General features: G+C 38.7%; 55 protein-coding genes and 3 other annotated features (2 of these 58 running past the window's edge). Of the genes, 8 read left to right on the top strand and 47 right to left on the bottom strand.

The features are described 5' to 3' along the window. From POF52_RS00845 to POF52_RS00835, 3 genes are all read right to left on the bottom strand, one after another. A protein-coding gene (locus tag POF52_RS00845) for an enoyl-CoA hydratase (RefSeq protein ID WP_271989178.1) crosses the window boundary here: on the bottom strand, window positions 1–191 show its 5' end (the start). 583 nt of this gene lie to the left of the window's left edge; the window shows 191 of its 774 coding nt (coding positions 1–191); the start codon lies at window positions 189–191; its stop codon lies beyond the left edge, outside the window. A 79-nt stretch (window positions 192–270) separates the two neighbouring features. Then, a complete protein-coding gene (locus POF52_RS00840; RefSeq protein WP_271989176.1) occupies window positions 271–855 on the bottom strand; it encodes a TetR/AcrR family transcriptional regulator in 585 nt (194 codons plus the stop codon). 112 nt (window positions 856–967) lie between these two features. After that, window positions 968–2,665 (bottom strand): AMP-binding protein, encoded by a 1,698-nt coding sequence (locus POF52_RS00835; protein ID WP_013085168.1) that lies wholly within the window; start codon window positions 2,663–2,665, stop codon window positions 968–970. Window positions 2,666–2,876: 211 nt separating this feature from the next. Between POF52_RS00835 and POF52_RS00830 the strand changes: the two genes are divergently transcribed. Beyond that, window positions 2,877–3,983 carry a 5-methyltetrahydropteroyltriglutamate--homocysteine S-methyltransferase gene (locus tag POF52_RS00830; protein WP_271989174.1) on the top strand — a complete coding sequence of 369 codons (1,107 nt, stop codon included), beginning with the start codon at window positions 2,877–2,879 and terminating at the stop codon, window positions 3,981–3,983. A gap of 151 nt (window positions 3,984–4,134) precedes the next feature. Here POF52_RS00830 and POF52_RS00825 read toward each other — a convergent pair whose 3' ends face one another. The 5 genes from POF52_RS00825 to zapA all read right to left on the bottom strand — a co-directional run bounded on the left by POF52_RS00825 (window position 4,135) and on the right by zapA (window position 9,832). Next, window positions 4,135–4,542, bottom strand: a complete 408-nt coding sequence (locus POF52_RS00825) for a DUF350 domain-containing protein (RefSeq protein ID WP_013059411.1) — start codon at window positions 4,540–4,542, stop codon at window positions 4,135–4,137. A gap of 181 nt (window positions 4,543–4,723) precedes the next feature. After that, window positions 4,724–7,087, bottom strand: coding sequence for an endonuclease MutS2 (locus tag POF52_RS00820; protein ID WP_271989171.1), 2,364 nt, complete (start codon window positions 7,085–7,087; stop codon window positions 4,724–4,726). A 19-nt stretch (window positions 7,088–7,106) separates the two neighbouring features. Further along, window positions 7,107–8,819, bottom strand: coding sequence for a DNA polymerase/3'-5' exonuclease PolX (gene polX / locus POF52_RS00815; RefSeq protein WP_271989169.1), 1,713 nt, complete (start codon window positions 8,817–8,819; stop codon window positions 7,107–7,109). Window positions 8,820–9,017: 198 nt separating this feature from the next. Further along, a complete protein-coding gene (locus POF52_RS00810; protein WP_014458067.1) occupies window positions 9,018–9,575 on the bottom strand; it encodes a CvpA family protein in 558 nt (185 codons plus the stop codon). Further along, complete coding sequence (gene zapA / locus POF52_RS00805; RefSeq protein ID WP_013059415.1) at window positions 9,572–9,832, bottom strand: cell division protein ZapA; 261 nt, start codon at window positions 9,830–9,832, stop codon at window positions 9,572–9,574. The genes POF52_RS00810 and zapA overlap by 4 nt, the downstream gene beginning before the upstream one ends. A gap of 140 nt (window positions 9,833–9,972) precedes the next feature. Between zapA and rnhC the strand changes: the two genes are divergently transcribed. Continuing rightward, window positions 9,973–10,890 carry a ribonuclease HIII gene (gene rnhC / locus POF52_RS00800; protein WP_416433805.1) on the top strand — a complete coding sequence of 306 codons (918 nt, stop codon included), beginning with the start codon at window positions 9,973–9,975 and terminating at the stop codon, window positions 10,888–10,890. Window positions 10,891–10,923: 33 nt separating this feature from the next. Here rnhC and pheT read toward each other — a convergent pair whose 3' ends face one another. The 3 genes from pheT to POF52_RS00785 all read right to left on the bottom strand — a co-directional run bounded on the left by pheT (window position 10,924) and on the right by POF52_RS00785 (window position 15,489). Then, window positions 10,924–13,338: a phenylalanine--tRNA ligase subunit beta gene (gene pheT / locus POF52_RS00795; RefSeq protein WP_271989166.1), complete on the bottom strand. Its 2,415-nt coding sequence runs from the start codon at window positions 13,336–13,338 to the stop codon at window positions 10,924–10,926. 13 nt (window positions 13,339–13,351) lie between these two features. Further along, entirely contained in the window at window positions 13,352–14,386 is a 1,035-nt protein-coding gene (gene pheS / locus POF52_RS00790) for a phenylalanine--tRNA ligase subunit alpha (RefSeq protein ID WP_014458064.1), read from the bottom strand. A gap of 54 nt (window positions 14,387–14,440) precedes the next feature. Next, window positions 14,441–14,676 (bottom strand) — a binding site (T-box leader). Between the two features lie 48 nt (window positions 14,677–14,724). Beyond that, window positions 14,725–15,489, bottom strand: coding sequence for a TrmH family RNA methyltransferase (locus POF52_RS00785; RefSeq protein WP_176583556.1), 765 nt, complete (start codon window positions 15,487–15,489; stop codon window positions 14,725–14,727). A gap of 140 nt (window positions 15,490–15,629) precedes the next feature. Here POF52_RS00785 and sspI point away from each other — a divergent pair, with 140 nt between their 5' ends. Beyond that, window positions 15,630–15,836 carry a small acid-soluble spore protein SspI gene (gene sspI, locus POF52_RS00780; RefSeq protein ID WP_013059420.1) on the top strand — a complete coding sequence of 69 codons (207 nt, stop codon included), beginning with the start codon at window positions 15,630–15,632 and terminating at the stop codon, window positions 15,834–15,836. Between the two features lie 56 nt (window positions 15,837–15,892). Here the strand turns inward: sspI and POF52_RS00775 are convergent, their stop codons facing one another. Both POF52_RS00775 and POF52_RS00770 read right to left on the bottom strand, forming a co-directional pair. Then, complete coding sequence (locus POF52_RS00775) at window positions 15,893–16,978, bottom strand: M42 family metallopeptidase (protein ID WP_016765694.1); 1,086 nt, start codon at window positions 16,976–16,978, stop codon at window positions 15,893–15,895. 77 nt (window positions 16,979–17,055) lie between these two features. After that, window positions 17,056–17,544, bottom strand: coding sequence for a dUTP diphosphatase (locus POF52_RS00770; protein ID WP_016765695.1), 489 nt, complete (start codon window positions 17,542–17,544; stop codon window positions 17,056–17,058). Between the two features lie 132 nt (window positions 17,545–17,676). Here POF52_RS00770 and POF52_RS00765 point away from each other — a divergent pair, with 132 nt between their 5' ends. Next, window positions 17,677–18,054 carry a hypothetical protein gene (locus POF52_RS00765; protein ID WP_271989158.1) on the top strand — a complete coding sequence of 126 codons (378 nt, stop codon included), beginning with the start codon at window positions 17,677–17,679 and terminating at the stop codon, window positions 18,052–18,054. A gap of 18 nt (window positions 18,055–18,072) precedes the next feature. Here the strand turns inward: POF52_RS00765 and POF52_RS00760 are convergent, their stop codons facing one another. The 23 genes from POF52_RS00760 to POF52_RS00650 all read right to left on the bottom strand — a co-directional run bounded on the left by POF52_RS00760 (window position 18,073) and on the right by POF52_RS00650 (window position 41,520). Beyond that, the gene (locus POF52_RS00760; protein ID WP_013059424.1) at window positions 18,073–18,333 is read right to left on the bottom strand and encodes a DUF1294 domain-containing protein; all 261 of its coding nucleotides are present in this window, start codon (window positions 18,331–18,333) and stop codon (window positions 18,073–18,075) included. Between the two features lie 60 nt (window positions 18,334–18,393). Then, on the bottom strand, window positions 18,394–18,753 hold the full coding sequence (rplT, locus tag POF52_RS00755; protein ID WP_013059425.1) for a 50S ribosomal protein L20: 360 nt from the start codon (window positions 18,751–18,753) through the stop codon (window positions 18,394–18,396). Window positions 18,754–18,792: 39 nt separating this feature from the next. Beyond that, window positions 18,793–18,993: a 50S ribosomal protein L35 gene (rpmI, locus tag POF52_RS00750; RefSeq protein WP_013059426.1), complete on the bottom strand. Its 201-nt coding sequence runs from the start codon at window positions 18,991–18,993 to the stop codon at window positions 18,793–18,795. Between the two features lie 21 nt (window positions 18,994–19,014). Then, a complete protein-coding gene (gene infC, locus POF52_RS00745; RefSeq protein WP_013059427.1) occupies window positions 19,015–19,518 on the bottom strand; it encodes a translation initiation factor IF-3 in 504 nt (167 codons plus the stop codon). Window positions 19,519–19,587: 69 nt separating this feature from the next. Continuing rightward, window positions 19,588–19,710: a sequence feature (ribosomal protein L20 leader region), on the bottom strand. Between the two features lie 171 nt (window positions 19,711–19,881). Further along, complete coding sequence (gene thrS, locus POF52_RS00740) at window positions 19,882–21,840, bottom strand: threonine--tRNA ligase (protein WP_211186090.1); 1,959 nt, start codon at window positions 21,838–21,840, stop codon at window positions 19,882–19,884. A gap of 44 nt (window positions 21,841–21,884) precedes the next feature. Then, window positions 21,885–22,133: a binding site (T-box leader), on the bottom strand. A gap of 60 nt (window positions 22,134–22,193) precedes the next feature. Next, window positions 22,194–23,054, bottom strand: a complete 861-nt coding sequence (ytxC, locus tag POF52_RS00735) for a sporulation protein YtxC (protein WP_271989149.1) — start codon at window positions 23,052–23,054, stop codon at window positions 22,194–22,196. A gap of 96 nt (window positions 23,055–23,150) precedes the next feature. Continuing rightward, window positions 23,151–24,083, bottom strand: a complete 933-nt coding sequence (dnaI, locus tag POF52_RS00730; protein WP_013059430.1) for a primosomal protein DnaI — start codon at window positions 24,081–24,083, stop codon at window positions 23,151–23,153. 32 nt (window positions 24,084–24,115) lie between these two features. After that, window positions 24,116–25,543 carry a replication initiation and membrane attachment family protein gene (locus POF52_RS00725; RefSeq protein WP_176583560.1) on the bottom strand — a complete coding sequence of 476 codons (1,428 nt, stop codon included), beginning with the start codon at window positions 25,541–25,543 and terminating at the stop codon, window positions 24,116–24,118. 72 nt (window positions 25,544–25,615) lie between these two features. Then, complete coding sequence (gene nrdR, locus POF52_RS00720; protein ID WP_013059432.1) at window positions 25,616–26,077, bottom strand: transcriptional regulator NrdR; 462 nt, start codon at window positions 26,075–26,077, stop codon at window positions 25,616–25,618. Between the two features lie 243 nt (window positions 26,078–26,320). Next, window positions 26,321–26,707 (bottom strand): hypothetical protein, encoded by a 387-nt coding sequence (locus tag POF52_RS00715; protein ID WP_013085185.1) that lies wholly within the window; start codon window positions 26,705–26,707, stop codon window positions 26,321–26,323. Between the two features lie 93 nt (window positions 26,708–26,800). After that, window positions 26,801–27,181 carry an adenosylmethionine decarboxylase gene (speD, locus tag POF52_RS00710; protein WP_013059434.1) on the bottom strand — a complete coding sequence of 127 codons (381 nt, stop codon included), beginning with the start codon at window positions 27,179–27,181 and terminating at the stop codon, window positions 26,801–26,803. A 422-nt stretch (window positions 27,182–27,603) separates the two neighbouring features. Then, window positions 27,604–28,635 (bottom strand): glyceraldehyde-3-phosphate dehydrogenase, encoded by a 1,032-nt coding sequence (locus POF52_RS00705; RefSeq protein WP_271989143.1) that lies wholly within the window; start codon window positions 28,633–28,635, stop codon window positions 27,604–27,606. A 218-nt stretch (window positions 28,636–28,853) separates the two neighbouring features. Continuing rightward, on the bottom strand, window positions 28,854–29,450 hold the full coding sequence (coaE, locus tag POF52_RS00700) for a dephospho-CoA kinase (RefSeq protein ID WP_016765703.1): 597 nt from the start codon (window positions 29,448–29,450) through the stop codon (window positions 28,854–28,856). A 23-nt stretch (window positions 29,451–29,473) separates the two neighbouring features. After that, entirely contained in the window at window positions 29,474–30,103 is a 630-nt protein-coding gene (gene ytaF / locus POF52_RS00695) for a sporulation membrane protein YtaF (protein WP_016765704.1), read from the bottom strand. Window positions 30,104–30,163: 60 nt separating this feature from the next. Then, window positions 30,164–30,997, bottom strand: coding sequence for a DNA-formamidopyrimidine glycosylase (mutM, locus tag POF52_RS00690; RefSeq protein ID WP_271989139.1), 834 nt, complete (start codon window positions 30,995–30,997; stop codon window positions 30,164–30,166). Between the two features lie 21 nt (window positions 30,998–31,018). Next, a complete protein-coding gene (gene polA, locus POF52_RS00685; RefSeq protein ID WP_176583561.1) occupies window positions 31,019–33,646 on the bottom strand; it encodes a DNA polymerase I in 2,628 nt (875 codons plus the stop codon). A 328-nt stretch (window positions 33,647–33,974) separates the two neighbouring features. Beyond that, window positions 33,975–35,747, bottom strand: a complete 1,773-nt coding sequence (pnpS, locus tag POF52_RS00680; protein ID WP_271989136.1) for a two-component system histidine kinase PnpS — start codon at window positions 35,745–35,747, stop codon at window positions 33,975–33,977. After that, window positions 35,740–36,456: a response regulator transcription factor gene (locus tag POF52_RS00675; RefSeq protein ID WP_013085192.1), complete on the bottom strand. Its 717-nt coding sequence runs from the start codon at window positions 36,454–36,456 to the stop codon at window positions 35,740–35,742. The genes pnpS and POF52_RS00675 overlap by 8 nt, the downstream gene beginning before the upstream one ends. Before the next feature lie 178 nt (window positions 36,457–36,634). Next, on the bottom strand, window positions 36,635–37,111 hold the full coding sequence (locus POF52_RS00670; protein ID WP_271990837.1) for a MaoC family dehydratase: 477 nt from the start codon (window positions 37,109–37,111) through the stop codon (window positions 36,635–36,637). 133 nt (window positions 37,112–37,244) lie between these two features. Next, on the bottom strand, window positions 37,245–38,183 hold the full coding sequence (gene mdh, locus POF52_RS00665) for a malate dehydrogenase (RefSeq protein ID WP_013085194.1): 939 nt from the start codon (window positions 38,181–38,183) through the stop codon (window positions 37,245–37,247). Between the two features lie 28 nt (window positions 38,184–38,211). After that, window positions 38,212–39,504 carry an NADP-dependent isocitrate dehydrogenase gene (gene icd / locus POF52_RS00660; protein ID WP_255255780.1) on the bottom strand — a complete coding sequence of 431 codons (1,293 nt, stop codon included), beginning with the start codon at window positions 39,502–39,504 and terminating at the stop codon, window positions 38,212–38,214. Between the two features lie 75 nt (window positions 39,505–39,579). Next, window positions 39,580–40,698 (bottom strand): citrate synthase, encoded by a 1,119-nt coding sequence (gene citZ, locus POF52_RS00655; RefSeq protein WP_013059445.1) that lies wholly within the window; start codon window positions 40,696–40,698, stop codon window positions 39,580–39,582. A gap of 360 nt (window positions 40,699–41,058) precedes the next feature. Beyond that, the gene (locus tag POF52_RS00650) at window positions 41,059–41,520 is read right to left on the bottom strand and encodes a DUF441 domain-containing protein (RefSeq protein WP_013059446.1); all 462 of its coding nucleotides are present in this window, start codon (window positions 41,518–41,520) and stop codon (window positions 41,059–41,061) included. 113 nt (window positions 41,521–41,633) lie between these two features. Here POF52_RS00650 and ytvI point away from each other — a divergent pair, with 113 nt between their 5' ends. Beyond that, window positions 41,634–42,743 carry a sporulation integral membrane protein YtvI gene (gene ytvI, locus POF52_RS00645; protein ID WP_271989132.1) on the top strand — a complete coding sequence of 370 codons (1,110 nt, stop codon included), beginning with the start codon at window positions 41,634–41,636 and terminating at the stop codon, window positions 42,741–42,743. 39 nt (window positions 42,744–42,782) lie between these two features. Here ytvI and POF52_RS00640 read toward each other — a convergent pair whose 3' ends face one another. From POF52_RS00640 to dnaE, 7 genes are all read right to left on the bottom strand, one after another. Continuing rightward, entirely contained in the window at window positions 42,783–43,175 is a 393-nt protein-coding gene (locus POF52_RS00640; protein ID WP_025750656.1) for an FxsA family protein, read from the bottom strand. Between the two features lie 79 nt (window positions 43,176–43,254). Beyond that, window positions 43,255–45,015 carry a pyruvate kinase gene (gene pyk / locus POF52_RS00635; RefSeq protein WP_271989128.1) on the bottom strand — a complete coding sequence of 587 codons (1,761 nt, stop codon included), beginning with the start codon at window positions 45,013–45,015 and terminating at the stop codon, window positions 43,255–43,257. 479 nt (window positions 45,016–45,494) lie between these two features. Continuing rightward, window positions 45,495–46,472, bottom strand: a complete 978-nt coding sequence (accA, locus tag POF52_RS00630; RefSeq protein ID WP_013059450.1) for an acetyl-CoA carboxylase carboxyl transferase subunit alpha — start codon at window positions 46,470–46,472, stop codon at window positions 45,495–45,497. After that, window positions 46,466–47,347 carry an acetyl-CoA carboxylase, carboxyltransferase subunit beta gene (accD, locus tag POF52_RS00625; RefSeq protein WP_013059451.1) on the bottom strand — a complete coding sequence of 294 codons (882 nt, stop codon included), beginning with the start codon at window positions 47,345–47,347 and terminating at the stop codon, window positions 46,466–46,468. Before accD ends, accA begins: the two co-directional genes overlap by 7 nt. Before the next feature lie 233 nt (window positions 47,348–47,580). Further along, window positions 47,581–48,177 (bottom strand): FadR/GntR family transcriptional regulator, encoded by a 597-nt coding sequence (locus tag POF52_RS00620; protein WP_271989124.1) that lies wholly within the window; start codon window positions 48,175–48,177, stop codon window positions 47,581–47,583. Window positions 48,178–48,256: 79 nt separating this feature from the next. Continuing rightward, on the bottom strand, window positions 48,257–49,486 hold the full coding sequence (locus POF52_RS00615) for an NAD(P)-dependent malic enzyme (RefSeq protein ID WP_013059453.1): 1,230 nt from the start codon (window positions 49,484–49,486) through the stop codon (window positions 48,257–48,259). 200 nt (window positions 49,487–49,686) lie between these two features. Continuing rightward, on the bottom strand, window positions 49,687–53,037 hold the full coding sequence (gene dnaE, locus POF52_RS00610; protein WP_271989120.1) for a DNA polymerase III subunit alpha: 3,351 nt from the start codon (window positions 53,035–53,037) through the stop codon (window positions 49,687–49,689). Between the two features lie 141 nt (window positions 53,038–53,178). Here dnaE and POF52_RS00605 point away from each other — a divergent pair, with 141 nt between their 5' ends. After that, the gene (locus POF52_RS00605; protein ID WP_013059455.1) at window positions 53,179–53,514 is read left to right on the top strand and encodes a YtrH family sporulation protein; all 336 of its coding nucleotides are present in this window, start codon (window positions 53,179–53,181) and stop codon (window positions 53,512–53,514) included. Next, window positions 53,511–54,029: a sporulation membrane protein YtrI gene (gene ytrI, locus POF52_RS00600; RefSeq protein ID WP_016765717.1), complete on the top strand. Its 519-nt coding sequence runs from the start codon at window positions 53,511–53,513 to the stop codon at window positions 54,027–54,029. Before POF52_RS00605 ends, ytrI begins: the two co-directional genes overlap by 4 nt. 38 nt (window positions 54,030–54,067) lie before the next feature. Here ytrI and POF52_RS00595 read toward each other — a convergent pair whose 3' ends face one another. Further along, entirely contained in the window at window positions 54,068–55,006 is a 939-nt protein-coding gene (locus tag POF52_RS00595) for a DHH family phosphoesterase (RefSeq protein ID WP_074893748.1), read from the bottom strand. 251 nt (window positions 55,007–55,257) lie between these two features. On the opposite strand from POF52_RS00595, the gene POF52_RS00590 reads away from it, so the two are divergent. After that, the gene (locus POF52_RS00590; RefSeq protein WP_013085203.1) at window positions 55,258–55,554 is read left to right on the top strand and encodes a YtpI family protein; all 297 of its coding nucleotides are present in this window, start codon (window positions 55,258–55,260) and stop codon (window positions 55,552–55,554) included. Window positions 55,555–55,580: 26 nt separating this feature from the next. Here the strand turns inward: POF52_RS00590 and POF52_RS00585 are convergent, their stop codons facing one another. From POF52_RS00585 to POF52_RS00575, 3 genes are all read right to left on the bottom strand, one after another. Continuing rightward, on the bottom strand, window positions 55,581–56,897 hold the full coding sequence (locus POF52_RS00585) for a CBS domain-containing protein (protein ID WP_013059459.1): 1,317 nt from the start codon (window positions 56,895–56,897) through the stop codon (window positions 55,581–55,583). An 81-nt stretch (window positions 56,898–56,978) separates the two neighbouring features. Beyond that, entirely contained in the window at window positions 56,979–57,215 is a 237-nt protein-coding gene (locus POF52_RS00580) for a hypothetical protein (protein ID WP_271989112.1), read from the bottom strand. A 340-nt stretch (window positions 57,216–57,555) separates the two neighbouring features. After that, window positions 57,556–57,671: the 3' end of a metal-dependent hydrolase gene (locus POF52_RS00575; RefSeq protein ID WP_271990832.1), read on the bottom strand. The gene runs 562 nt beyond the window's last position; the window shows 116 of its 678 coding nt (coding positions 563–678); its start codon lies off the right edge, out of view; it ends in the stop codon at window positions 57,556–57,558.

Here is a 57,671-nt window from a genome sequence, read left to right as displayed (position 1 = left end):
ATATCAGCCCCGGCAGAAAAGAATTTCCCTTCACCTTTAATGACGATAACCCTTGTCTCTTTGCTATCTTCTAAATGTTTTAAAACACTTGAAAGATCTTTTAATAAATCTTGAGACAAAGCGTTAGCAGGTTGTCTATTCAACGTAATGAAGCTTATTGCATCAACAGTTTCAACCTGGATAATCTCCATTTGTTTACGCCACCCTTTCTTTCTATTTTCATTACCTTGCGCTTTTCCCCTCGCAGGGGAGCAGCAGGCTCACTTACGATTATGAGCCGCTGCAGCCGCTTAACAGCAGGGAATGGACTTTATCTACCGATTCTATTAGACCATATCGATGATCGTTCATTACCCATGTTGTGACAGTTTCATCAATCGTTCCAAAAATCATCTGTCGCGCAAGACGAATATCTATATTTTCAGAAAATTCACCCGTTTCGATTCCTGTCTGCAAAATAGAATCAATGAGAGTCAGATAATCTTTTAATACATCGTTAATTTTCAATCTTAAATCTTTGTTCGATTGACGCAGTTCGAGCTGTGTCACTGTAGCTAAATGATGATCCTCCGCTAGAAACGAAAAATGTTTGTCAATTAACACATGAAGTTTTTCTGCCGCGGTTTCAATTCCCGCCAGTTCTTCATAAATTTTTTCTACAAATTGTCCCATCTTCTCTTGAAATAAGGAAATCAAGACATCTTCTTTGTTTTTAAAATATAAATATATCGTACCGTCTGCAACTCCAGCCTGCTTAGCAATTTTAGAAACCTGAGCATTGTGGTATCCGTTTTCTGCTATTACTACTACAGCTGCATCGATAATCTGTTTATACTTTGGCTTATTTCTTCTCAATCTTATACGCTCCTTTAAAATATGAATGATTATTCATTCATATCTTTATAATAAAGAAACCGCAAGTATCTGTCAATTATGTTTCAGTAAAAAAATCAAAGGCGACGATCGATTACGTCGCCTTTTTATGCTTTTCATTTTCTTCATCAATCAGCGCTCGTCGCAGAATCTTACCGACCGCTGTTTTGGGAAGCTCATTTCGAAATTCATAAAGGCGCGGAACTTTATAAGCAGCTAAATACTTTCTAGAAAACTCATTTAACTCTTCTTCAGTACATCTTACACCATTTTTTAATACAATGTAAGCCTTCACCGTTTCTCCTCTATATGGGTCAGGAACACCCACCACTACAGCTTCTTGAATTTTTTCATGCTCATATAATACTTCTTCAACTTCTCGAGGATAGATATTATATCCCCCGGCAATAATAATATCTTTCTTCCGATCTACTACATAAAAATAACCTTTATCATCCATATAGCCAACATCACCTGTTAGCAACCATCCGTCTCGCATAACAGCCTCCGTTTCTTCAGGCTGCTTCCAATATCCTTTCATTACCTGAGGACCTTTAACCGCAATTTCTCCTACTTCGCTTACAGCAGCTTCTTTACCTGTTTCAAACGAGAGAATTTTGGCATCTGTGTCTGGCCAAGGCACCCCAATGCTTCCTGGTATTCTCTCTTTCCAAAGAAAATTAGCATGAGTAACAGGAGAGGTTTCCGTTAATCCATATCCTTCCACTAATTTACCTCCGGTGAGCTTTTCAAACTGCTCCTGCACTTCCACAGGAAGTGGAGCCGAACCGCTCATACATGAATCAATAGAAGATAAGTTGTATTTTGCTAAATCAGGATGGTTTAATAATGCAATGTAAATCGTCGGAGCACCTGGAAATAAAGTAGGCTGCTGCTTATGGATGGTTTTGAGCGTCGTTTTTGCATCAAATTTAGGCAGAAGAACCATCTCATAGTTTTGCAAAACTGATAAAACAAGAACCGTTGTTAAACCATACACATGAAAAAATGGAATAATTCCAAGTACTTTTTCTTCTCCATGCCTGCAGCGGTATAACCAATGTGAACACATTGTTGCATTGGCTACCAAGTTTTTATGAGTAAGCATGACTCCTTTTGGAAAACCTGTTGTTCCCCCGGTGTATTGTAAAATGGCGATATCTTCGTCTGAAATTCCCTCAGCGTTACATACTGCGGGAGAGGATTCATTTATAATACGTTTAAATAAATGAGTAGTCTCCGTATGACTCACATCCACACTTATCTTCTGCTGCTTGCGCTGAATAAATGGATAGATTATGTTTTTGGGAAATGGGAGATAATCTTGAATGGAGGTGATAACTACGTGCTTTATCTTTGTTAACGCTTTCATTTTAACTACACGCGGATATAGCAAATCGAGTGCAATAATCATGGTCGCTTCTGAATCATTAAGCTGATACTCTAACTCTCTTTCCGTATACAAAGGGTTTGTTTGAACGACTACTCCTCCGGCAAGAAGAACAGCATAAAAGGAAATGACAGCTTGAGGGCAATTTGGAAGCATAATGGCTACTCTATCCCCTCTTTTTAATCCCAGTTCAATAAGGTAAGATGACAGCTTCAGAGAATCTTGATGCAGCTGGGAAAACGTCATTTTTTTCCCTAGAAAATAGATTGCGCTTTTTTTAGGATCCTTTTGAACTGCTTCTTCAAAAAGCTGTGCTAAATTTTTTTGTTCATAATGAAGCCTATCAGGTATTTCATCCGGATATTGAGAAAGCCATATCTTTTCGGTGGATTCCACACGCATCCTCTCCCTCAAAAAAATAAAAAATTAGAATTTTCTAATTAAAATTATAGTTCATTCTTTTTTTAGATGCAATCGTTATTGAATGTTCTCTTTCCTACTTAATCACTCTTTCATCCTGCAGCGTAATAAATAAAAATTGGATTTACCCCTGTACATTATCCGAATTTTTTGTATATAATAAAAATTAGATTTTTTTAAGGAGCTGTATGAATTGACAACAACATTGACTAAAGGACCGTTCAAAGCAGATCACGTTGGAAGCTTTTTGCGTCCCGAGCGTATCAAACAAGCACGATTACAAGTGGAAAACGGGGAAATGACAAAGAAACAGCTTCGAGCAATTGAAGATGAAGAAATTCGTAAACTCGTAGAAAAGCAAAAACAAATTGGATTAAAAGCCGTCACAGACGGTGAGTTTCGCCGCGCGTGGTGGCACTTTGATTTTCTGTCAGAGCTTGTTGGCGTAGAACTTTACGAAGCAGAGACGGGAATTCAGTTTCACGGAGTCCAAACAAAAGCTCACGGTATAAAAGTGACTGGAAAACTAGATTTTAATCATCATCCTATGATTGAAGATTATAAATTTCTTCATCAAGCTGCTGGAAAAGAACACGTAGCTAAGTTCACCATTCCAAGTCCTAATATGCTGTTTTTCAGAGGTCATATTGAAGAGTCTGCTTACTCGGATACGGATGTATTTTTTGCTGATTTAGTTAAAACATATCAAAAAGCCATTCAAGCATTTTATGATGCCGGATGCCGCTATTTACAGTTAGATGATACTGCGTGGGCAGTCTTTTTCTCAGAAAAAGGACAAGAACAAATCGCGTCAAAAGGTTTCACGCCCCAAGAATTACTGAAACGTTTTACAGATGCGATCAATGAATCCATTGCGCATAAGCCAGATGATATGGTCATTACAATGCATATTTGCAGAGGGAATTTCCAGTCCACTTATACAGCAAGCGGGGGATATGAAAATGCGTCCAAAGCTATTTTCAGTCAGTTAAACGTAGATGGACTATTTTTAGAATTTGATGATGAACGCTCAGGAGGATTCGAACCTCTTCGACATGTAAAGCGAGATGATCTTCATATTGTCCTTGGTCTTATCACATCAAAATTTGGAGATTTAGAAGATCCTGAAGCAGTGAAAAAACGAATTGCTGAAGCAGCAGAATTTGTTTCTCTTGATCAAATCTGTTTAAGTCCCCAGTGCGGATTTGCTTCTACAGAAGAAGGAAATTTACTAACTGAAGAACAGCAGTGGGATAAAGTAAAGCACGTGATTTCAATTTCTGAAGACGTATGGAAGTAATCATTAAAAAAGCTGACCTGCTTTAAGGTCAGCTTTTTTGCTGTCATCATGATGTTAGGAAAAGCTATATAGATAAATAGATAAGACCAATAAGCATAAACACTCCGCATAAAACGAGTAAAATATTAGCTAACTTCTCCATGACTCTCTCCTATCCTATCCCGGCTCCTATTACATAGGACATACCGATTGAAATAACAAGTGAAATAAACCCAACGGCTCTGTTATCTTGTTCAATTTCGTCATCGATTCGAAATTTTGGCGTCAAAAATTCGAAAATAAAATAGCTGACTAGTAAAAGAACGAATCCATATATTCCCCATCCTAGCATTCTTAACAAGTTGTCGTTATGCTCAATCGAATAGCGAAAAATATTAGCTAATCCAAATATTTTCCCACCTGTTGCCATCGCAACAGCCATATTTCCTTTTTGAATCTCTTCCCAATTCTTATACTTAGTAACGAGCTCAAACACAACAAGAAAGACGACAATGCTCAAGACAACCACGCTGTAATAAGCGGCGGATTCAATATACGGGTCTTTCCAAAAATCCCTCATTTTTGCATCACTCCTAATTTATATTACGCTCCACGCAATGAACTGACAGGTCTCTTTCCTTTACTTGTATCGTTCTTAAAAGAGATAGAAAACCCAGCATAGTCCATGAGCCATGTCGGATTTTCTATCTTCATATATGCTTGTTCAGCGCATCGACTGACACCTTTATTTCAGCGTTCTTTTATTTAAATTCCACAACCGTAACGCCAGAACCTCCTTCAGAAGCTTCTCCGAAACGAATATTTTTGACAGAACGATGATTTTTCAAATATTCCTGTACACCTTTACGAAGAGCTCCAGTTCCTTTACCGTGGATAATCGAAACGCGCGGATAATTGGCTAATAAAGCATCATCAATATATTTTTCAACTCGAATCAGCGCATTTTCATAGCGCTCTCCTCTTAAATCCAGTTCTAGATTTACATGATAATCTTTTCCTTTTACCGTAGCAAGCGGCTTCGTTTCTACAGGTTTTGGAGAACTGATATATTCGAGGTCTTTTTCTTTCACCTTCATTTTCATAATTCCCATTTGTACTTGCCATTCATTATTGCTTACTCGTTCCACAAGCGTTCCTTTTTGTCCCCAGCTTAAGACTTTCACTTCATCTCCAGCTTGAAGAGTGCGCTCTTGTTTTTTCGGCACAGCCGGTTTCTTTTTACTTTTTTCAAGAGTTGGAACTGCATCTTCTAGACGCTTACGCGCCTCAATCAATTCATGCTCTTTTACAAGCGCATGATTTTTTTGACTCATTTTACGCAAATCGCTAATGATTTTCTCTGCTTCTTCAGATGCTGCTTTAACTGTGGCTTGAGCTTTTTCTTCAGCTTTTTCGTACAGCTTATCTCGTTTTTCATTAAACTCAATAATCTGACTCTGTAATTCTTTATGAAGCTTCTGAGCCTCTTTTCTTAGTTCTTCAGCTTCTTCTAGCTCGTGTTCAGATTGACGGCGGCTATCTTCAAGAGAGGCAATCATATTTTCTACTTTATTTGTTTCTGAGCCAATATAGCCTTTGGCACGTTCAATTACTTCAGCACTTAAACCTAAACGTTTTGAAATCTCAAAAGCATTGCTTCGGCCCGGTACACCAATCAGCAGCTTGTAAGTAGGGCTCAATGTTTCAATATCGAACTCTACGCTAGCATTGACCACTCCTTCACGATTATAGCCGTACGCTTTTAATTCAGGATAGTGAGTAGTCGCAACTACGCGAGCGCCGCTTTCATATACTTGATCTAAAATCGAAATCGCAAGCGCTGCACCTTCTTGAGGATCCGTTCCTGCTCCCAATTCATCGAACAAGACCAGACTTTCGTGATCTACTTTTTGTAAAATATCTACAATGTTGACCATATGAGATGAAAAGGTACTCAAACTTTGTTCAATCGACTGCTCATCTCCAATATCAGCAAATACGTGTTTAAACACAGCCATTTCCGATCCATCCAGCGCAGGAATCTGCAAACCTGCTTGAGCCATTAACGTAAATAATCCAAGTGTTTTTAACGTTACGGTTTTACCGCCGGTATTTGGCCCTGTAATAACGATGGACGTATATTGATCACCTAGCTCAATATCATTCGCAACGACATCTTCCTGTGCAATAAGAGGATGTTTTGCCTTCACTAACTTAATATAGCCTCGATCGTTCATTTTAGGTTTTGAAGCTTTTAGCTCATGGCTATAGCGCCCTTTAGCAAACATGAAGTCCAGCTCACCTAACAGATAAACGTTTTGACGGAGTTCATTTGCCACTTCCGCTACCTGAACGGTTAAAGCAATGAGAATACGCTCAATTTCTTGTTTTTCTTTTACTTTTGCTTCTTGAAGCTCATTGTTTAACGTCACAATCGCCTGAGGCTCAATAAATAAAGTTGCTCCGGATGAAGATTGATCGTGCACAATGCCTCCATACGCACTGCGATATTCTTGCTTAACAGGAATAACAAAACGTTCGTTTCGAATGGTAACAATTGCATCTGACAACATTTTTTGAGCAGACGAGGAGCGAATAAGGCTCTCTAGCTTTTCTCGAATACGAGACTCCGTTGAGCGAAGTTTTTGACGAATGCCTCTTAGCTGGTCGCTTGCACCGTCTAGCACTGTGCCATTCTCATCAATACTCATTTTAATTGTTTGTTCTACCTCAGGAAGAGGCATTAGTTTTTCGATATGTTCAGTTATAATTGGAAGCTGTAAATCTTCGTCTTCCACTACTTGCTCGATAAATTGCTTGACTTGTCTTGCAGCATAAATAGTGCTTGCTACATCAAGAAGTTCATTAGAGCTTAGCGTTCCCCCAATTTCAGCGCGCTTCACGCTAGGTCGAACGTCAAAAATGCCCCCTAGCGGTACGTTGCCGCGCAATCGCAGCACGGTTGTAGCTTCATCTGTTGCTTCCTGCCATTTGACTACTTCTTCATACTGAGTCGAGGGAATCAAATTCGCTACTTTTTCTCGGCCTAAAGAAGAAGCTACTTTTTTTTGAAGCTGTTCCTTAACTTTATTAAACTCTAGTACATGAAAAATACGTGATTGCAAAACTGATTCCTCCTGTTGCTTATTTATGTCGATTTAAAAAGGCGGTTAATTCTTTGAGACTATACGTATTTAATACCGTTTCTGGTTTAAGCCAGCCTTTAATTCCAGTAGATATTCCAATTTCCATATGCTCTAGCATGTCTAGATTGTGAGCATCTGTATTAATAGCAATTTTAACTCCTGCCTCTTGGGCCTTTTTTATGTGCTCAGCAGCTAGATCTAAACGGTTTGGATTCGCGTTTAGTTCAAGAGCCGTTTTTGTTTCTTTAGCTAATTCAATCAGCATATCAATATCTACATCATATCCGTTGCGGCGACCAATCAAACGACCCGTCGGATGAGCGATTAAATCTACATGAACATTGTTTAACGCTTGCTTTAAGCGATTCATAATTTCTTCGCGTGATTGCGAAAAACTAGAGTGAATGGACGCAATAACAAAATCTAGTTCAGCTAGCATTTCATCATCATAATCAAGTGTTGCATCAGGCAAAATATCCATTTCAATTCCTGCTAGTATTGTAAAATCATCGAACTGTGCGTTTAAACGATTAATTTCTTCACGCTGTTTACGAATGCGTTCAGGCGTTAGACCGTTAGCTACTTTTAAATACTGAGAATGGTCTGTAATCGCCATGTATTCATAGCCTCGCGCGCGACATGCTTCCGCCATTTCTTCAATCGAATACGCCCCGTCGCTCCACGTGGAGTGCATATGCAAATCACCTTTTACGGCACCGTAGGTCACAAGCGTTTGAGGCTTTATAAATGCATCTACTTCCGTTCCATCTTCACGAAGTTCCGGCGGAATAAAAGACAGCCCAAAATGTTCATAGAATGCTTGTTCAGACTCAAAAGTCATAACTTCGCCTGTCTCCGCATTTTCAACGCCATACTCGCTAATTTTTTCACCGCGTTCTTTTGCTAATTGACGCATACGCACATTATGATCTTTTGATCCTGTAAAATGGTGAAGCGTTGTGGCAAACGCTTTATCTTCTACAAGACGAAAATCCACAGACACATCGTACTCATAGGCTAACGTTACCGATACTTTTGTATCTCCATTTGCAATGATATCCTTCACATTTGGCAGCGATACTAGCTGTTCACGGACAGCATGAGGCTCAGCTGTTGAAATAATAAAATCAAGATCTTTTACGGTTTCCCTCATGCGGCGAATGCTCCCTGCTTGAGAAAAACGCTCAATGCTATGCATCTGTTTAAGGGCTTCTAAAATTTCTTTCGCTATTGGAAGCATAAAAGCAAGAGGCAAACGATCAGGACGCTTCCCAAACTCTTCAATAGCAGCGATAATTTTTTCTTCTGTCTTTTTACCAAAACCGCTTAGTCCCTGCACTCGATTTTCCATACAGGCCTGATGCAGTGATTCCATATCTCGAATATCTAGCTCTTTATATAATTTAGCGATTTTTTTACCTCCAAGCCCCGGCAGCTTAAGCAAAGGAATAAGTCCTTCAGGAACTTCTTGCTTTAGTTCTTCTAATACGCTTGACTCATTTGTTTCCATATACTCTGTAATGACTGCAGCCGTTCCTTTTCCAATCCCTTGGAGCTTGGTAAAATCCTCAATCTCCGTCAGCGTTCTTTCGTCCGTTTCTAGCGCTGCAGCTGCTTTTCGAAAAGCGGAAATTTTAAAAGGGTTATCTCCCTTTAATTCCATATATGTAGCAATTGTTTCTAACAATTTAATAATATCCTTTTTATTCATCTCTTTTCACCAGCCTATTATCATAATAACGAAACTTTCAAAAACATGATGAGTGACATATTTACTCTCTCAAATTTTCATCTAGACATACTTTTATCCTCGTGAAAACCGCAGATTAGACTGCGATAAAAAAAGAGGGTATCTCAAAAGTATTATGACACTTTCGACACACCCTCTCAACAAGCTATTGTAATTTCATTACATTACACCATACTGAGTCCACAAATCTTGAATCGCAGACGATAAGTATGGAGTATTTTGTACGATATTGATTGCAATTGAAGACTGTTGAATTGGCGTTTGAATTTCACTTACAGGAATCACGGCTCCAATGTATAACAAAATAAAAACGATGATGTACACTTCAACGAATCCAAGTGCACCTCCGCCCCATTTATTTAACTGGCGCAGAATTGGCAGTTCGGTTAAAGCCGTTAAAACAGAGCCTGCAAGGCGAAGTACAATGTGAGTAGCAAAAAATAAAATCGCAAATGCAATCATTCGATAAAAAGCGTCTTCTATCGTTCCAGAATCAAATACAAACGATGCGACACTTTGCTGCTGAATATTGTCCGGAAACGGAATCAACAAGCGAAGTCGGCTTGCCAAATCTCCACTAAACATATAAGCGACGATAAACGAAACCGCAAAACTGACAATATGAATGAGCTGCAAAATAAATCCTCTTTTAAGACCTGTTACAAAGCCTAAAAGAAGCAATATAATTAAAATGATATTAAGCATTGACTCAGTCATTCCTCTTTTCCATAAAGTTTTTGTTCAAGTCTCTCATAGTCTTCTTTCAGTTTTATATATTCGTGTACAGCATTCACAGCTGTTAATACTGCTAATTTATTGATATCTAAAGAAGGGTTTTTAGTACTGATTTCACGCATTTTTTCATCCACTATAGAGGCGACAAGTCGAATATGGCTTGTACTTTCGCTACCGACGATGCTGTACTGCTGACCAAAGATGTCAACTGTCGCACGTGTTTTATCTTGTCTTGACACGAGAAAATCCTCCGTTCCACGAAAAATCCTAATCCCTATCATACCACGAAGAAGACTTCAATGGAAACATATCTATATTTAAGCTATCATAAGGGATAGTGCTTATAAAGTAAACTAAAATACCCCGAAAGGAGTGAAGCATTATTTCACATGCTGTTATTAAGGTATCAGCTGATCAAATAGCTAAAATGAAGCTTCATTACACACCCTATCTGCAGCCTAAACTACCGCAGGGAAGTATTTTTTCGGCTAAAACTCCCGGCTGTTCTATCACTGCGTACCGCTCTGGAAAAATACTTTTTCAAGGAAAAGAAGCTGAAACAGAAGCGGCTAAGTGGGGAAGCTCTTTAGATGCTGCGAAAAAGGCTCCTGTCTCACACCTCCCATCAAACTTCAGCTCACTATCGGTCATCGGTTCTGACGAGGTAGGGACGGGAGATTATTTTGGTCCTATGACCGTAGTTGCTGCCTATGTTCAAAAAGAGCAGCTTCCTTTGTTAAAAGAATTAGGAGTACGAGATTCAAAAGAGTTAACGGATGCTAAAATTATTGAAATTGCCAAGCAGCTTGTTTCGTTTATTCCCTATAGTTTGCTTGTTTTACATAACGAAAAGTATAATGCATTTCAAGAAAAAGGCATGTCACAAGGTAAAATGAAAGCTCTGTTGCACAACAAAGCTTTATCCAACGTGTTAAAAAAAATGGATCCTGAAAAACCCGATGCCATTTTAATTGACCAGTTTGTCGAAAAAAACACCTATTATAAACACGTGGTAAAGGAAAAAGAGATTATCAAAGAAAATGTCTTTTTCAGTACAAAAGGAGAAAGCGTTCATTTATCTGTAGCTGCTGCTTCCATTATTGCCAGATACGCATTTTTAAAACAAATGGATTTGCTGACGGAAAAGACCGGGATGGTTATTCCTCGCGGAGCTGGCGCACAAGTTGATATCGCTGCTGCTAAAATTATTAAGAAACATGGCGTCAATGCGCTGAACTCTTTAGCTAAAATTCATTTTGCTAATACAGAAAAAGCTTTAAAATTAGCTAAAAAATAAGAGATGTGGAAATCCACATCTCTTTTCTTATTCTTATGAACGAAGCGTTGCACCAAATTCTTTTTCTACAGCTTCTAACACTGCACCATGTGCTTTTGCTACTTCTTCATCTGTTAATGTACGTTCAGGATCTAAGTAACGTAAAGAGAAAGCTACAGATTTCTTGCCTTCTTCCATACGCTCGCCTTCATATAGATCAAATACCGTCACGTCTTTTAAAAGTTCTCCGCCCGTCGTATAGATGACGCGCTGAACTTCTCCTGCAAGAACGTTTTTATCTACCACAAGTGCAATATCACGTGTAATAGATGGGAATCTTGGAATAGCTGAATAACGAACTTCTTCGACATCTGCAGCTAATAGCTCTTGAAGGTGTAATTCAAATACGTATGTTTCACGAAGACCATACTGTTTCTGAGCAACAGGATGAACTTGACCTACGTATCCAATTTCTTTTTCATCTAACCATACAGCCGCTGTACGTCCAGGGTGCATACCGTCTTTTTTAACGGGAGCATATGAGATTCGTTTCTCCAAACCAAGCTGTGCAAATAACCCTTCTAGTACACCTTTAATCACATAGAAATCAACGACTTTCTTTTCACCTTGCCAGCCGTGAGCATGCCATAGACCCGTGATTGCACCAGCTACGCGCTCCTGCTCATCCGGTAATTCTCCTTCACCTTTAGATAAGAACACTGAGCCTGTTTCGTATAGCGCAATAGAATCCGACTGACGAGCATTATTATGCTTCACTGCTTCTAGCAAATGAGGCACTAAGCTTTGACGAAGGATACTGCGATCTTCACTCATCGGCATTGCTAAACCAATCGTACTTGTTGCATTTAGTGCAAACTGAGTAGCTTTTTCAGCGCTCGTTAGCGAATATGTTGTTGTTTGTGCTAATCCCGCACCTTCTAAGAAACGGCGAACTTTACGGCGTCCAAGCTGATACTCTGTTAGTTTTCCTGGAGTTGCCACTGTCACAGGAAGCGTTGTAGGAAGGTTGTCATAGCCATACATACGCGCTACTTCCTCGACGATATCTTCTTCAATTGTAATATCGCCTCTACGAGTTGGCACTGTTACAACAAGGTTTTCGTCTTCCACTTTGTTTTCAAATTGAAGACGGTCCATAATGTCTTGTACTTCTTCCATTGATAGCTCTGTACCAAGCACATCGTTAATACGTCCAAGTGACACAGCTACAACAGCAGGTTCCACAGTTAGTGTATCTACTTCTACAGTACCGCTTACCACTTCACCTGAAGCGTATTCAGCCATTAATTCTGCTGCGCGGTCAGCAGCTACACGCGTACGGTTAGGATCAATTCCTTTTTCAAAACGAGCGCTTGCCTCACTGCGAAGACCGTGGTCTTTTGAAGCTTGGCGAACCGTTAAGCCTTTGAAGTAAGCTGATTCAATGAGAACATTTACCGTATCGTCTTTTACTTCGGAGTTCGCTCCGCCCATTACACCTGCAAGAGCTACCGGCTCACTGCCGTTTGTAATGACAAGCTGATTGTCTTTTAATACGCGCTCTTGATCATCAAGTGTTACAAACTTTTCGCCTTCTGACGCGTGACGTACAACAATTTCTTTTGAACCAAGACGATCATAGTCAAAAGCATGCAACGGCTGGCCGTATTCAAGCAAAATATAGTTGGTAATATCAACAACGTTGTTATGAGGTCGAATACCAGCTGCCATTAAACGCGTTTGCATCCATAATGGTGACGGAGCAATTTTTACGTTTTTCACAACGCGCGCTACGTAAAGCGGATTGTCTTCTTTTGCCTCTACTTTAACGGAAATATAATCAGCTGCTTGCTCATCAGACGTTTGCACGTTTACTGACGGATACTTCACTTCACGACGTAAAATAGCAGCCACTTCATGTGCTACACCTAACATACTTAAGCAGTCTGAACGGTTTGGTGTTAGCCCTAGTTCTAATACTTCATCGTTTAAGTTTAATGCATCTAGTGCATCTGCTCCTACTTCAGCATCGCTTGGGAACACGAAGATACCTTCTTGATAATCTTTTGCCACAAGCTTGCTTTCAATGCCAAGCTCTTGAAGAGAACAAATCATACCGTTCGATTCTTCACCGCGAAGCTTAGCACGCTTGATTTTAAAGTTACCTGGAAGTACAGCTCCCACTTTTGCAACCGCTACTTTTTGACCTTGTGCCACGTTCGGTGCTCCGCACACGATTTGAACGATTTCTCCTCCGCCAAGATCTACTTGACAGCGGCTTAATTTATCAGCATTCGGATGCTGTTCACGTTCTACAACGTGACCAATTATCACTCCGCTGATGCCTTTATTTAAGTTTTCTACACCTTCAACTTCAATTCCACTTTTTGTGATTTTATCTGCTAACTCTTCTGCCCTTACGCCTGATAAGTCAACATACTCTTGTAACCAACGATAAGATACAAACATCGTAGTCCCTCCTTTATACTTGTTTAAATTGATCTAAGAAACGAACATCATTTGTATAGAAATGACGAATATCATCCACGCCGTGTTTTAACATAGCAATACGCTCTACACCGATTCCAAAAGCAAAACCACGATATTTAGTTGAATCGTATCCAGCCATTTCAAGAACATTTGGATGAACCATACCGGCTCCTAAAATTTCAATCCAGCCTGTTTGTTTACATACATTACAGCCTTTACCTCCACATTTTGCACACGATACGTCTACTTCTACAGACGGCTCAGTGAATGGGAAGAAACTTGGACGAAGACGAATTTCACGGTCTGCACCGAACATCTTTTTCACAAATACTTCAAGCGTGCCTTTTAAATCGCTCATACGAATGTTTTCGTCTACTACAAGACCTTCAATTTGCATGAATTGATGAGAATGCGTAGCATCATCGTCATCGCGGCGGTACACTTTACCCGGGCAGATAATTTTAACAGGTCCTTTGCCTTCATTCTTGTTCATAACACGAGCTTGAACAGTTGATGTATGCGTACGAAGAAGCGTTTCTTCCGTAATATAGAACGTATCTTGCATATCACGTGCTGGGTGACCTTTTGGCAAGTTCAGCGCTTCGAAATTATAGTAGTCCTGCTCTACTTCCGGTCCTTCTGCTACTTCATAGCCCATTCCTAAGAATAAATCTTCTACTTCTTCAACCACGCTTGTTAGCGGGTGATGCGTACCTGCTTTAACAGGGCGTCCTGGCAGCGTTACGTCGATTGTTTCTGAAGCAAGTTTACGCTCTACCTCAGCTGCTTCTAACGCCGTTTGTTTTTCTTCAATTTTAGATGCAATAGCTTCACGCACTTCATTTGCAAGTGCTCCCATTACAGGACGCTCTTCAGCTGAAAGTTTTCCCATACCGCGAAGTACTTCTGTGATAGGGCCTTTCTTTCCTAAATAAGCTACGCGTACGTCGTTTAATTCTTTTAAAGCACTTGCTGCTTCGACTTTTGCAATTGCTTCTTGTTGAAGTTCTTGTAAACGTTCTTTCATCACTTATTCCTCCTTTTAACGTAAAAAATGACAAATAAAAAAACCTCCTCCCAAAAAAGGGACGAGGATTAGTCGCGTTACCACCCTTGTTAACTATATACACATACGTATACAGTTCACTTCATTCAAGTTAACGGAATCTCCGGAACACCTTTACATCTATGTAAGATGGTCTAAGTGTCAACTCAAGAGGTGAATTCACTTATTACATTTATAAAAATGCTTTCAGTCGCGGCATTTTCTCCCTGCATAAACGGACATAAGCTACTGCTCTCTTTCATCGTTTTTTACATATGTAACTATTGTATTATTATAGTGAAAACACGTTCTCGATGCAACTACATTCCGCGTAAATAATAAAGTAAGATTCCAGAAGCGATGGCAACATTTAGCGACTCGCTCTTTCCATAGATGGGAATGTACAGATTCTGATCCGTTTGTTCCAGTACTTTCTCGCTCACGCCGTTTCCTTCATTTCCCACAATCAGCGCAAATTCGTTTGAAGGTTTTACGCATGAGTAGACCTTTCCATTTTGTAGAGACGTGCCGTAAACTGCTATTCCTCTTTCTTTTAACAGTGAAATCATTTCGAGTAAATCGCCTTTTACAATTGGAAGATGAAAAATAGCTCCTTGCGTTGAACGAACGACTTTTGGGTTGTACACATCCACGCTGCCCTCTCCAACGATAATAGCGTCCACTCCGGCAGCATCAGCGGTTCGAATAATCGTACCTAGGTTACCTGGATCTTGCACCGCATCTAAAAGCAATACTTTCTGTGCTGTATGAATGATTTCTGCATGCTTCGTTTGAAAACACACAGCGATAATTCCTTGAGGTGTTTCGGTGTCAGATAATAATTTGATTATTGCTTCGTTGACAACGGTTATTTCAATACCGTCTATGTTCCACTGTGCTGGCACTTCGATCGATTCGCGTATAATTAGTTCCTTTACGCAATCCTTATTTTTGATAGCTTCTTCGACTAAATGAAAGCCTTCTACCATAAAAAGGCCCTGCTTATCACGGTCTTTTTTATTATGCAGCTTTTTCCACGCTTTTACCTGCGGATTTTTAACTGAATCAATTTGTTTCACAAACATAACTCCTTTATCTATATAAAAATAAATAGTTCGATTACATTTTGCTCAATAATCATTAGATAAGTTTCACTTTATTGTACATAGAAATCGCAAAGAAAACAAAAACTATTGGTAACTTTACGATAGCTGAGGTGAAAATGATGGATCTTAATTTACGAAATGCTGTTATTGCAAACGTTTCAGGAAACTCAAAAGAAGAGCTTGAAGCTACAATTTCTGACGCTATTCAAAGCGGCGAGGAAAAAATGCTCCCTGGACTTGGTGTTTTATTTGAGGTGCTTTGGGAAAAGTCTCCAGAATCAGAAAAAGAAGAAATTCTGACAACGCTTGAAAACGGTTTAAAATAAATAGCCTTGTCCTATGTACAGCAAAAAGCTCATTCTCCTAGGAGAATGAGCTTTTTTTAATTATACGTAATTGCGTTTACCGTATTTCGGTCTAAGCGTTTAATTACTTCCGCAATTAATTTAACTGCATTTTCATAATCATCACGATGAAGCATCGCTGCATGAGAATGGATATAACGAGTTGCGATCGTAATTGAAAGTGCTGGCACCCCGTTAGCTGAAATATGGATAGAACCTGAGTCCGTACCGCCTCCAGCGATTGCATCAAATTGATATGGAATATTTAATTCATCTGCCACATCTACCACTGTATCTCGAAGTCCTTTATGAGAAACCATGGAAGCATCATATAAAATGATTTGCGGACCCTCTCCCATCTTAGAAGATGCTTCTTTATCAGAAACACCAGGTGTATCTCCAGCGATGCCGACATCAACAGCAAATGCAATATCCGGTTCAATAAAGTTAGCGGATGTTTTTGCACCTCGAAGTCCAACTTCTTCTTGCACCGTTCCTACACCATACACAACATTTTCATGTGTTTCATTTTTTAAAGCTTTTAATACATCGATAGCGATTGCACAGCCGATACGGTTATCCCAGGCTTTCGCTAGCAGCATCTTTTCGTTGTTCATAACCGTAAATTCGAAATAAGGCACAACCTGATCACCAGGTTTCACTCCCCACTCCGCTACTTCTTCTCTGCTAGAGGCACCAATATCGATGAACATATCTTTAATGTCAACTGGCTTTTTACGAACTTCTGGAGGCAGGATATGAGGAGGCTTTGAGCCAATAATCCCCGTTACCTCTCCTTTAGATGTAACGATGGTTACGCGTTGAGCAAGCATCACTTGAGACCACCATCCGCCTACCGTTTGAAAACGAATAAAGCCGCGTTCATCAATTTGAGTCACCATAAAGCCTACTTCATCTAAGTGACCGGCTACCATAATTTTAGGCCCTTGTTCGTTGCCCACTTTTTTTGCAATCAAACTGCCTAGCCCATCCGTCGTTACTTCATCTGCATAAGGTGCAATATATTTCTTCATAACCTCACGCGGTTCACGCTCATTGCCAGGAATTCCTTTTGCATCTGTTAGTGCTTTAAGCATCGTCAATGTTTCATCTAACTTTGTCATATGGATTACCCCTTTCATATGTATACCTCTATTATAGCTAAAAAGAGGTTGAAGTAAAATTTCCCATCCCTTTACTTTTAGTATCCTTGTTCTTGGCGTTTAAAATTCACTTCATTTTTTGAGATGTACGCCTTTTCAATATGTTCAGCGGAAAAACCAAACATATCGCCAAGCGTCATGTAAGATACAAACATGTCCACATAGTTTTCTTTCGACTGATCCTGCTCGAAAGCAGCAACTTGTGCAAATACCTGTAAAAATTGTGCTGTTTTTGAATCACTTGCTTTTGCATCTGGTAACTCAGTTAAATCATCGTATCCTTTTTCAATCCCTAAAGAAAGGATAAAATGTACACCGTCCACAAATTCTTCTAAAATAACAGCGTCTTCAGCCGGAGGTTTGACGCTCCAAAATTTGAAGCAGCGCGTTTCGTTTGCCAGCTCTCCCATTTCGACAAGCAGTGCTAAAAGCTTTCTCGGAATCAAATCTTCCTTATGAAGCTCATGCTTATCCTCTATATGCTGATCCAGCTGGCGCTGCATGGTAAATAGCTGTTGTAAATTCAATGTAATCACTCCTGTAATTATGTATATCTTCTTCTTTTTAAACCAATAAAGAAATTATATCAAAAATCATGAAACTTTTTAGAAACTCGAACGTAAAGTAAGAAAACTGTGCCTTGTAAAGGAGGGAGCGTTATGTTTGTTATTGTTATCGTTCGCGTGTTCATTTTCGCGCTTGTTGTTTACACACTATTAAAGCTGGTTCAGCATTTTCGCAGTCCAAAGCGGAAGCTTGTAGCAGCTCAGGAACATCAGCAATTTTTTGTCGTTGACGAAAAAACGAATATCCGCAAAAATTTTCTACTAACGTATAAAGGTATTTTATTTGAAGGAGAAAAATACAGCAATCCCAATGAACCAGAATCTTTGTCAATTACAATGGTGTTAACAGATCCATCTCGATTAAATGAACTGCAAAAGCAAGATTTCAAGCTGCTGGAAAGCCACGTACACGACATGTATCCAAATGCTCCTATTCGCTGGAAAAGCCCCGTTCGAGAATTTTTACACTGAGCACAACATCATTTGTGCTCAGCTGATAACAAAAAAGAAAAGTAAATCAAGAGCAGCAAGAATAGGAAAACCTACTGTAAACGATGTGTGCTTCGTTTTATGACGATAGCAATACATACCAATTAGTCCTCCAAGAGCTCCTCCGATAGCAGCTACCGTCCACAGTGTGCTTTCGGCAATTCTCCACTCATGTCTTTTCGCTTTTTGTTTATCTCTATACATCATTCCTACCCCTACTATATTAATAACAATAAAATAGGTAAGCAGCAGTTCATTCATGATATGTCCTCCGATAGCAAAAAAGCCTCATCATCTAAAGATGACGAGACTTTATATTCATTACTTATCTAAGCCTTTTTTAGCAGCAGTTGCTAATTCAGCAAATGCTTTTTCATCAGCTACAGCTAAGTCAGCAAGCATTTTACGGTTAACTTCAATACCTGCTAATTTTAAACCGTGCATTAAACGGCTGTAAGAAAGACCGTTCATACGAGCAGCTGCATTAATACGTGTGATCCATAATTTACGGAAGTCACGTTTTTTCTGACGACGGTCACGATAAGCATACATGTGAGATTTCATAACTTGCTGATTAGCAACTTTATATAATCTATGCTTCGAACCGAAGAAACCTTTAGCTAATTTTAAAACTTTTTTACGACGTTTGCGTGTTACTGTACCGCCTTTTACGCGTGGCATAATTGTTTACCTCCTGTATTGTTTCTATCTCAACCCAAATTACTTAATGTTATCTAATAAGTGACGGATACGTTTGAAGTCACCTTTGCTTACTAAAGAACCTTTACGTAATTTACGCTTTTGTTTTGTAGATTTGTTAGCGAATAAATGGCTTGTGTAAGCACGAGCACGTTTTAATTTACCGCTTCCAGTCTTTTTGAAACGCTTTGCAGCGCCACGATGTGTTTTCATTTTTGGCATGGGGTGTTCCTCCTCGTTCTATTACTTTTCGTTTTTAGGTGCCAAGACTAAGAACATGCTGCGGCCTTCCATTTTAGGAGCCGATTCAACTGAACTTACATCTTCGCAAGCTTGTGAAAAACGTTCAAGTACTTTTTGGCCAATCCCTTTATGAGTAATGGCACGACCTTTAAAGCGAATAGACGCTTTCACTTTGTCACCTTTTTCAAGGAACTTGCGTGCGTTACGAAGTTTAGTGTTAAAATCATGTTCATCAATTGTTGGACTTAAACGAACTTCTTTTAAGTTTACAACTTTTTGGTTTTTACGAGCTTCTCTTTCTTTACGTTGTTGCTCATAGCGGAATTTACCGTAGTCCATAATACGACATACCGGCGGTTTCGCATTTGCAGCAACCATTACTAAGTCAAGATTTACTCGTGAAGCAATTTCTAATGCTTCATTTTTTGATTTAATTCCTAATTGTTCACCATTTTGATCAATTAGACGAACTTCGCGAGCTCGAATGCCCTCGTTTACCATCATGTCCTTGCTAATAAGTAGCCACCTCCAAGGTTTAATGAGCGAATACGCTTGCTTAGACCGATTATTAACTCACACAAAAAAGTGTGAGTACATACTGCACCCACACTTCTATCGTTTTAATTAAGATACGATGTACCTGCTAACTGCTCTATGCGTCACTCAGGTGAGAAGCGGGTGCTTCTTCTTCTGTATAAACAAGTATTCAATTACTTAAGCTATTATAGTATCAACAAAGACAAAAGTCAATGATTTCGTTCTTTTTTAACAACAAAAGTTATTGTATCAAAGGAAAAACATTTATGCAACAGTTTTTTATAATTGTTGTATAAAAAAGCAGAGAATTTCAATTCTCTGCTTTTTCCATTAACGAGATGCTTCTGCTTTTACATTTTGTAAAAAGGCTTGGAAATCCACTGTTTCTGAATTCTGCTCACCATATTTACGTACATTTACTGCTTTATCCTCTACTTCTTTATCCCCTACAACAAGCATATAAGGAATTTTTTGCATTTGAGCCTCACGGATTTTATAGCCGATTTTCTCATCGCGAGAATCAAGTTCCACACGAATACCCGCCAGCTGAAGCTGTTCTTGCACTTCTTTTGCATATTCAAGGTGAACGGTAGGTGATACCGGAATCACTTGAACTTGTACAGGTGCTAACCACGTTGGGAAAGCTCCTTTGTATTCTTCGATTAAGAAAGCTACAAAACGTTCCATTGTTGACACCACGCCGCGGTGAATAACAACCGGTCGATGTTGTTTTCCGTCTTCTCCTACATACGTTAAATCAAATCGTTCAGGAAGTAAGAAATCCAATTGAACCGTAGATAGCGTCTCTTCTTTACCAAGAGCTGTTTTAACTTGAACGTCTAGTTTTGGACCGTAGAATGCCGCTTCGCCTTCAGCTTCATAATAATCAAGGTCAAGCTCATCCATTGCGTCTTTTAACATGCTTTGTGCTTTTTCCCACATTGCATCATCATCAAAGTATTTTTCTGTATCTGCAGGGTCACGGTAAGATAGACGGAATGAATAATTTTCAAATCCAAAATCTTTATAAACCGCTTCAACTAAGCGAACTACACGAATAAATTCTTCTTTGATTTGGTCGGGACGTACAAAGATATGCGCATCATTTAGCGTCATGCCTCGAACACGCTGAAGTCCTGATAATGCTCCTGACATTTCGTAGCGGTGCATCGTTCCAAGCTCAGCAATACGGATTGGAAGCTCACGATAGCTGTGAATACCTTGTTTGTAAACCATCATGTGATGAGGACAGTTCATCGGACGAAGAACCAGGTCTTCGTTATCCATTTCCATTGCAGGGAACATGTCATCTTGGTAGTGCTCCCAGTGACCAGACGTTTTGTAAAGTTCTACACTTCCGAGCACTGGAGTGTAAACGTGCTGATAACCAAGGCTTACTTCTTTATCTACGATATAACGCTCGATAATACGGCGGATCGTCGCACCTTTTGGAAGCCATAAAGGCAGACCTTGTCCTACTTTTTGAGAATTTGTAAATAAGTTTAGCTCTTTACCAAGTTTACGGTGATCACGTTCTTTTGCTTCTTCAAGAAGACGAAGATGCTCGTCTAAATCTGCTTTTGTAAAGAATGCTGTACCGTAAATACGCTGCAGCATTTGATTATCGCTGTCTCCGCGCCAATAAGCACCCGCCACGCTTAATAGTTTAAATTCTTTAATTTTGCCTGTTGACGGCACGTGCACACCTCGGCAAAGGTCAAAAAATTCGCCTTGTTGGTAAATCGTAACCTTTTCACCTGCTGGAATCGCATCGATCAATTCAAGCTTCAGTTCATCGCCAACTTCTTTAAAAAGTTGAATGGCTTCTTCACGAGAAACTTCTTTTCGTTCAATTTCAATATTTGAATTAACGATTTTTTTCATTTCTTTTTCAATTTTACCTAAATCTTCAGGAGTAATTGATTCTTCCATATCGATGTCATAGTAAAAACCGTTTTCGATAACCGGCCCTACACCTAGCTGTACTTTTGTATCTTTGTATAAACGTTTGATTGCTTGAGCCATTAAATGCGCTGTACTGTGACGCATAATTTCAAGCGCTTCAGGAGCATCTTGCGTAATGATTTCAAGACTGCCATCTTCTTCGATTGGCGTACGTAAATCCAGCAGCTCGCCGTTTACTTTGCCTGCTAATGCTTTTTTCTTTAATCCCGGGCTAATAGAAGCCGCAATATCTTCTGTTGATGATCCTTTTGGATACTCTTTAACAGCTCCATCAGGGAATGTCATTTTGATTACTTCTGACACAACTTTCCACTCCTTTAACATAACTGAATAAACTTTTTGTAAAAACAAAAAACTCGTCCCTTATCAAAAGGGACGAGTTGTGTATACACGCGGTACCACCCTTGTTTCCTCTTCGTATCTTGGATAACCCAAAGAACCCGAAGCGGCTCGAGGTTTTATAACGGAAATTCCGTCAGTAATTACTAGAGGCTCTGCTCGTTTACTACTGAAGTTTAGAGGTGGTAAGAATATATTCCGTGTTAGGAGATTTTCAGCCTAGATCTCCCTCTCTACAAACCGTAAATATACACTCATGTCCTCATCATAACTTGTAACATATAGCTGTTTTTCAATATGCATTTATTATATTCATTTTCAAAATAGAAATCAACCTTTCACGTTATATTTTGCTTTTGATCAAACGGAAATTCATTTTTTTCGTATAACATAACTTTTTCTTGGAAGATATTTTGAATGGTATAAACAAAATCATGATCATGCTGGTCGCTATACAGATGAATAGCAGCTGGAGATAAACTTAGCAAAGGCGCGATAATAGTTGAGTCTATGTACAATGATTCTTGTTCAGATAAAAAGGCCTCTGCTAGAGCTGCACATTCACGTTCAGGAACATATCTACTGTTGTGGTCGTACAGTACAAACTTGTTTTTGTTCAAGTGCATTACATACACGTTACCTGTAGATGACTGTCTTTCATTAGCTGCTTGACGCAGCTGATGAATAAGAATTTGATAGTCTTGTTCAAGCTTATATTCATCAATCGCCAGCTCGGCATAATAGCGCAGCCGCTCTTGATATTCTTTTAAACGGAATTGGAGAAAAGACTCAAAGGTGAATGTTACATTATGAATGAAGAAGTCTTGAAGAGCCTGACGGATAAGTAATTCTCTTGGAAGAGAAAATGTTTTTTGCGGAATTTCGCCTCTCTCTCCTTCCATAATCCCCCCCATAATTTGAAGCAGCATATCTTGCTCTTCCTCTTCTGAATAGAAAAATTGTTCTTTTAATATGTTTACCATCATCTTTTTTTCTTTCTTTTTTAAAATTACGTGCGTTAATACCGGTATCACCATGTCTTGTAAAATGGCCTCTCTATTGTATGTCTCATCAATGACTAAAAGCTGATTATTCACCAGCTTCAAGCACTGTGAACCATATGATAAAGCGCTTCGCTTCGCGCATAAAGACTCATATACAACGACTGCGTCTTCTACATATTTAAAGAATATTTTCATTCCTCATAGCCCCCCTTTGGACACGCTTTATTAATGTATATGGGGCAACATGCAAAAAAATGAGCAAGTCGTTACAAGAAATGTAAAACGACCTGCTCATCTATTTCGTTTATTCTCTCCATTCATTTCAACAGGAATGGCTAGAGACTTAATTCGTTCCATGACACGAGCGGCTTTGAGCTCTTCCTGCTCGCCTCTTTGGGTATAAGTCAAATGATGTTGTAGCTCTTTAAAATTTAAATTCGAGCTGAAAAATGTCGGCAAATTTTCGAGCATACGGAATTGTAAAATGGTTCCGAGCACATCGTCTCGCATCCAGCTCGTTACGGATTCTGCTCCGAGATCATCAAGCATAAGAACCGGTACTTTTTTGACATACTCTATTTTCTCATTGAAACTTTGATCTTGAAACGAACCTTTTAACTCACGCAAAAACTCAGGGACATACAGAATGGTAGATTTCACTTTCTTTTCGGCTAACGCATTGGCAATTGCTCCAAGAAAATACGTTTTCCCCACACCAAACGAACCATGTAAATATAAAGCTTTCATTTTTTTATTCGGCTCATATTCTCGCACAAAATCTCTTACTAGTTTAATGGCTTCAAATCTTCCCTGCTCAATTTCAATATCAGACATTGTTGCCTGTAAAATTTCTTTAGGCACGTACATACACTGAATAAAAGATTCTTGTTCTTTTCGCTCATCTTCTTGTACTTTTCTAGGACAGCGTTCATACTGTAAATCAATATTACGGCCTTTTACAACCAGCTGAGGGTGATACCCCTTCACCATATTGACACAGCTTTGCAGAGAAGGACACTTGTCACAGCATTTGCTTTGATCGATAAATTCATGCATCTTCATCAGACCTCGGTCAACCATTTGCTCATCTAACTCATGGCGATGCTCTTGCAAAAATGTTTTGACTTCGGGATTAGACAGGATACTGTTTCTTAATGCTTCTAAGCGTGCTTTAAAATCCTTTTTGTTCACTAACTGATTTAGTGAATCATTGATAGGCTTCATCTTTTTCACCTCATCTCTATCATACCTGCTTTTTATTCTTTATGCTTTTGTTTTAGCTCTTGATCTAACTGCTTGAGCTCTTCTTGTAGCTTTCGTTTTTCTTCTTCAAATCCGTCCACTTCTTTTGAAGGCTGCTTTTTCTCTTCTTTTTCTTCATCGCTCAGCCACTCTGGCACCATTTCTTTACGCACAATTTTTCGTCCAGCCGTTTTTTTATTTTGCTTTGCTTCGGTCCAATTCTGATATTCTTTCTGTTCATTTTTAGCTAAATTCATGGCATCTTGAACAGTTTGTACCTTTTTGCGCGCCCAGTGTCCAGCAATTTTCTCTACATAGCTCTTAGATAATTTCATATCGGATCTCAGCATCACGTAGTAAATTAGAACATTTACTACCCCTGGTGAAAGCTTTTGGTTAAACATCACTTCTTCGATCATTTGCAAATCTGCTTTTGAAGGCTCTGCTCCCCCGGAAAACTCGATCAAAAGCTGTCGAGGAGAAGTCACTTCAAGCTGTTGAATGAGCTGCTCTTCCTTTGTCTGCGGCTGCTTTTCCTGCATGGTACGAAGCATAGGCGGCTGAATTTGTTCGCTTAGATTTGGAAGTGCTTCTCCATTTTCAAATTGGTAAAAGGACTGTGCTGCTTTTCTAAGCAATTCAATATCAACTTGATCGTTCTCATTTAGCGAATCGAGCACCACATTTTTCATTTGAAGAGGATCGATACCGTATAAAAAGGCTAGCTTTTCAATCGCTTGTTTTACTTTAGATGTAATAGACTTTTTCGAAATCATTGAATCTGTTAGACCTGCTAAAAATAAATCAAAATCAAAGGAATCCGGGCTCATCTCAATAGAAGCACGTTTGGAGGAGTCCACAAAGTCCGTTTGAGCATCAGGAGAAAATACATCCTTGCTTTCAGACTGAAAACTTGGAGCCAGCTCCGTTGCTTTAACTGATTTAAATACATCGTTAAATGAATGCGTCACATCTTTGAACGATTGGTCATCCACGAGTGAATCAGAAAAATAATTTTTCACTTTTTGAAAGATAGATTTTCCGAGTCGGTTATATAAATATACATTTAACACGCCATCGTTAAAAAACTGATGGGGCGTCAGAGGAGGAGTGAGCTCATAAATGAACACACGAACATCATCTTCTTCCTTAATATATGTTTTTAACAAACCAATGCCTTCTAATTTTAACCGCTCATGGTAAATAGCTTTCAAATTAATTTGCATCATTGACATTAGATGATGATGCGTAGACTCTTTTCCCCATAAACGATCTTGTTCCAGCTCGCTCCATAACGTCATATACAGACCAAAGCACGTTGTACCCACCAACGGCTGATAGAGCATGGTTAAAATCTTTCGGTCGTATTCCTGCAGTATGCCGTTCGAACGAACAACATAACGATCGACCGGTATCATTTCTTTCCAATGTTGTTCTTTCATGTCGTTCCCTACCTACTTTTAAAGTAATAGAAATGACAAAAAAAGAGCCTAAAGAATACTTCAATAGCTCTTTTACAGTCGTTCCTTCTTAATTAAATCTTTTAATTCATCAATAAATACATTGATGTCTTTAAATTGTCGGTATACAGAAGCAAATCGAACATAAGAGACTTCATCGATAGCAGCTAATCGCTCCATCACCATTTCTCCTACCACATCTGACTGCACCTCTGATGTACCCTGACTGCGCAGCTCTGTTTCAATATCGTGTACGGTATCTTCTAATTGTTTTAAGCTTACTTGGCGTTTTTCACACGCCTTAATTAACCCTCGAAGGATTTTGTCTTTGCTGAACTCTTCTCTCGCTCCATCTTTTTTTACAACAATTAACGGAAGTTCTTCTACTTTCTCAAAAGTTGTAAAACGATAGTGACACTCTTCGCATTCACGTCTTCTACGAATAGAGCGGCCTTCTTCTACAGGGCGCGAGTCCAGCACTCTCGTTCCATTGTAATGACAGGATGGGCACTTCATATTCTCAGCTCCAATAATAAACCTTGTTTTTCTTTTTATTTTCTCTTATATAAGTTAATTTCCATCTATGTTAGCCGGCTATTCGCCATTTATTATGATTTTTATCATCATTTCCTTTAACAAACACGATGCTGTATTAAAGGATTTGCTTTATTCCATCTTATAGAAAACAAGGCTTGAATACAAGTAAAGGAAAAGGAATTTCCCCATTTTATTTCCTGAAATTCAAAAATGATAAGGAACTTAAGAAGAAAGAGGAATAAGTTTTTGATCAAAGCTCTTATAAAGCGTACGTACAAGTTCTTTACTAAAACCAAAATCAACCGGCACCACTTTTGATTCTGTTGTAGCAGAAAAATCGATAGCGGTTTCAAGAGGACGTACGTTAATAATGGTAATCACAACAAAAGCTTTTCTTCCTTTTACAACGTTTAAGCTAATCTCTCCTCGCTCTTCATATGCAGCAAGTATCTCTATCCCTTGCATGTGCTTCAACATTTCATGAACTTGCTTAAATGCATTCCCGGCCGTTGTTTTGTAATAATGCGTTTTTAGAGTCGGATCTGAATGGTGATCGCTTGTTTCTACATGATTAGAAAATAAAGATTTAACTGCTTGTACTACCCCCATGTTCTTATCCCCTTTGTTTTTGCGTATTAAAAATTTATATACCAAAAAGAGGTGTGTAATACACCTCTTAACTTACGTAATCAATCGACACTATTAAAGTGCATTCGCTTTAGTTTGTTTTACCTGAACAGGACCCATTCCACGTGGTAATTCAATTGTTTCACGTGTCTGTGCACTTAGAGCATCTGCAATATAATCTGCTGCGATTGTAGGATCTAAATGACCACAAGTATAAACATCGATACTTGCATAACCATGCTCTGGGAAGCTGTGAATCGTTAAATGTGATTCTGAAATAATAACAACGCCACTTACACCTTGAGGTGCAAATTTATGGAACGCTACTTCGCGAACTTCCGCACCAGATTTTAAAGCTGCATCAACAAACGTTTTTTCAATATAATCAATATCATTTAACTTATCGAAATCGCATCCCCATAATTCTGAGATGACATGACGACCCATTGTTTCCATAATGATATTTCCCCCTTTAACAATTTTTAATCGTTAAACATGAAGTTCTTTCGCCATATAGCATGTTAACTACCACGGGGGAAAGTTAGTCCAAAGAGGTCCTAACCCTTTAAGTAGCCACATCACCGAAAGGTACACAAGAAGTTCACGAAACATAGTATACTTTGTTTACATTTATTTTGCAATACGTGTTTTGATTTTATTAAAGATTGTTCTTGCAGATAGACCTATACAAATTACCCCTGTATTCTCGTAAGACAGTGTGTAAAAGCTGCTAAACGACTATTAATTTTTTATTAAAATTGAGGAAAATAAACACTCCTTTGCATGCTTATCTTATTGCTTTTCCCTATTCTTTTGGATAAAAACAAAAAAAACAGGGCGACAGCTCCCTGTTTTTTTAAAAGCAATCAATAGCTTTCTTAGCTTACTCTTATTTTTGATCCATTACGCATTTCTGCAGCAATATATCTTACCAAATCGACTACGCGCTGCGAGTAGCCCCACTCGTTATCGTACCAAGCTAACACTTTAATTTTATGATCTTCCATTACGATCGTGGATAGTCCATCTACAATAGCTGAATGAGGATTTGTATTAAAGTCAATTGATACGAGTGGTTCCATTGTTAAATTTAAAATATTCTTTAATGCTCCTTCAGCAGCTTTAATAAACGCTAAATTAACATCTTCCATCGTCACAGGTTTCCTTACATCCACAACTAAATCGACAAGCGATACGTTCGGCGTTGGCACACGAAGCGCCATCCCATGAAGTTTTCCTTTTAAATGAGGAAGAACTAATGAAAGTGCCTTGGCTGCTCCAGTTGTTGTAGGAATAATTGATTGAGCACACGCACGAGCTCTTCGCAAATCTTTATGCGGATTATCGATATTCTTTTGATCATTTGTATATGCATGAACAGTCGTCATTAAACCGTTTTCAATTGTGAACGCTTCGTCTAACACCTTGACAACTGGAGCTAGACAATTTGTCGTACAAGAGGCATTAGAGATAATATTATGCTGATTCACATCAAACTCTCGTTCGTTTACGCCCATCACAATGGTAATATCTTCTTGTTTACCCGGTGCCGTTAAGACAACTTTTTTCGCACCTGCTTCAATATGTAACTGCGCTTTTTCTCTTGAATTAAATTTCCCTGTTGCTTCAACAACTAGATCAATCCCAAGCTCTTTCCAAGGCAAATTCAGCGGATCACGTGAATTTAATAGCTGGATTCTTTTACCGTTAACAATTAGCGCATCATCATCACATTTAACATCTCCGTTAAATGGTCCGTGTATAGAGTCATACTTGATTAAATGTGCTAATGTTTCGGCTGGATAAGATGCATTTATTGCAATAATATCTAAATTCTCCTCTATAATCGCTGTGCGAAACACCATTCTTCCTATTCTCCCAAAACCATTAATGGCAATACGTGCTTTCATGGCTATACCCCTCTCTATATGTGTTATACTATTTAACTTTTTATATTGAATAGTATAACATAAATATTTAAAAAGTGAATAATATTAATTTTTTTTAATAAATTATTTTAATTAAGTTTTACTATATGTATATAGCGAGAACAGATATTTAACACATTCTTTTTTAGAAGCCCTTAAATATTCCCAATAAAAAAAGAGTGAATGCAATCATTCACTCTTTAATCTAGCCATAGGGCTAATATACTTAAAAGCTGTTGTTTTGTTTCTTCCACAGGACCGTTGTTATTGATCACCGCATCGGCTAAGGCTACTTTTTGAATCAAAGGCAGCTGTGCATGGATACGCGCATAAGCATCCTCCGCCGAGAGGTTATTACGCGACTTTAACCTTTCTAGCTGCACAGACTCATCGACATATACAACCACTACTTTATCGACTAAATGTGTCAAATCGCTTTCAAACAGCAGCGGAATATCTAATACAACGGCTTCGTAACCTTCCTCTATATAGCTTTCCTTTTGAGAAAGCATTTCTTTTCTTACGGCAGGATGTACAATTGCATTCAACTTTTTACGTTCTTCCTCTTGATAAAACACAATTTCCCCTAAAGCCGCTCGATTGATCTCCGCGTTCTCGTGAAGAATAGAACGGCCGAACGTCTCGACAATTTGTTTGTATGCTTCTTTTCCTGGTTCTACGACTTCTTTTGCAATGTGATCAGCGTCGATTACTGGAATATTGATATCTCGTAGCATTCCGGTTACCGTACTTTTCCCGCTTGCAATTCCGCCTGTTAATCCAATTACAATTGACATTGGCCTCTCCTTTATCTCTTTATTTAAAATCTAAAAATACCTAAAATAATGAGCAGAACTCCTGGTACAAATGAGAACATTTTCATCCATGATAAACGTGAAAAAACCTTGCCAAATTGTATGCCCGCACTTAAAAAAAGAGAACTCATAAGAGCTACAGCAATTGCTAGAGCATACGGCGAATAACCTAATAAAGCCGCTCCAAACCCCGCTCCAAATGCATCAAGAGATAATGCAATTCCAAGTATAAATGCTTCAATACCATTGATGGAACCTGAATTATCTAAATCTGCTGCAATTGGCTTTTTTAATACGTTAATGACTAGGCCAATTGACTTAATTTCAATTTTTACTAATGTTTTTTCTTCTTTCACTCGAGGTGAATCTGCCGGACAAAAAAACTGGTATAAAATCCACATCCCAAGCAGAACAAGAATACCTCCGCCTACTTTATTTAGTACATCCACCGAAAATAGATGCGTAAGTACTTTTCCTAAAAACATAGAAAACATTAAAGAAAATGCTGAGCAACATGAAATAATAAAAATGGATTTCAGCGGGATTTTCACCTTTCGAAGTCCGTATGTCAGGCCAACGCTAAAGCTGTCAAGACTTACGGCAAAAGCAAGAATAAGTAAAGAAAATGTTATCATGATGAGAGGACTCCTTTCCTTTCTGTCTATACGTAGTATATGAAAGGAGCCCATCCATTGTTATTTTTTAGCCGGCTGACAATTTGGGCAGATATGTGTTCCTCTACCGCCTACAACAAATTTTTCAATTGGGGTACCGCACATTTTACAGGATTCTCCTTTTCTTCCGTACACATAAAGCTGCTGCTGAAACATGCCTATTTGTCCCTGTGTATTTACATACGTGCGAATTGTGCTGCCTCCTTGTTTCACAGCTTCTTGAAGAGTTGCTACAATTTCTTTGTACAATTTTTCATACTCTTCGTCTGTTAATTGGCTGGCCACTCGTTCAGGATGAATCCCTGCGCGAAACAGTGCTTCATCTACATAAATATTTCCAAGCCCAACCACGACATTTTGATCGAGTAAAACCGGCTTGATTTTTCGAGAGGTTTTGCCGATTCTCATTTTTAATTGACTAGGATTAAATGTTTCGTCAAACGGTTCAGGTCCAAGGCCAATAAGAGGAGGAAACAGATCTTCCTCTCCCTTTTTAAATAAGTGCATAGTACCAAATTTCCTTACATCCCGGTATCGCAATTCCGTTCCATCCGTGAAGTGAAAAAAGACGTGTACATGCTTATCTGGTTCTTCTGCATTCTCATGGAGAGCATATTTACCTTCCATACGCAAATGAGAAACCATCGTATAATCATCGAGCACAATTTTCAAAAATTTACCTCTTCGTTCAACATCTCGAATGGTTTGTCCAACAAGCGCATCGCAAAACTGTTCAGCTTGTTCAGGGCGTTTGATAATATTAGGCCATTTAACTGTTACACGCTCAATGGTCTTTCCACTGGCTAATTCAATTAACGTATGTCTGACGGTTTCAACTTCTGGTAATTCTGGCACGTTTGTCACATCCTTTTTCCACTACTTTGCTTCGTACCAAGTCTTTCCGTAAGAATAATCTACTTTCAATGGAACTTCTAGCTCTAAAGCGTTCTCCATTACTTCTGGTACGATTTTCTCTAAAATTTTAATTTCTTCTTCTGGGGCTTCAAAAATCAGCTCATCGTGTACTTGAAGCAGCAGCTTAGCCTGAAGGTTTTCATCTTTTAAGCGCTTATCCATTTCAATCATTGCTTTTTTTATAATATCAGCTGCCGTCCCTTGGATAGGCGTATTCATAGCCGTACGCTCAGCGAAGCTGCGGAGGTTAAAGTTTCGGCTCGTGATTTCAGGCAAGTAACGTCGGCGGTGCAAGAGCGTTGTTACATATCCCTTTTCTTTTGCATCTCGTACAATCGTATCCATATACTCCTGTACACCAGGGAAGCTTTTTAAATATCGTTCAATAAAAGTAGCCGCTGCTTTTCTTGTAATTCCTAAACTTTGCGATAAACCGTAATCACTGATCCCATAGACGATTCCAAAGTTAACTGCTTTAGCCTGACGGCGCATATTCGACGTTACTTCTTCTCTTTCGACGTGGAACACATCCATCGCTGTTTTCGTATGGATATCTAAGTCATGCTTAAACGCATCGATTAGCTTTTCATCATCTGCAATATGAGCCAGTACGCGCAGCTCAATTTGTGAATAATCCGCCGCAAATATTAACCAATCAGGCTGTGAAGGCACAAACGCACCTCTTATTTTTTTGCCTTCTTCAAGACGAATCGGGATGTTTTGCAAGTTAGGATCTACTGAGCTTAGCCTTCCCGTTTGAGTTAATGTTTGATTAAAGCGGGTATGAACTTTTCCATCGCTTTCATGAATGACCTTTTTTAATCCTTCAATATACGTAGACTGTAATTTTCCTAGCTGACGGTATTGTAAAATCTCTGGGATAATATCATGGGTACTAGCTAATTGCTCTAATACATCAGCTGATGTGGAATAGCCTGTTTTTGTTTTCTTTATGACTGGAAGCTGCATTTTTTCAAAAAGAACAACTCCTAGCTGCTTTGGCGAATTAATATTGAATTCTTGTCCAGCGTATTCGTAGATTTTTGCTTCAATTTTTTCAAGCTGCTCTCGAAGATCTTCGCCCATTTCACCCAAACGCGCGCGGTCAATTTTCACCCCTTGATATTCCATATCAGCAAGGACAATGGCAAGAGGCATTTCAAGCTTCTCAAACAGCTCAAACTGTTCATTTTCCACCAATTCTTTTTCTAGCACTTCTTTTAAATAAGCTACGGCGGCTGCTTTTCTTATAACATGCTCAGCTAGCTGATCAGCTTCTGCAATGCTTCGCTTAGCCCCTTTTCCATACACAGCTTCATCTGATTGCACTTGATGGTATCCTTTTAATTTTGCAATTGTCGCTAAGTCATCATTTGCCTCAGCAGGATTCAAGATGTAAGAAGCAATCATTACATCATGTTCAATTCCTTTAATTTCATGCCCCGCCCATTTTAACGATACAATCGTACGTTTCCCATTAAACACCGTCTTTTTTACACGTCCATCTTCTAACCATGCTTTAAATTTAGAAGATGAAAGAGCTGTATCTTTATCAATAAAATAGTGGCCATTTTTGTTGCTGATTCCAAAACCGAGCAGCTGATTGTGATGGTAGTTTTCTTCATACCCTTCTACGATCAGAGCTGCTTCGCTTGTTAACATATCATCGTGAACTTCCTGCGCTATTTCAAACGTTAGTTCTTCAAAATCTGCTTCCTCTTCTGCTGATTCACCAAATTTAGCAAGCAAAGAATTAAACCCAAGCTCTTTAAATAATGAGATGACCTTTGAAGATTCAAACCCATCATACTTTGCATCTTCTACAGATACTTCAAGAGGCGCTTCGCAATAAATAGTTGCAAGCTTTTTACTCATGATAGCTGATTCACGATTATCTTCTAGCTTTTCTTTTAATTTTTTACCGCTGACTTGATCGATAGATTCTAATACATTTTCAACCGTTTCGAACTCTTTTAATAACTTTAAGGCTGTTTTTTCGCCGACTCCGGGCACGCCTGGGATATTATCCGAGCTGTCCCCCATAAGGCCTTTCATATCAATAATTTGTGCAGCCGTAATACCATACTTTTCATCAATGGCTGCAGGCGTATAGGAATCGACATCCGTAATTCCTTTTCTCGTAATATCTACGGTTACATGTTCCGACACAAGCTGAAGTAAATCTTTATCACCAGAAATGACTTTTACGGCCATTCCTTTTTGTTCAGCTTGTTTTGAAAGCGTACCGATAATATCATCTGCTTCATAATCAGGCAGTTCATAGCGCTTAATCCCATATGCATCTAATAACTCACGAATAAAGGGAAACTGCTCTGAAAGTTCAGGAGGCGTCTTTTGTCTTCCTCCTTTGTATTCTGTAAATGTTTTGTGGCGAAACGTTGTTTTCCCTGCATCAAATGCCACAAGTAAATGTGTCGGCTTCTCTTCCTCTAAGATACGTGTCAGCATTGTAGTAAAGCCATATATGGCATTTGTATGTATTCCTTTATCATTGTTTAAAAGCGGCAAAGCAAAAAATGCACGGTAGGCAATACTATTCCCGTCAATTAATACTAGTTTTTGTGTCATTCATGTTCCTCCATTTCGCTCTCTTCTTATCTTACCTTTATTTTAGCAAACAATAAGCTTTAAGGACAAAAAGTAATCTTGAGTTCAACTTTTTATTTTCATGTGGTGATAAGATCTGTACATCATAAAATAAAAACACCGCCTAGTTATTTTAGGCGGTGTAACATGTGAATGGATAGAAATTGTCAAAAAGAATCGGCGAAAATAGCACGGTTAAAGCTATTTTCGCCTTACACATTGGCTCCTTGGATGAAGGGGTTTCCATGAAAAATTGTATCAATTAATTATTAAGCTACATTAAATAAATTGTAAAAGGAACGTAAACATTTTACACCTGCGGCAAATACTTGTGCAGCTTCACCGAAAAAGTTGTCCCTTTATTGACTTCACTTTTCACTTCAATTTCCCCTTTATGAGCTTCAACAAGATGTTTAACAATTGCTAATCCAAGACCTGTTCCTCCGGAATTACGGCTTCTTGCCTTATCTACTCGGTAAAAGCGCTCAAAAATACGTGAAATTTCATCAGAATCAATACCGATACCCGTATCTTGAACATGAACCGTAATCGTTTCTTCTTCCTCTTCAAGCGAAACGTGAACAGTTCCTCCAGGCATTGTATACATAAGCGCATTGCCGATTAAGTTAACAAACACTTGCATAAGGCGCTGACTGTCACCATCAATCCACGCTTCTTCAGGAAGCGTATCTAACGTTAGCGTGATTTCTTTTTCAGTCGCTCGGTTTGATAGCACTGTTATGACCTCATAGAGAAGGGTATTCAAATCTACTGAATGGATGCTTAGCTTAAACCCTTGCTGTTCAACTTTAGACAAATCTAAAAGATCTTGAATCAAGCTCTCCATGCGCTGACTTTCCGTTAAAATGATCGATAGAAACTGCTGGCGCAGCTGTGGATCTTCCATGGCACCGTCTAACAATGTCTCACTAAACCCTTTTATAGACGTAATAGGAGTTTTTAGTTCATGAGACACATTTGCTACAAAGTCACGGCGAACTTGTTCTAGCTTTTTCAGCTCGGTAATATCATGGAAAACAAGCACAATCCCTTTCCATTCATCGTTTAAGCCAATAATCGGCGCTCCGTAAACATCGAAATATCTTCGTTCAATATTTAAAGGGAGAACTACTTGTTTTCGAACCTTTACTTCCGTCATAAATATTTTTTCCACAAGCTTAATGATTTCTTTATGCTCAAATACTTCGTAATACAAATGATAAAGGAAGTCATCCGGATGTATATGAAACTGCTCTTTATAAGCTCGATTCACTAAGTTTATATAGCCTCTACTATCGATAAGAAGCATGCCGCTTCCCATATTTTCAATTAGCGTGCGCAGCCTGTCCTGCTGCATTTCTTGATTAGTGATAGACTCTTGCAGATTACGAGCAAGTGCGTTAATAGACTGACTCAGCATCCCTGTTTCATCTACATAATCTTCATATGTACGAGCTTTATAATTCCCTTTTGCAAGTTCCATAGCCACTTTGGTTGCCGATTCAATAGGACGGGTATAGCGTCCCATAATCTTTACACCTAAAAGTAAAATCACAATCAAAGCTAGACCTAAGCTTCCAATAAGAAGGCCCCAAATTTGCTGATTTACTTGTTTTAATGAATCAAACGATGTGCTCAGCACAACAAATCCCTCTTGCTTACCTTCTATAATCAGCGGGATACCATAGTAATATAAGTCATAATCTTCTTTAATTTGGTCAAAGCTTTTTTTACTGTTTAACTGCTTTTTTAATACTTGTTGGATTACGATACTTTTTTCGATTCTTTGCTGCTTGCTGCCTGGATTTGAGTCAACTAATATTTTTCCGTCTTTTTGAACGATAGTCGTTCGTACACTTAACGAATGGCTGATTTGATCAACTTTAGATTTTAAAGCAGGACTTGTGATACCTTCTTCGCTAATGTACATTTCTACAAGCTTTGCCTCTTTTTCCATTCGCTCTTGAAACGTCTGAAAATAAAAGTTTTTAAACAACTGTCCCAGCAGCAGGCCAAGACCTACTAATACAATAATAATAAGTACTAATAGAGCCAAAAGTAGCCTTGAACGAAATTTATTCATCTACCTTTGGTTCCTCCAGCTTATATCCTAATCCTCTAATCGTTTTTATATAAACAGGTTTTCGCGTATTGTGTTCAATTTTCTCACGCAAATGGCTGATGTGCACATCTACAATTCGCGTATCTCCGGCAAAATCATAATTCCACACTGCACTTAGCAGCTGATCACGAGTTAATACCCGTCCTTTGTATTTTGCCAAATATAATAATAACTCAAATTCTTTCGGAGTAAGCTCAAGCTGCTCTTGATTAAAGTAGGCCTCATAATGATCTGGAAGAATTTTTAAATCACCGATCATGATGCGCTCGCCATCTTCCTCTTGTTCATTTTCCTGAGCAATGATTTGTGTTCTGCGTAAAATGGCTTTTACACGCGCTACTACTTCTCGAGGGCTAAATGGTTTCGTCATGTAGTCATCTGCGCCAAGCTCTAGCCCTAATACTTTGTCGAACTCATCGTCTTTTGCAGTTAACATTAAAATAGGCGTCATCACTTTTTGCTGACGAAGCTTTTTACAAACTTCAATTCCATCCATCTTAGGAAGCATCAAGTCTAACACAATTAAATCCGGTTTTCCTTCTAGTGCCTTGTTGTATCCTTCTTCCCCGTCTTCAGCTGTTTCTACTGTAAAGCCAGCTTGCTGTAAATTATATTGTAATAATGTTGAAATTGATTGTTCATCATCTACGACTAATAATTTCTTACTCATATTAACGATATAAGCCTCCATCTAGTTAAATTAAACCGCAGCTTCATCCAAATGATATTATTTTCTATTTATCTTCTCTTATCATACAATGTTTTAGCCTCGTTCTCCAATACATTTCAACATTTTCAGAAAATATGACCAAACAGTTTCTTCTATATTTATAAATATTTAAGGCAGTTTAAAAATTTTCAAAGTCGTGTGTCTCTACTGATGGAAGTCTAAACGGCGGATAAACAAGAAACCGCGCCGTTACTACTTTCTCTTTTTGCTCATTGACCGCTTCCACCTCAATCGTAACAGTTCTAGAAGAAACATCTACCTCTGTCACTTCAAATAAAAATTCAATCGTGCTATAATGATGAATCTTTTTGGGAAAGGTTACCGTATGTTCTGCAACGTGGCTTCCAGGTCCGGGCAAATACTTTGAAATGGCTGCTGTCATAATACCGGTAATCATAATACTTGGCACAATAGGTTTTTTAAAAGGGGTCTGAGATGCGTAATCATGCTGAATGTATAAAGGGTTAGAATCATTTGTCAGCCCTAAGTACAATAAGATATCTTTATCTTCAATTCGTTCCGTTAGCGTTAATTTTTCTCCAACTTTTATATCTTCAATACTTCGGCCTATTTTTTGTTTTTTACCTAATACCATCATCATTCCACCTTTTGTATAAAGTAATAGCTTTTCTTTATATACAAGAAAAATTCGAGGTTTCCCTCGAATTTTCCTTGTGACTATTGTTTGAATATTGATAAAAACCTATACTCAAACCTATTTTATTGTATTAAGCTAATACACCCATGACAGTTTTAACTGATTTTGCTGATTGATCTAAAGAAGCTTTTTCAGAATCAGTCAGTTCTAATTCAATTACCTGCTCAATTCCTGCAGCTCCTAATACGGTTGGAACACCTAAGTAGATCCCGTTATAACCATATTCACCCTCTAGGTAAGCAATCGCTGGTAAAATACGACGCTGATCTTTTAAGATCGCTTCTGTCATTTCCACTAAGGAAGCAGCAGGCGCGTAGTATGCACTTCCGTTACCTAATAAGTTAACGATCTCGCCGCCGCCTTTGCGTGTTCTTTCAACAATTGCTTCAAGACGCGCTTTTGGAATAAGCGTTTCAAGAGGAATACCGCCAGCATATGAGTAGCGTACAAGAGGCACCATATCGTCGCCATGTCCACCAAGTACAAAACCTGTGATATCTTTTACTGAAATGTTTAACTCCTGCGCTACGAACGTACGGAAACGTGCAGAATCTAATACGCCTGATTGACCGATTACGCGGTTTTTAGGAAAACCAGATTCTTTAAATACTGTATACGTCATAGCATCTACCGGGTTTGTTAACACGATGATGTGACAGTTTGGCGAGTATTTAACAACTTCTTGAGTAACAGACTTCATGATTTTTTGGTTCGTTGTTACTAAATCATCGCGACTCATACCTGGCTTGCGCGCGATACCAGCTGTAATAATGACAATGTCAGAATCAGCTGTGTCTTCGTAGTTGGCTGTTCCTGTAATGTTAGCGTCAAATCCTTGTACAGGACTTGCTTCTAACATATCCAGCGCTTTACCTTTAGCTGGATTTTCTAATTGCGGAATATCAACTAATACAACATCAGCTAACTCTTTTTGACCAATTAAAAAAGCAGTTGTAGCTCCTGTAAAGCCCGCTCCGATAACAGATACTTTTTTACGCATATTTGCCATTATAATTCCTCCCCTAAATGAATAGCTATTAAACTGTTACTTGTTTTCCTAGATTGCTAATTAATTCATCAGCGAACTCTGAACACTTCACTTCTGTTGCACCATCCATTAAACGTGCGAAATCATATGTTACTACTTTTGAAGCAATTGTTTTTTCCATTGATTTCATGATTAAATCCGCTGCTTCGTTCCAGCCAAGGTGTTCAAGCATTAACACACCTGATAATAATACAGAAGATGGGTTTACTTTATCTAAACCAGCATATTTAGGTGCTGTACCGTGAGTTGCTTCAAAGATAGCATGTCCAGTTTCATAGTTGATGTTTGCTCCTGGAGCAATTCCGATACCACCAACTTGTGCTGCTAATGCATCTGAAATGTAATCTCCATTCAAATTCATTGTTGCTACTACATCGAATTCACGTGGACGAGTTAAAATTTGTTGTAAGAAGATATCTGCAATTGAATCTTTTACAATAATTTTTCCTGCTGCTTCCGCTTCTGCTTGAGCTTTGTTTGCAGCCTGTGCACCTTCTTTTTCAACGATGCGGTCATATTGAGCCCAAGTAAATACTTTATCGCCGAATTCTTTTTCAGCTAGCTCATAGCCCCAATTTTTAAATGCGCCTTCTGTATATTTCATAATGTTACCTTTGTGTACAAGCGTAACAGACTTGCGGCCTTGTTCAATTGCATAGTTGATTGCTGCACGCACAAGACGCTCTGTTCCTTCAGAAGAAATAGGCTTAATACCTAATCCAGAAGTTTCAGGGAAACGGATTTTATTTACGCCTAATTCCGTTTGTAGGAATGAAACAAGCTTTTGTACTTCTTCAGAACCCTTCGCATATTCAATACCAGCATAAATATCTTCGGTATTTTCACGGAAGATAACCATATCTGTATCTTCAGGGCGCTTAATTGGAGAAGGTACGCCGTCAAAGTAGCGAACAGGACGTAAGCATGTGAATAAGTCTAATTCTTGACGCAATGCCACGTTTAGAGAACGAATTCCACCGCCTACTGGTGTTGTTAATGGTCCTTTGATTGCAATTATGTATTCGCGAATTGCATCTAACGTTTCTTCCGGTAACCATTCGCCAGTTTGATTAAATGCTTTTTCACCTGCTAATACTTCTTTCCAAACGATTTCTTTTTCACCATTGTATGCTTTTGCAACCGCTGCTTCTAATACGCGAGAAGCTGCTGCCCAGATATCCGGGCCAATTCCGTCACCTTCGATAAATGGAATAATTGGGTTATTTGGTACGTTTAACACGCCGTTTGCTACAGAAATTTGTTCACCTTTTGTCATGAGAATGACCTCCTTAAAAAATTTGTCTACTTTCACTTATGGAAAAGTGCTCAACGAACGTGAGCACCTTCGTCACATTGTTTAGCTGCGCTCTTCAAGCGGAATGTACGTTTGTTTTCCAGGACCGATATAATCAGCTCTTGGACGAATCAAACGATTGTTTGAATACTGCTCTAAAATGTGAGCAATCCATCCTGATACGCGGCTTACGGCAAAGATCGGAGTAAATAGATCGTGATCAATCCCTAAGCTGTGGTATACAGAAGCTGAATAGAAATCAACGTTTGGCGGAAGTTTTTTCTCGCCTGTTACGATCTCTTCAATTTTCACTGACATATCGTATAGCGTTGTATCTCCTGCTTGTTTGGTAAGTTTTTCAGACATTTCTTTCAAGTGCTTGGCACGAGGATCACCCTGCTGATACACACGATGTCCAAATCCCATAATCTTTTCTTTTTTCGCGAGCTTTTCGCGAATATAAGGTTCCGCGTTTTCAACTGTTTGAATGTCAGACAACATTTTCATAACAGCTTCATTCGCTCCCCCGTGAAGAGGACCCTTTAACGCTCCAATAGCGGCTGTAATTCCTGAATAAATATCGGATAACGTTGCCACACAGACACGAGCTGTAAAAGTTGAAGCATTTAGCTCATGATCAGCATGTAAGACAAGTGCTTTATCAAATGCCTCTACTTGGATATCAGTTGGCTCTTCGCCGGTTAACATATATAAAAAGTTAGCGGCAATGCTATAGTTTTCGTTTGGTTCAATTGGCTCTAATCCGTTACGGACTCTTGAAAAAGCCGTTACCACCGTTGGTAATTGTGCTTGCAAACGAACAGCTTTGCGATAATTTGCTTCTTCATCCATTAAATCAGCTTCAGGATCGTACAACCCCAATAGTGATACGACTGTTCTTAAAGCTGCCATTGGATGAACATCTTTAATTGGATAAGTTTTGAAATGCTCTAAGACTTCTTGGGGTAATTTAGCGTTTTCTGCTAGTAATCTAGAAAACACAGATAATTCTTCTTTGTTAGGTAATTTTCCGTGCCATAGTAAATACACCACTTCTTCAAATGTTGCATAATTCGCTAAATCATCAATATTGTAGCCTTGATATGTTAAAGTGTCATCAATAATTGAACTTACTGCTGACGTTGTAGCGACTACCCCTTCTAGACCTCGAGTTGCTGTCATAAATCTCCACTCCTTTACAGAAAAAATTCCCCATACCTTTCTGTGTAAAACGTGAAAAACAAAATTGAGCCTCTGCTCAACTAGACATTAAATGATATACGAAGCGCCTCTTTTGAATATATATCTTGGAAGAACATTCCTTCACCCCACGTAAAGAAAATGCTTACATTTCCATTTGTTTCAATAACACACAAAATCAAAACATCTGCATGTGTCATTGCTTTGTTACAGCCCTATAGGTAAAACATACAATTGTATGTAAAAAGATGCGGCCTCAAAATATATTATAAACAATTATCTGACTTTTGTGAATCAAAAGAGAGAAGAAATTTTAAAAAAATTATTATTATACAAAAATTTCTACGAAAAAAGTTCGGTTAATTTCATAAATAAATAAGCGATTCCAGCACCGATTAACGGACCTACTGCTACCCCTTGAAACAGCGCCACAGCAAGAATTGTGCCAAAAACTAAAGCGGTCGTAATATGCGGATCATCTTCCAAGAGTGTAAGTCCATATTTGGCAATAATTGCTACAGCAATTCCGGCTCCTAGAGCAATCCAGGCATACGAAGATTTCACAGCTTCTCCTAATTGTTTGAACCCTATGTCTCCTGTTGCAATTGGCACAAGAACGGCAATTGTAATAACCGTTACTCCAATATTAATTCCTTTTGATTGTAGAAACGGAAAAACCTTACCGTCTAACCCGATTAATTTTAAAATAAGTAAAAATGCAACTGCAATGATTAATGATTGATTTTTAGCCACTAATCCAATTACGAGTAAAACAGCTAAAAAAAGCATGGGTTGTGAGAACATTTTACTCATCCTTTCTTTTTTTATTGTGATAAATCTAAAGCGTATTACGTAAATATTTTATGAGTAGCTTTTTCTTTTGTTGACTATCGTTTACAAGGAGGCCTCTATTTATTGTGTACAAGCTTCATTTACATCGACTATTTCGCTTAGCTTGTGTGTTGGTAATTATTGCAGCATCTATATTTCTTAGTTATTATGTCTCTTCTCTCATATATCCATTTATTATCGCCTGCTGCATCGCTTTTTTTATAAATCCTATGGTTAATCTATTTGAATTGAAGCTGCGTTTACCTCGCTACTTAGCTGTTTTACTGTCAATGGTTCTTATCTTCTCTCTTTTGGCCGGACTTATTACGTTACTTATCACAGAAATCATTGCAGGAAGTACGTATTTAGCGAAAGTTGTTCCCGCAAATTTCAAAGAAGTGGTCATATTTATTGAAAATATTGCTACAGAACAAATACTTCCGTTTTATGAACGCATTACTTCTATGTTTAATAACTTAAATACCGGTCAGCAAGCAACTATTTTATCGAACATTAAAGGGGTAGGCAACCATATCGCTCAAACGGTGGGCGATTTTCTGCAAAATGTATTGCAAAGCATCCCAGTACTTTTATCCGTATTGCCTAATGCAGCTACTGTGATTATTTTTTCATTGCTGGCTACTTTTTTTATTAGTAAAGATTGGTACAAGCTGATGGCTAAAAGCAGCGTGTTTATTCCTAAAAAAGTAAGAGAAAATGGACAGACAGTTGTTCTGGAGCTTAAAAATGCACTGTTTGGATTTATTAAAGCTCAGCTTACGCTTATTTCGATTACCACAATCATCGTTCTTTTTGGTTTACTTGTTCTTAGGGTTGATTATGCTATTACAGTCGCTTTATTGATTGGCCTAGTAGATATTCTTCCTTACCTCGGAACAGGACTGGTTTTTGTTCCTTGGATGATTTATGCCTTTGCCACAGATAACGTGTCATTTGCTGTAGGGCTTTCGGTACTATATGCTGTAGTACTTGTGCAGCGACAAATTATGGAACCAAAAATTTTGTCATCAAGTATTGGTCTTGATCCTCTCGCTACATTAATTTCTTTATTTGTAGGATATCAATTGATTGGATTTTTCGGATTAATAGTTGGCCCTGTGATTCTTGTTATTCTAAAAACACTTCATACAACGGGGGTTTTTAAAGAAACGTGGCAATTTATTATAGGAAAATGAAAAAGTGTGTGAAAGAAGCTTCTTTCACACACTTTCTAGTTAACGAATAATCGTCATTCGATTACGTCCTTGAAAAAATCTTCTTAGCCACGTTAAAAGAAAAGGCTTAACGATTCTGCGTGTAAACGGCAGTAAAAAGATAAAGCCCACAACATCTGTCAAGAAGCCTGGAAACAGCAGAAACAGTCCGCCAAATAGTACACACATACCATCAAGGATTTCACCGCTTGGAACATGTCCCTGGCTCATCTGACGCTGTGCCTTTTGAAAAAGAGATGTTCCTTGTTTTTTCGCTAGAAACGCACCAATAAAACTGGTAGCAATAATCAGTAAAAATGTTGACATTACACCAATGAGATGACTTGAATAAATCAAAATCATTACCTCAACAGCAGGTACAATAAGAAGGAGCGGAAGGAGCTTCCTCACCATCATCACCTCTTCGCTTATTGAATTGCCTAAACAAAAAGAGAAGGATTTCCCTTCTCTTTTTTCTATCATCTACGTGTTCTTACAGTACGCTTGCGTGTCCGTTGTATACGACACCACGTGAAGCATCAACTGTAATATCTTGATCTTCTGAGAATACGCTTGTTGCATTTTCTACGCCTACAATGACAGGAATGCTTAAGTTTAACCCTACTACAGCTGCATGGCTTGTTAGACCGCCTTCTTCTGTAATAAGAGCTCCTGCTTTTTCGATTGCACTGATCATATCACGATCTGTGCTGTTTGTAACAAGGATAGCACCTTCAGTCATTTTTGCATTTGCTTCTTCAGCAGTTTTAGCAATAACTACTTTACCAACTGCTGCTTTACGACCAATTCCTTGTCCTTTAGCAAGAACGTCACCTACAACTTGAACTTTCATTAAGTTCGTTGCACCTGATTCTCCAACTGGAACACCAGCTGTAATAACCACTAAGTCGCCGTGTGCTACAATGCCCGTTTTTACTGCGTCATTTACGGCGTGATCTAACATATCGTCAATTGTATTTACGCGCTCACCAACAACTGGTGTAACACCCCATACTAGAGACAGACGACGTGCAACAGAATCGTTTGCTGCAACAGCTACGATTGGAGATTGCGGACGATATTTAGAAACGATTTTCGCTGTATAACCACTTTCTGTTGGCGCTACGATTGCACTAGCGTTTAAGTTAAGCGCTGTGTGTACAACAGATTGTCCAATTGCATCTGTAATAGATGGGCCAACTTGCTTGCTGCGCTGTTGTAAAATCTCAGAGTAGTTTAGAGCTTGCTCAGCACGAGAAGCGATTGAATGCATTGTTTGTACAGCTTCAACTGGGTAAGAACCCGCAGCTGTTTCACCAGATAACATAATTGCATCTGTACCATCAAAGATAGCATTGGCAACGTCACTTGCTTCCGCACGAGTCGGGCGCGGGTTGCGTTGCATTGAATCAAGCATTTGTGTAGCTGTAATAACTGGTTTACCAAGCGCATTACATTGTTTGATTAGATCTTTTTGTACTAATGGTACTTCTTCAGCAGGAATTTCTACTCCTAAGTCACCACGAGCAACCATTAAACCGTCTGAAACTTCAAGAATTTCCTTGATGTTATCTACGCCTTCTTGGTTTTCGATTTTTGAGATGATTTGAATGTGAGCTGCATTGTGTTTTTCTAGTAGTTCACGAATTTCTAATACATCAGATGCGCGACGCACGAAAGAAGCAGCGATAAAATCAATGCCTTGTTCGATACCGAATACAATATCGCTTGCATCTTTTTCAGTGATACCAGGAAGGTTTACACTTACGTTTGGCACGTTTACACCTTTTTTATTTTTTAATGTACCAGGGTTAAGTACTTTTGTTTTGATTTCACCATCAGTTTTATTGATGTCTAGTACCTCAAGACCGATTAAACCGTCATCTAAAAGGATTTTTGATCCTACGTGTACGTCATCGATTAGACCTGGATATGTAATTGAGAATTTTTCAGTTGTTCCCACTACTTCTGTCATAGAAACAATGATTTCAGAGCCTTCTTCTAACTCAATTGCACCATTTTCCATTGTGTTTGTACGAATTTCAGGTCCTTTTGTATCAAGTAAGATACCTACTGTTTTACCTGTTTGTTTCGCAGCTTCACGAATGTTAACAATACGTGCACCGTGCTCTTCAAAGTCACCGTGAGAGAAGTTTAGACGACAAACGTTTAAGCCTGAGTTAATTAGTTCAACTAATTTTTCTACACTTTCACTCGCTGGTCCAATAGTACATACAATTTTAGTTTTACGCATTCAAATTTCCTCCTATATATTTACTATTTACTCTTTAGATAGGGCAAATAGCTATTTCTTTTACTAACCTTCTACTAGCAGGCTGTGAACAAATATTTTGTTGCCCTGACTTGTTCACCTTGCTTTACGTGTAACTTATGAAATACCTATGTAGCGCTGAATCAAATAGCAAACAAATACACAGCACTTTAACGATGAATTTCTTCATCGTTTGCTTCTTGTTTTACTATTCCCTGCAATTCATACAGCAATACTTGCTGCCTGATTTGTCTTATATATCTCACATTTTAGAGAAAAGACAAACGCTAGCACAGCTGCTAATAACCATAGGAAATTTTTTAAAAACACTCTTTTTCTACTTTTACTTAAAGGTTTTTGCTGTCTATAAAATACCACGAAGAACTTGTAAACACAATAGAGAAGGGCTATACAAACCGCACAAAAACGCGCACCCTTATTTTTCAAGAGTGCACGTTTCTTTATTTTATAGTAATGGCATCGTTTTCAGCTGCAAATTGTCCGATTTTTTTGTATTTTAAATAACGCTCTTCCACTAGCTCTTCTTTTGATAAATTCATCAGCTCTTTTAATGATTTCTTGATAATGCCCTCCATGTATCCAGCTTGTGCATCGATATCTCGGTGAGCTCCGCCTTTTACCTCTGAAACCATTTCATCTACAATACCCAGTTCTTTCAAATCTGGTGCTGTAATCTTCATCGTTTCAGCAGCTTTTTTCGCAAGAGAAGAATCTTTCCAAAGAATGGCTGCCGCTCCTTCTGGAGAAATAACTGAATACGTCGAGTTCTCAAGCATATGAAGGTGATTTCCTAAGCCTAATGCCAAGGCTCCCCCGCTTCCTCCTTCTCCAATTACAATGCAAATAACAGGTACAGTTAAGCCAGCCATTTCGAAAAGGTTTTTCGCAATAGCTTCGCTTTGTCCGCGCTCTTCTGCCGCTTTTCCTGGATAAGCTCCTTTTGTATCAATAAAGCAAATAATTGGGCGGTTAAATTTCTCCGCTTGCTTCATTAGACGCAGTGCTTTACGGTAGCCTTCAGGATGAGGCATACCAAAATTACGGCGAATATTTTCTTTCGTATCTTTACCTCTCTGATGTCCAATCACGGTAACAGGCACGCCATTAAACTTGGCAATTCCTCCTACGATTGCTTCATCATCTCCATAAAAGCGATCTCCATGACACTCTAAAAAGTTTGTAAACAAGCGAGAAATATAATCGAGTGTTGTAGGACGCTCAGGATGACGAGCAATTTGAACACGGTTCCATGGGCTTAGATGGTTGTAAATATCGTTTTCTACTTTTTCTAAGCGATTTTCTAACTTATCAATTTCGCTAGATAAATCCACTTCTGTATTTTTAGCAAACTCTTTAAGCTCTGCAATCTTGTTTCGCAACTCAACAATTGGACGTTCAAATTCTAATTCACTTACCACTCGATGTCACCTCCTGCTACGTGTATATCTAAAATAGTTGTTAACGTTTCTTTTAAATCATGACGATCAATAACTCCGTCTAGCTGACCATGCTTCAACAGAAATTCCGACGTCTGAAAATCTTCTGGAAGCTCTTCTCTAATTGTTTGTTCAATAATACGTCTTCCAGCAAAGCCAATTAACGCGCCCGGCTCGGCTAAATTATAATCACCTAACGAAGCAAAGCTTGCTGACACGCCTCCTGTAGTAGGATGTGTCATAATCGAAATGATTAAGCCGCCTTCATCACTGAACATTTTAAGAGCTGCGCTAGTTTTAGCCATTTGCATCAAGCTCAGAACACCTTCTTGCATACGTGCACCGCCTGAAGCTGTGAAAATAAGGAATGGAACATGCATTTCCTTCGCTTTTTCAATGGCGCGAGTAATTTTCTCGCCGACTACAGAACCCATGCTTCCCATACGGAAGTGTGAATCCATAACAGCAACTACTACTTTAATGCCTTCAATATCTCCTTCACCCGTAACAATCGCTTCACTTAAATTAGTTTTCTCACGATCTTTTTCGAGCTTTTCAAGATAATCAGGGAACCCAAGAGGATTTTCTGACGTCATATCTTTGTCGTATTCAACAAACGTTCCGCTGTCGATTAAGCTTTCGATACGCTCTGGTGCTGTCATTTGGTGATGATATCCACAGTTTAAGCATACTTTTAAGTTTTTATTTAATTCTTTCGTATACATTATTTTTTTACACTTTTTACACTTGGTCATAATTCCTTCAGGTACATCTTGTCTCATATGCTCAGAAGGAATCGTAGCATATTTTCGTTTTTTTGGAGTTTTTGTGTTTTTTGTAAATAAATCTCGTAACAAGGTGTAACCTCCTTTTGGTTCTTTTCTTTATCATAAGAACCTTTATTCTTCCTCTTCTTCTACTATTTACAAGTTGTGAAAATCCGCCTCAAATACAAATCAAGTGACGGATAGACAAAAATTGGACGAATTGTTCGCTTCACTTTATTAGTTGCTATTTACTTTACTAGATGACTGTTTGATTTTGTGTAGAAAGATGGCATGTCTCTTTCGACAAATTCCTTCTTTCACACTTATTTGTAGCACTGATGGTGAAGATTTAATACAGCTGCTTCATCTTTTTTAGCTAACGCCTCTACTAATTCACTTATCAGAATGTCGCTTGGCGCTGAGTTTTGTTGAAAAGTTTGAGAAAAACGGCAAATAATCAGCCAGATTCGGTGTAATAGCCGATTAGGCTGCAAAGAAAACAAATAGTCAAACAAGTTCTTCAAACAATCGTCATTCTGCTTTTGAATTGCTTTCGAAACATTGATTTCGTCCTGTTCCGCTAAAACAAAATACAAACAGCTCTTTTCAAGAATATATCTAGTCTGAATTAAATCTGATTTTGTTTTACCGTCTTGTACTAAAAAAGTAGCTAATAAATCAATAAATTGATGATCCCCTACTTCTTTAATAAACGTACCTTCACCTCTTCTAGTTTCAATCAACCCAATTAGCTCTAACGCTCTGAGCGCTTCTCGAACGGAAGAACGTCCTGCGCCTAACCGTTCAGAAAGCTCTCGTTCTGACGGGATTTTATCCCCCGTAGTTAAACGATCGTCTTCCATTAGCTGGCGAATTTGTTTTAGAATTTCTACATATACTTTTGAACGTTCATTCTTCAAGTTTACTACCACTCACTTTACATTACTTTAACAGGCATGCTTGAAGCATCATGCCTGTCAAAGAACAGTTGATGTAACCTTATTCAATAATCGCTAAGCGACGTGTGTTTTCAGCTACGGCTTCTGGCTTTACCTTTATCCGGGCAACGCCTGTTTCCATAGCTGCTTTTGCAACAGCGGCGGCTACTGCGGGAGCCACTCGTGCATCAAATGGACCTGGAATCACATAGTCTGTATTCAAGTCCTCTTCCGTAATTAAATTAGCAATGGCCTCAACTGCAGCCATTTTCATTTTTTCATTAATATGAGTAGCACGTACATCTAGTGCACCTCGGAATATCCCCGGAAACGCTAAGACATTGTTCACTTGATTAGGAAAATCAGAACGTCCGGTGCCGATTACTTTCGCGCCAGCTTTTTTAGCTTCTTCTGGCATAATTTCAGGCACCGGATTTGCCATTGCAAAAATGATTGGGTCTGGATTCATCTTTCCAATCATCTCCGGTGTGAGTGCTCCTTCAACCGAAACTCCAATAAATACGTCAGCTTCTTCTAAGGCATCAGCTAACGTACCTTCTACTTTGCTTCGATTTGTATAGGCTGCAACTTCATCTTTTATACGGTTCATGCCGTGAGGACGCTTGTCATAAATCGTTCCTTTGGAATCACACATAATGATATCGCGCACTCCATAGCTGTATAATAATTTAATAATAGCAATGCCAGCAGCTCCTGCTCCATTCGCTACCACTTTGATTTGTGACATTTTTCTTCCTGTCAGCTTCAGGGCATTAAGAAGGCCCGCTACCGTAACAATAGCCGTCCCGTGCTGATCATCATGAAAAACCGGGATATTTGTTTCCTTTTTCAACCGCTCTTCAATTTCAAAACAGTTAGGAGCCGCAATATCTTCTAAATTAACGCCTCCAAAAGTAGGTTCTAGCAATTTAACAGTTTCTATAATTTTGTCCACATCTGTCGTGTTTAAACAAATTGGGAATGCATCTACGCCGGCAAAACTTTTAAAAAGGACAGCTTTCCCTTCCATTACTGGCAGAGCAGCTTCAGGACCTATATTGCCCAAGCCCAATACGGCAGTGCCATCAGATACAACAGCTACCATATTTCCTTTCATCGTATATTCATATACATTGTTTACATCATCATATATTTCTTTGCAAGGTTCTGCTACACCAGGGGAATAAGCAAGGCTTAAATCCTCTGCGTTTCGAACAGGAATTTTGGACTTTGATTCTAGTTTACCTTTGTTAATGCGGTGCATATGCAATGCTTCTTCACGTAAAGACAATGAATTTCACTCCCAATAAACAAAATGATAACAAATACTGCGCCTGAACCATGTTCTTTCCCACACTCATATGATGTTATAAATCCAATTGCATTTCATTTCAAGAAAAACGCATCTAATTCGTATATTTCATAAAAAACGGTGGTCAGACCACTTTTTTAACTATTTTACCATATAACATCACATGAAATCTGTAAAGACTATATCTTCTTGAACACAACGTGCTTCTCTCCTAGCATTGCTTTTAAAGTTTTTATTAACTCGTCGCTTCGTTCAATAGAATAGTGAACGGGAAGCTTGACCAATTGACTTTCTGCCTCATAATAAATTTTCACGGGAATTTTCCCTCTATGAGACTGAAAGTGCTGGTAAATAGTATGAAGCAGCTTTTCTGTACCTTGCTTTGTTTCTATACGTAAGTATAATTCTTCTGACGGTAGTTTTTGAACCGCCTCGCTAGCAGCTTCAGCACGTTGACAAACAATTTGCTGCTGCCCATTTCTTTCATCTATCTTTCCCTGTATCAGTAAAACCGTACCTTGTTCAAACAGCAGACGATTCTGCTCAAATACGCGGGGAAACGCAACAACTTCTCCTTCTCCACTTTCATCCGTGATGCGTAAAAAGGCCATTTGCTCTCCTTTTTTCGTTCGAATGACGCGAATTTCCAACACAAATACTAAAAGAGAGACCGCTTTTCCTGAAGCGTATTCTTTCATATCGTGAAGAGAAACAACAGAATAAAAGGAATTCAGTGCTTCATACTGAGAAGCAGGGTGGCTTGATAAATAAAAACCTAGCATATCTTTTTCATACTGAAGCCGATCTTCTATTTTCAGTTCCTCTTTTTCCATATATTTAGGTTTTAACGAAAATTCATCTCCAAATCCAAAGTCATCATCTGGGAGTACCAAGCTTGCATGTTCAATCGCTACATCAATCGTTGCTAATAAAGTAGCTCGATTTTCTCCGAACTCATCAAAGCCTCCAGATAGAATCAAAGCTTCAAGCCCCTTTTTATTCACGGCTTTTTGTGAAACACGGGCACAAAAATCAAATAAGTCTTCAAATCTTTTTTTCTTTCGCTCTTCTGTTATTTCCTGCATAGCTGCTGCACCAATATGTTTAATCGCTGCAAGGCTATACCTTATACTTTCACCTTCTACGTTAAACGAATACATGCTCTTGTTAATAGAAGGTGGGAGAACTTGTATTTTTTTTCTTTTTAGTTCATTAATATATTGAGCAATTTTCCCTTCATTTCCAATAACGCTCGTTAGTAAAGCTGAAAAGAACTGCAGCGGGTAATGTGCTTTCAAATAAGCTAACTGATAGGCTACCATACTGTAAGCAACAGCATGACTTCGGTTGAAGCCATAATCAGCAAAACGCACAATAAGGTCATACACTCGATTAGCAACGGATAGGTCATACCCTTTCTTCTTGCTTCCTTGGATAAAATGAGCTCGTTCACGATCCAGCACTGCCCGTTCTTTTTTACTAACTGCTCTTCTCAACAAATCTGCTTCTCCAAGAGAAAAACCGGCCATTTTTGAAGCAATCTGCATAATTTGCTCTTGATACACGATAACGCCGTGCGTGGATTGTAAAATGCCTTTAAGCGTAGGATGATCATATATTACCTTCACCACTCCATGCTTGCGCTTAATATAGGTTGGAATATTTTCCATCGGACCAGGTCTATACAGCGCGTTAACTGCTACAATATCTTCTAGCTCTGTAGGTTTTAATTGCTGAAGCACTCTTCTCATTCCATCTGACTCTAGCTGAAAAATACCGGTCGTATCCCCTTTGCTCAGCAGTTCAAAAGTTTTCTGATCGTTAAATGGTATATGAGACAGTGACAGCTTTCGATTCATATCCCGCTCAATTTTCTTTAAAATATGATCTAAAATGGTTAAGTTGCGCAAACCTAAAAAGTCCATTTTCAAAAGCCCAACGTCTTGCAGAGCTTCCATTGGATATTGAGTCAGATATACATCGTCATGTCCTTCTTGTACAGCTACAGATTGCGTCAGCGGCTTCTCACTAATCACAACGCCTGCTGCATGCGTAGAAGTATGCCTTGGCAGTCCTTCTATCTTCATGGCAATGTTATACCATTGTTTTCTGGCTTCATTTTCAGATAAATAGTCTTGAAGAACTCTTGAATCACGAAGAGCGCTTTTCAACGTTGTACCTGGTTTAGTTGGAATGGCTTTGGACATTTTGTTTAGCGCTTCTTGATCAAATCCCATCACTCTCCCTACATCACGTACGGCTGCTTTAGCTGCTAGTGTTCCAAATGTAATGATTTGAGCTACATGCAGCCCTCCATATTTTTGCGCCACATACTGAATGACTTGATCTCGTTTGTTATCAGGAAAATCAATATCAATATCAGGCATCGAAATACGTTCAGGGTTTAAAAAGCGCTCAAATAAAAGCTGATGCTGAATTGGATCAACATTTGTAATTCGCAAGGCGTATGAGACCAGTGAGCCTGCCGCTGAACCTCGGCCTGGGCCCGTTAAAATACCGTGTTCATGAGCATAATTCATAAAATCCCATACGATAAGAAAGTAATCACTAAAGCGCATATTTTCAATAATGTTTAGCTCATAATCCAAGCGTTCCTCATATTGTTCCGTGATCACTTGAACTCTTTCTTGCAATCCTTTTTCGCAGAGAGTGCGCAAGTAGGTTGATGATGTAACAGACGGGGGAACAGGATATTTTGGAATGGACATTACGCCTAGAGAAATTTCGAGCTCGCATCGTCTTGCGATTTTTATACTTTCTTCTATTAAAAAATGCTGGTCATGAAAGAGATCTTCCATTTCATCAGGTGATTTGAAATAGTACTCGCTGCTCTTACTTTTTACCTCTTCATCGCTATGTAATTTCTCTCCGTCTCGAATAGCTGCTAAACACTCATACGCATCCCGATCTTCTTTTTTTAAATATTTCACTTGATTCGTCGCAACAAGCGGAATATTTTCTTCAGCAGCAAGTTCTGTTAACTGCTGATTTATAAAAGCTTCATCCTGTCCGTGGCGCTGTATCGATATATACAAAGACTGCGAATATACTTTTTTAAAGAATTGAAGCACTCGCTTAGCATCTTGAAGTTTGTTTTCTGCTAGCAGGGTTTCAACTTCTCCAGTTACACCGGGTGTAATAGCAATCAACCCTCCGCTGTAATGATGGAGCCATTTTTTATTTACACCGTGTTTTTCCTTGGTTTGAACTAAACTGCTTAGTTTTAATAGATTTTCATATCCCTTATCATTTTCCGCTAACAAAACTAAAGGGTACGCTCGCTCGCTTTCTTCATGTTCTAGGATTGATAATGTGAGCCCAATAATTGGCTTGATCCCCGCTTTCACGCAGGCTTTATAAAAAGGAATGACTCCGTACATCACGTTTTCATCAGTCAAAGCAATCGCTTCATAGTTCATTTTCTTAGCTGTTTCTACAAGTTCATTAATACGAACGGAACTGCTTAATAAGCTATAAGAACTTTGAAGCTGCAAGTGAACAAAAGGCACAGGACTTCCCACCTTTCTTTAATTCTTTATTCTTATTATAAATTTTGTTGCCGGCGTAGACAAATTACATAACTCTGAGCGTTTGTCCATATATATGTAGGAAGCGTGATTCATTGATAAAATAGTAAAGGAGGACACGTCATGACAAAAGAGCCTTTTATGTCTCTTTTCATTTGGAGTTACTTCACTTCATTAGGTATTATTTTAGGCGGTTCATTAATTGGAGCATTTGCGGGGTTTTTAATTGGCAAATCTCCTTTATACGTCATGCATACCCTCAGCAATAGTTTGAAAATCTGGGCAATTGTCGGAGCAATTGGAGGAACATTTGATACGTTTTACAGCTTTGAGCGAGGACTCTTTGAAGGAGCCACAAAAGATGTATTCAAACAAATCCTTTTAATTCTATCCGCTATGGGAGGAGCTCAGACCGGGGCTCTTATCATCAAGTGGTTAACTCAGGAGCATTTTGTATGAGGGTACCCAGCGAGCGAATGTTCAAGCGCTCCGACTGGCAGCGTTTTTTTGCCGGCATAGTCATTGGAGCAATTGTTAGCTGGGGGGTGTTTTTAACGATTTATGGCGTTTCAAGAGATAGAGAGCTAGAAGAAATTCGAATTGCTAATGATAAGCTAGAAAAAGCAAATTTGCAAATTAGCGCATGGCAAGAAGATGTAAAAGCATTAAACAAGGAAATGAAGCAGCATTTAATTATTCAGAATGTGAAAGTAAAATTAGTAAACGGCAATCGTTATAAAGTAAACTCTGTGGTTGAATACAACATTCAAAAAAGCGTGGACAAAGAAGCACAGCACTTAATTGCCCAAGATATTGAAAGTGCATATCGAAGCAGGGATATCTTAAAAAAAGCAATTGAAAATAAAAAATACGAATTCGATAAAACGATTTATGAAGTTGAAGTTCATCAAATTTATTTTTATACAACGCTTTCGATTGAAGTTCGAATTAAAAAGATGGAAAAAGTACTATAAAAAGCCGCTGATTTAAAATCAACGGCTTATTTTACAGATTACTCCTGACTGCAGAGCTCTTCTAAATCAAGTAGTAAAGGCTCTACTTCTTCCCATGAATAAATGGAAGCGCCGGACGCAAGAGGATGGCCTCCTCCGTTGTATTTTCTAGCAATTGTATTAATGACAAGCTCTTTTGAACGAAGACGAACACGAATTTGATTTTCTTCTTCCACAAAAAACACCCACGTTTTTACTCCATCAATTTGCCCTAACGAACCGACTAGCTGAGAGGCATCAGCTGGTGTCACATCATATTTTCGAAGAATTTCATTCGGAATTTTCATATGAGCCACTCCTGCTGGAGACATCGTAAAGTTTTGCAGCACATATCCGTGTAAGTGAGCGACGTTTTCTTTTGTTTTGTATAACTGATCATATACATCTTTAAAATTGAAACCATATTGAATCAATTCACTTGCATAGCAAAACGTTTTCGGCTTTGTATTTGGAAATAAAAATCGACCCGTATCTCCAACGATACCGCTGAAGATCAGCTTTGCTCCTTCATCATTCAGAGATAATCCCTTTTCTTTTCCTTCCAAGTAAAATTCATAAATCATTTCGCTTGTTGAAGAAGCAGACGTCTCAACCCAAAGCAAATCACCGTAAGGAGTTTGGTTTGGATGGTGATCAATTTTAATGACCATTTTTCCATTTACGTAGCGCTGATCTGATACTCGTGCTTCATTAGCCGTATCACAAACGATGACAAGCGCATCCTCGTAGGTGTCATCAGCGATGTCATCCATCCGGTATAAAAATTTTAATGACTCCGCTTCTTCTCCCGTTACGTATACCTTCTTCTCTGGAAAAGATGTTTTTAACAATTCCGCTAATCCGCACTGAGATCCGTATGCATCTGGATCTGGACGAATGTGCCGGTGAATAATGATGGTGTCAAACTGCTTAATAGCTTCTAATATTTGTGCTTTCATTTTCTCTCTCCTGTCAATACTGTTCTTGTTTTATGTACGTACCACATGCACTTACATTTCCGCAGCGCTGTATCCATATTATTTATTAAATCATATCTCTTCTCTTTTTTGAAAGAAGAATCAATCAATAGTAGAATTTTCTGTCATCTGCCTGTAAAATAATAGATACTACTGTAAACACTTTCAACACTACGCATTACTAACATCTAGAAACATTATGGATAGAAATACACCGGACTGGAGGGGCGTCTGTGCCATTTTTTATGATTTTAATCGTTGTGTCCTTTGTTTTCTACATGTATTTAAAAGTAAAATACGTACGTTCGAAACGCCCAATGGAACGAAAGTGGATTTCCGCTAAGTCGAGTATTTGTCTTGGCTCTTTTGTATTATTTTTTGGAATCAATCAATGGTTTATTTACGAAACAAGCCTTTCGCTTATCATCGGCATACTATTTGTATTATTCGGTTCAGGCAGCATATTAGCAGGTATCAAAGCTTACAAGTACTATCAGCCTTATGCAATAAAAGAAGCTGGTCAAATGTAAAAGAAGCTGCAAAGCAGCTTCTTTTTTTATACTCTTTCCAATAACTGAGCCATCATCATCGCTTTCCCTACTACAACCCCGGCATTGTAGACTTCTACATCTAATTTAGCAAACTTCCGACCAAGTTCTAATAGCTTAGGGCGAATTTCAATTACGCTTTCAATTTGAACTGGCTTAATAAAATAAACGGTGATGTTTTCAATAACCAAATCACCTTTTTTATATAAGCGAAGAACACGATTGGCGGCTTCCGTTACAATAGTAGTGAAAACTCCGTATGAAATAGTCCCCATATAATTCGTCATTTGCGGCGTTACTTCACAGCGATACACCGGTGCTTCTTTTGTCTCTTGCACGTCCATAAATTGATTGGTTACAATGTCGTCAATAGTTTCTCCTACCTGCGGTTGACGCTGAATCATTTGCAGCGCCTTTAAAACATCTTGACGGCTGATAATGCCCTCTAGCCGGTGGTAATCATCCACTACAGGCAGCACTTCAATCCCTTCCCATACCATCATATGCGCAGAAGAAGCGACCGATGTTTTCCCGTGAACCGTCATCGGATTTTTCGTCATTACTTTTTCAATTGAAGTAGAAAGGTCATATCCAATAACATCTTTTGAGGTGACCATACCGTGAACTTTCATATGCTGATCCACTACAGGAAAACGACTGTGGTGAGTCTTATCGTTACATTCATGCCATTTTTCAATCGTATCGGTTAACTGCAAGCTAACCGCTTCAGAGATAGGTGTTAAAATATCCTCTACAAGCACAATTTCTTTTTTTATCAGCTGATCATAAATAGCACGATTAATCATCGTTGCAACTGTAAACGTATCATAGCTCGTTGAAATAATAGGAAGCTTAAGATCATCCGCAAGCTTCTTAACCCATTCTTCCGTATCAAAGCCGCCCGTAATTAACACGGCTGCTCCTGCTTCAAGAGCTAATTCATGAGCGTTTACTCGATTCCCTACGATAAGAAGGTTTCCGGCCTCGGTATATCTCATCATAGCATCAAGCTTCATCGCTCCAATAACAAACTTGTTTAACGTTTTATGCAAACCTTCACGTCCGCCCAGCACTTGTCCATCCACGATGTTTACTACTTCAGCAAACGTGAGCTTTTCAATGTTTTCTTTCTTCTTTCGTTCAATTCGAATGGTCCCAACTCGTTCAATCGTTGAAACATATCCTTTATTTTCCGCGTCTTTTATTGCTCGGTACGCCGTGCCTTCACTGACATTCAGTTCTTTGGCAATTTGGCGCACTGAAATTTTTTCACCAATTGGAAGCGAATCGATATACTGTAAAATTTGCTCATGTTTTGTCGCCACGTGTACTTCACCCTTCTAAAACGTTTTTACGTTTCATATGTCTTTTCTTTTATTATACGGGGGAAGTGAAATGGATTCAATCTAACCTCTTTGACGCAAAGGCTTTCTCGCACTATTTTTTTGAATACCTGCCTTCTTGCGGCGCGGTGCATAAAGCAGTGATGACAAATTGCCTCCGGCTACAAAAAGAGCAAAGGTAAGCCAGCTTATGCTAAAAACCCCTTGCAAACTCGAAGTTGTTAACTCTAAGTGCGGCATTGCATAGTAAAGCATCACTCCGCATAATAAAAGCGATAAAATAACTCGATTTTTTTCCATAGCTCTCCCTCCTTATTATTACTATCGTATGCAGGGAAGTAAAAAAAGCAGAACGTTTCTTTACAAATAAAAAGAGATTAAGACATAACTGCATCGATTCAATCTAAAGACGAACAAATGTGAGACATGAGCTGAACCGCTTGTGACACCGCAGTTGATTTGCGTGCAAGACTTCGCTTTTGGCGGGAGTCTTGCACGCAAATCAACAGCTAGAAGCCTCTACATATATGAAACCTACGTTCACCTTAACAATAAAAAAAGAACGGGTAATCGATATTATCGATTACCCGTTCTTTTTTAACTTTAACTGAAATCGTTTTGTCCCAGCCTTTATTTATGATTAAAGATCCAATCCTTCTCCAACTTTTAATACTTTTCCTTCAATACCAGATAAAGACTCAACAAATTGATGAGGATCTTGCTTAATTACAGGAAATGTATTGTAGTGAATTGGCA

It is taken from the genome of Priestia sp. AB (assembly GCF_028369225.1).
GTDB lineage: Bacteria > Bacillota > Bacilli > Bacillales > Bacillaceae_H > Priestia > Priestia megaterium.
The sequence above is the reverse complement of the archived record's forward strand: the minus strand, read 5'-3'. Positions and strand labels throughout refer to the sequence as shown.

Coding starts and splice junctions, on each gene's coding strand:
- POF52_RS00835 (WP_013085168.1), bottom strand. CDS start 2,665: ATGCGTGTGGAATCCACCGAAAAGATATGGCTTTCTCAATATCCGGAT.
- POF52_RS00825 (WP_013059411.1), bottom strand. CDS start 4,542: ATGAGGGATTTTTGGAAAGACCCGTATATTGAATCCGCCGCTTATTAC.
- polX (WP_271989169.1), bottom strand. CDS start 8,819: ATGAATAAAAAGGATATTATTAAATTGTTAGAAACAATTGCTACATAT.
- POF52_RS00810 (WP_014458067.1), bottom strand. CDS start 9,575: ATGACTGAGTCAATGCTTAATATCATTTTAATTATATTGCTTCTTTTA.
- pheT (WP_271989166.1), bottom strand. CDS start 13,338: ATGTTTGTATCTTATCGTTGGTTACAAGAGTATGTTGACTTATCAGGC.
- pheS (WP_014458064.1), bottom strand. CDS start 14,386: ATGAAAGAACGTTTACAAGAACTTCAACAAGAAGCAATTGCAAAAGTC.
- POF52_RS00785 (WP_176583556.1), bottom strand. CDS start 15,489: ATGTTTGTGAAACAAATTGATTCAGTTAAAAATCCGCAGGTAAAAGCG.
- sspI (WP_013059420.1), top strand. CDS start 15,630: ATGGATCTTAATTTACGAAATGCTGTTATTGCAAACGTTTCAGGAAAC.
- POF52_RS00775 (WP_016765694.1), bottom strand. CDS start 16,978: ATGACAAAGTTAGATGAAACATTGACGATGCTTAAAGCACTAACAGAT.
- POF52_RS00765 (WP_271989158.1), top strand. CDS start 17,677: ATGTTTGTTATTGTTATCGTTCGCGTGTTCATTTTCGCGCTTGTTGTT.
- POF52_RS00760 (WP_013059424.1), bottom strand. CDS start 18,333: ATGAATGAACTGCTGCTTACCTATTTTATTGTTATTAATATAGTAGGG.
- rplT (WP_013059425.1), bottom strand. CDS start 18,753: ATGCCACGCGTAAAAGGCGGTACAGTAACACGCAAACGTCGTAAAAAA.
- rpmI (WP_013059426.1), bottom strand. CDS start 18,993: ATGCCAAAAATGAAAACACATCGTGGCGCTGCAAAGCGTTTCAAAAAG.
- infC (WP_013059427.1), bottom strand. CDS start 19,518: ATGATGGTAAACGAGGGCATTCGAGCTCGCGAAGTTCGTCTAATTGAT.
- thrS (WP_211186090.1), bottom strand. CDS start 21,840: ATGTTAAAGGAGTGGAAAGTTGTGTCAGAAGTAATCAAAATGACATTC.
- ytxC (WP_271989149.1), bottom strand. CDS start 23,054: ATGAAAATATTCTTTAAATATGTAGAAGACGCAGTCGTTGTATATGAG.
- dnaI (WP_013059430.1), bottom strand. CDS start 24,083: ATGAAGCCTATCAATGATTCACTAAATCAGTTAGTGAACAAAAAGGAT.
- POF52_RS00725 (WP_176583560.1), bottom strand. CDS start 25,543: ATGAAAGAACAACATTGGAAAGAAATGATACCGGTCGATCGTTATGTT.
- nrdR (WP_013059432.1), bottom strand. CDS start 26,077: ATGAAGTGCCCATCCTGTCATTACAATGGAACGAGAGTGCTGGACTCG.
- POF52_RS00715 (WP_013085185.1), bottom strand. CDS start 26,707: ATGGGGGTAGTACAAGCAGTTAAATCTTTATTTTCTAATCATGTAGAA.
- speD (WP_013059434.1), bottom strand. CDS start 27,181: ATGGAAACAATGGGTCGTCATGTCATCTCAGAATTATGGGGATGCGAT.
- POF52_RS00705 (WP_271989143.1), bottom strand. CDS start 28,635: ATGAAAGCACGTATTGCCATTAATGGTTTTGGGAGAATAGGAAGAATG.
- coaE (WP_016765703.1), bottom strand. CDS start 29,450: ATGTCAATTGTAATTGGATTAACAGGCGGAATTGCAAGCGGGAAAAGT.
- ytaF (WP_016765704.1), bottom strand. CDS start 30,103: ATGATAACATTTTCTTTACTTATTCTTGCTTTTGCCGTAAGTCTTGAC.
- polA (WP_176583561.1), bottom strand. CDS start 33,646: ATGACACAAAAACTAGTATTAATTGACGGGAATAGTATTGCCTACCGT.
- pnpS (WP_271989136.1), bottom strand. CDS start 35,747: ATGAATAAATTTCGTTCAAGGCTACTTTTGGCTCTATTAGTACTTATT.
- POF52_RS00675 (WP_013085192.1), bottom strand. CDS start 36,456: ATGAGTAAGAAATTATTAGTCGTAGATGATGAACAATCAATTTCAACA.
- POF52_RS00670 (WP_271990837.1), bottom strand. CDS start 37,111: ATGGTATTAGGTAAAAAACAAAAAATAGGCCGAAGTATTGAAGATATA.
- mdh (WP_013085194.1), bottom strand. CDS start 38,183: ATGGCAAATATGCGTAAAAAAGTATCTGTTATCGGAGCGGGCTTTACA.
- citZ (WP_013059445.1), bottom strand. CDS start 40,698: ATGACAGCAACTCGAGGTCTAGAAGGGGTAGTCGCTACAACGTCAGCA.
- POF52_RS00650 (WP_013059446.1), bottom strand. CDS start 41,520: ATGTTCTCACAACCCATGCTTTTTTTAGCTGTTTTACTCGTAATTGGA.
- POF52_RS00640 (WP_025750656.1), bottom strand. CDS start 43,175: ATGGTGAGGAAGCTCCTTCCGCTCCTTCTTATTGTACCTGCTGTTGAG.
- pyk (WP_271989128.1), bottom strand. CDS start 45,015: ATGCGTAAAACTAAAATTGTATGTACTATTGGACCAGCGAGTGAAAGT.
- POF52_RS00605 (WP_013059455.1), top strand. CDS start 53,179: ATGACAAAAGAGCCTTTTATGTCTCTTTTCATTTGGAGTTACTTCACT.
- ytrI (WP_016765717.1), top strand. CDS start 53,511: ATGAGGGTACCCAGCGAGCGAATGTTCAAGCGCTCCGACTGGCAGCGT.
- POF52_RS00595 (WP_074893748.1), bottom strand. CDS start 55,006: ATGAAAGCACAAATATTAGAAGCTATTAAGCAGTTTGACACCATCATT.
- POF52_RS00580 (WP_271989112.1), bottom strand. CDS start 57,215: ATGGAAAAAAATCGAGTTATTTTATCGCTTTTATTATGCGGAGTGATG.